Annotated in this window: 49 protein-coding genes, 1 rRNA gene and 1 pseudogene (1 of these 51 cut by a window edge); 32 read left to right on the forward strand and 19 right to left on the reverse strand. The window is 69.1% G+C overall.

The annotated features are described in order from the left end of the window. The first annotated feature begins 33 nt into the window (after nucleotides 1-33). The 9 genes from rrf (at nucleotide 34) to ACWD4G_RS21840 (ending at nucleotide 7487) form a co-directional block, all read left to right on the forward strand. A 5S ribosomal RNA gene (rrf, locus tag ACWD4G_RS21800) occupies nucleotides 34-150 on the forward strand. Nucleotides 151-223: 73 nt separating this feature from the next. Beyond that, a complete protein-coding gene (locus tag ACWD4G_RS21805) occupies nucleotides 224-868 on the forward strand; it encodes an HAD family hydrolase (RefSeq protein WP_451295834.1) in 645 nt (214 codons plus the stop codon). A 66-nt stretch (nucleotides 869-934) separates the two neighbouring features. Continuing rightward, nucleotides 935-2152: an MFS transporter gene (locus ACWD4G_RS21810; RefSeq protein WP_451295836.1), complete on the forward strand. Its 1218-nt coding sequence runs from the start codon at nucleotides 935-937 to the stop codon at nucleotides 2150-2152. Further along, the gene (locus ACWD4G_RS21815) at nucleotides 2103-3278 is read left to right on the forward strand and encodes an acetoin utilization protein AcuC (protein ID WP_451295838.1); all 1176 of its coding nucleotides are present in this window, start codon (nucleotides 2103-2105) and stop codon (nucleotides 3276-3278) included. The genes ACWD4G_RS21810 and ACWD4G_RS21815 overlap by 50 nt, the downstream gene beginning before the upstream one ends. A gap of 289 nt (nucleotides 3279-3567) precedes the next feature. Next, nucleotides 3568-4383, forward strand: a complete 816-nt coding sequence (locus ACWD4G_RS21820) for a phosphatase (RefSeq protein ID WP_451295839.1) — start codon at nucleotides 3568-3570, stop codon at nucleotides 4381-4383. A 129-nt stretch (nucleotides 4384-4512) separates the two neighbouring features. Continuing rightward, a complete protein-coding gene (locus tag ACWD4G_RS21825; protein ID WP_451295841.1) occupies nucleotides 4513-4725 on the forward strand; it encodes a helix-turn-helix domain-containing protein in 213 nt (70 codons plus the stop codon). Between the two features lie 165 nt (nucleotides 4726-4890). Beyond that, nucleotides 4891-4989 (forward strand): 30S ribosomal protein bS22, encoded by a 99-nt coding sequence (locus tag ACWD4G_RS21830; RefSeq protein WP_003948845.1) that lies wholly within the window; start codon nucleotides 4891-4893, stop codon nucleotides 4987-4989. 315 nt (nucleotides 4990-5304) lie between these two features. Continuing rightward, nucleotides 5305-6387 carry an NAD-dependent epimerase/dehydratase family protein gene (locus ACWD4G_RS21835; RefSeq protein ID WP_451295843.1) on the forward strand — a complete coding sequence of 361 codons (1083 nt, stop codon included), beginning with the start codon at nucleotides 5305-5307 and terminating at the stop codon, nucleotides 6385-6387. A 14-nt stretch (nucleotides 6388-6401) separates the two neighbouring features. Beyond that, the gene (locus ACWD4G_RS21840) at nucleotides 6402-7487 is read left to right on the forward strand and encodes a lysophospholipid acyltransferase family protein (protein WP_451295845.1); all 1086 of its coding nucleotides are present in this window, start codon (nucleotides 6402-6404) and stop codon (nucleotides 7485-7487) included. A gap of 402 nt (nucleotides 7488-7889) precedes the next feature. On the opposite strand, the gene ACWD4G_RS21845 is transcribed toward ACWD4G_RS21840, so the two are convergent. Further along, complete coding sequence (locus ACWD4G_RS21845; protein ID WP_451295847.1) at nucleotides 7890-9131, reverse strand: DUF5667 domain-containing protein; 1242 nt, start codon at nucleotides 9129-9131, stop codon at nucleotides 7890-7892. A gap of 329 nt (nucleotides 9132-9460) precedes the next feature. Further along, entirely contained in the window at nucleotides 9461-10291 is an 831-nt protein-coding gene (locus ACWD4G_RS21850) for an ECF subfamily RNA polymerase sigma factor, BldN family (RefSeq protein ID WP_451295849.1), read from the reverse strand. A 417-nt stretch (nucleotides 10292-10708) separates the two neighbouring features. On the opposite strand from ACWD4G_RS21850, the gene ACWD4G_RS21855 reads away from it, so the two are divergent. Continuing rightward, nucleotides 10709-11206, forward strand: a complete 498-nt coding sequence (locus ACWD4G_RS21855; RefSeq protein WP_451295851.1) for a DUF2975 domain-containing protein — start codon at nucleotides 10709-10711, stop codon at nucleotides 11204-11206. Then, a pseudogene (locus ACWD4G_RS21860) lies at nucleotides 11206-11436 on the forward strand (helix-turn-helix domain-containing protein); the annotation flags it as partial. The gene ACWD4G_RS21855 and the pseudogene ACWD4G_RS21860, both read left to right, overlap by 1 nt. 300 nt (nucleotides 11437-11736) lie before the next feature. On the opposite strand, the gene ACWD4G_RS21865 reads toward ACWD4G_RS21860, so the two are convergent. Further along, the gene (locus ACWD4G_RS21865; RefSeq protein ID WP_451295853.1) at nucleotides 11737-12696 is read right to left on the reverse strand and encodes an HAD family hydrolase; all 960 of its coding nucleotides are present in this window, start codon (nucleotides 12694-12696) and stop codon (nucleotides 11737-11739) included. Between the two features lie 197 nt (nucleotides 12697-12893). Between ACWD4G_RS21865 and ACWD4G_RS21870 the strand changes: the two genes are divergently transcribed. The 8 genes from ACWD4G_RS21870 (at nucleotide 12894) to ACWD4G_RS21905 (ending at nucleotide 22061) form a co-directional block, all read left to right on the forward strand. After that, nucleotides 12894-13190, forward strand: coding sequence for a glutaredoxin family protein (locus ACWD4G_RS21870; RefSeq protein ID WP_451295855.1), 297 nt, complete (start codon nucleotides 12894-12896; stop codon nucleotides 13188-13190). A gap of 306 nt (nucleotides 13191-13496) precedes the next feature. Further along, nucleotides 13497-14252 (forward strand): redox-sensing transcriptional repressor Rex, encoded by a 756-nt coding sequence (locus ACWD4G_RS21875; RefSeq protein WP_451295857.1) that lies wholly within the window; start codon nucleotides 13497-13499, stop codon nucleotides 14250-14252. Next, complete coding sequence (locus ACWD4G_RS21880; protein ID WP_451295859.1) at nucleotides 14249-16030, forward strand: glutamyl-tRNA reductase; 1782 nt, start codon at nucleotides 14249-14251, stop codon at nucleotides 16028-16030. Before ACWD4G_RS21875 ends, ACWD4G_RS21880 begins: the two co-directional genes overlap by 4 nt. Next, nucleotides 16027-16995: a hydroxymethylbilane synthase gene (gene hemC, locus ACWD4G_RS21885; RefSeq protein WP_451295861.1), complete on the forward strand. Its 969-nt coding sequence runs from the start codon at nucleotides 16027-16029 to the stop codon at nucleotides 16993-16995. The genes ACWD4G_RS21880 and hemC overlap by 4 nt, the downstream gene beginning before the upstream one ends. Next, nucleotides 16992-18731, forward strand: a complete 1740-nt coding sequence (locus tag ACWD4G_RS21890) for a uroporphyrinogen-III synthase (protein WP_451295863.1) — start codon at nucleotides 16992-16994, stop codon at nucleotides 18729-18731. Before hemC ends, ACWD4G_RS21890 begins: the two co-directional genes overlap by 4 nt. 232 nt (nucleotides 18732-18963) lie before the next feature. Next, entirely contained in the window at nucleotides 18964-19332 is a 369-nt protein-coding gene (locus ACWD4G_RS21895; RefSeq protein WP_451295865.1) for a hypothetical protein, read from the forward strand. A gap of 5 nt (nucleotides 19333-19337) precedes the next feature. After that, the gene (locus ACWD4G_RS21900) at nucleotides 19338-20375 is read left to right on the forward strand and encodes a hypothetical protein (RefSeq protein ID WP_451295867.1); all 1038 of its coding nucleotides are present in this window, start codon (nucleotides 19338-19340) and stop codon (nucleotides 20373-20375) included. Nucleotides 20376-20378: 3 nt separating this feature from the next. After that, on the forward strand, nucleotides 20379-22061 hold the full coding sequence (locus tag ACWD4G_RS21905; protein ID WP_451295869.1) for a hypothetical protein: 1683 nt from the start codon (nucleotides 20379-20381) through the stop codon (nucleotides 22059-22061). On the opposite strand, the gene ACWD4G_RS21910 is transcribed toward ACWD4G_RS21905, so the two are convergent. The 3 genes from ACWD4G_RS21910 to ACWD4G_RS21920 form a co-directional block, all read right to left on the reverse strand. Further along, the gene (locus ACWD4G_RS21910) at nucleotides 22045-23772 is read right to left on the reverse strand and encodes an APC family permease (RefSeq protein WP_451295870.1); all 1728 of its coding nucleotides are present in this window, start codon (nucleotides 23770-23772) and stop codon (nucleotides 22045-22047) included. The two genes, ACWD4G_RS21905 and ACWD4G_RS21910, sit on opposite strands and share 17 nt — an antisense overlap. A 513-nt stretch (nucleotides 23773-24285) precedes the next feature. After that, on the reverse strand, nucleotides 24286-24495 hold the full coding sequence (locus ACWD4G_RS21915) for a DUF397 domain-containing protein (RefSeq protein WP_451295872.1): 210 nt from the start codon (nucleotides 24493-24495) through the stop codon (nucleotides 24286-24288). Further along, the gene (locus ACWD4G_RS21920; RefSeq protein WP_451295874.1) at nucleotides 24492-25328 is read right to left on the reverse strand and encodes a helix-turn-helix domain-containing protein; all 837 of its coding nucleotides are present in this window, start codon (nucleotides 25326-25328) and stop codon (nucleotides 24492-24494) included. Before ACWD4G_RS21920 ends, ACWD4G_RS21915 begins: the two co-directional genes overlap by 4 nt. A gap of 288 nt (nucleotides 25329-25616) precedes the next feature. On the opposite strand from ACWD4G_RS21920, the gene ACWD4G_RS21925 reads away from it, so the two are divergent. The 3 genes from ACWD4G_RS21925 to ACWD4G_RS21935 all read left to right on the forward strand — a co-directional run bounded on the left by ACWD4G_RS21925 (nucleotide 25617) and on the right by ACWD4G_RS21935 (nucleotide 26551). Further along, entirely contained in the window at nucleotides 25617-25844 is a 228-nt protein-coding gene (locus tag ACWD4G_RS21925; protein WP_451295876.1) for a hypothetical protein, read from the forward strand. Further along, nucleotides 25841-26077, forward strand: a complete 237-nt coding sequence (locus ACWD4G_RS21930; RefSeq protein ID WP_451295878.1) for a hypothetical protein — start codon at nucleotides 25841-25843, stop codon at nucleotides 26075-26077. The genes ACWD4G_RS21925 and ACWD4G_RS21930 overlap by 4 nt, the downstream gene beginning before the upstream one ends. 189 nt (nucleotides 26078-26266) lie before the next feature. After that, nucleotides 26267-26551, forward strand: coding sequence for a hypothetical protein (locus tag ACWD4G_RS21935; protein WP_451295880.1), 285 nt, complete (start codon nucleotides 26267-26269; stop codon nucleotides 26549-26551). A 29-nt stretch (nucleotides 26552-26580) separates the two neighbouring features. Here ACWD4G_RS21935 and ACWD4G_RS21940 read toward each other — a convergent pair whose 3' ends face one another. Next, entirely contained in the window at nucleotides 26581-27867 is a 1287-nt protein-coding gene (locus ACWD4G_RS21940) for a helix-turn-helix domain-containing protein (RefSeq protein ID WP_451296219.1), read from the reverse strand. Between the two features lie 201 nt (nucleotides 27868-28068). Between ACWD4G_RS21940 and ACWD4G_RS21945 the strand changes: the two genes are divergently transcribed. The 4 genes from ACWD4G_RS21945 to hemB all read left to right on the forward strand — a co-directional run bounded on the left by ACWD4G_RS21945 (nucleotide 28069) and on the right by hemB (nucleotide 31795). Beyond that, nucleotides 28069-28509 (forward strand): hypothetical protein, encoded by a 441-nt coding sequence (locus ACWD4G_RS21945; RefSeq protein WP_451295882.1) that lies wholly within the window; start codon nucleotides 28069-28071, stop codon nucleotides 28507-28509. Nucleotides 28510-28665: 156 nt separating this feature from the next. Continuing rightward, entirely contained in the window at nucleotides 28666-29340 is a 675-nt protein-coding gene (locus tag ACWD4G_RS21950; protein WP_451295884.1) for a class I SAM-dependent methyltransferase, read from the forward strand. Nucleotides 29341-29664: 324 nt separating this feature from the next. Continuing rightward, on the forward strand, nucleotides 29665-30702 hold the full coding sequence (locus ACWD4G_RS21955) for a helix-turn-helix domain-containing protein (protein WP_451295886.1): 1038 nt from the start codon (nucleotides 29665-29667) through the stop codon (nucleotides 30700-30702). A 91-nt stretch (nucleotides 30703-30793) separates the two neighbouring features. After that, nucleotides 30794-31795, forward strand: a complete 1002-nt coding sequence (hemB, locus tag ACWD4G_RS21960; RefSeq protein ID WP_451295888.1) for a porphobilinogen synthase — start codon at nucleotides 30794-30796, stop codon at nucleotides 31793-31795. 12 nt (nucleotides 31796-31807) lie between these two features. Here the strand turns inward: hemB and ACWD4G_RS21965 are convergent, their stop codons facing one another. Further along, nucleotides 31808-32596: a DUF4232 domain-containing protein gene (locus tag ACWD4G_RS21965; RefSeq protein WP_451295890.1), complete on the reverse strand. Its 789-nt coding sequence runs from the start codon at nucleotides 32594-32596 to the stop codon at nucleotides 31808-31810. Between the two features lie 286 nt (nucleotides 32597-32882). Between ACWD4G_RS21965 and ACWD4G_RS21970 the strand changes: the two genes are divergently transcribed. Continuing rightward, nucleotides 32883-34298 (forward strand): helix-turn-helix domain-containing protein, encoded by a 1416-nt coding sequence (locus ACWD4G_RS21970; protein ID WP_451296221.1) that lies wholly within the window; start codon nucleotides 32883-32885, stop codon nucleotides 34296-34298. Between the two features lie 133 nt (nucleotides 34299-34431). Then, nucleotides 34432-35334 (forward strand): SAM-dependent methyltransferase, encoded by a 903-nt coding sequence (locus ACWD4G_RS21975; RefSeq protein ID WP_451295892.1) that lies wholly within the window; start codon nucleotides 34432-34434, stop codon nucleotides 35332-35334. Nucleotides 35335-35424: 90 nt separating this feature from the next. Here the strand turns inward: ACWD4G_RS21975 and ACWD4G_RS21980 are convergent, their stop codons facing one another. After that, nucleotides 35425-36351: a phosphotransferase family protein gene (locus ACWD4G_RS21980; protein ID WP_451295894.1), complete on the reverse strand. Its 927-nt coding sequence runs from the start codon at nucleotides 36349-36351 to the stop codon at nucleotides 35425-35427. 213 nt (nucleotides 36352-36564) lie between these two features. Here ACWD4G_RS21980 and ACWD4G_RS21985 point away from each other — a divergent pair, with 213 nt between their 5' ends. Beyond that, nucleotides 36565-37758, forward strand: a complete 1194-nt coding sequence (locus ACWD4G_RS21985; RefSeq protein WP_451296223.1) for an aminotransferase-like domain-containing protein — start codon at nucleotides 36565-36567, stop codon at nucleotides 37756-37758. Between the two features lie 43 nt (nucleotides 37759-37801). Here the strand turns inward: ACWD4G_RS21985 and ACWD4G_RS21990 are convergent, their stop codons facing one another. After that, the gene (locus ACWD4G_RS21990) at nucleotides 37802-38644 is read right to left on the reverse strand and encodes a DUF4253 domain-containing protein (protein WP_451295896.1); all 843 of its coding nucleotides are present in this window, start codon (nucleotides 38642-38644) and stop codon (nucleotides 37802-37804) included. A gap of 136 nt (nucleotides 38645-38780) precedes the next feature. Beyond that, nucleotides 38781-40568: an arginine--tRNA ligase gene (argS, locus tag ACWD4G_RS21995; protein ID WP_451295898.1), complete on the reverse strand. Its 1788-nt coding sequence runs from the start codon at nucleotides 40566-40568 to the stop codon at nucleotides 38781-38783. A gap of 412 nt (nucleotides 40569-40980) precedes the next feature. Here argS and lysS point away from each other — a divergent pair, with 412 nt between their 5' ends. Continuing rightward, nucleotides 40981-42750 carry a lysine--tRNA ligase gene (gene lysS / locus ACWD4G_RS22000; RefSeq protein WP_451295900.1) on the forward strand — a complete coding sequence of 590 codons (1770 nt, stop codon included), beginning with the start codon at nucleotides 40981-40983 and terminating at the stop codon, nucleotides 42748-42750. Nucleotides 42751-42841: 91 nt separating this feature from the next. Here the strand turns inward: lysS and ACWD4G_RS22005 are convergent, their stop codons facing one another. From ACWD4G_RS22005 to ACWD4G_RS22015, 3 genes are all read right to left on the reverse strand, one after another. Beyond that, nucleotides 42842-44257, reverse strand: coding sequence for a DUF2637 domain-containing protein (locus ACWD4G_RS22005; protein WP_451295902.1), 1416 nt, complete (start codon nucleotides 44255-44257; stop codon nucleotides 42842-42844). A 191-nt stretch (nucleotides 44258-44448) separates the two neighbouring features. Beyond that, entirely contained in the window at nucleotides 44449-45483 is a 1035-nt protein-coding gene (locus ACWD4G_RS22010) for a hypothetical protein (RefSeq protein ID WP_451295904.1), read from the reverse strand. A gap of 170 nt (nucleotides 45484-45653) precedes the next feature. After that, nucleotides 45654-46628 carry a DUF3558 domain-containing protein gene (locus tag ACWD4G_RS22015; protein WP_451295906.1) on the reverse strand — a complete coding sequence of 325 codons (975 nt, stop codon included), beginning with the start codon at nucleotides 46626-46628 and terminating at the stop codon, nucleotides 45654-45656. A 205-nt stretch (nucleotides 46629-46833) separates the two neighbouring features. Between ACWD4G_RS22015 and ACWD4G_RS22020 the strand changes: the two genes are divergently transcribed. Further along, nucleotides 46834-48027 (forward strand): RtcB family protein, encoded by a 1194-nt coding sequence (locus ACWD4G_RS22020; protein ID WP_451295908.1) that lies wholly within the window; start codon nucleotides 46834-46836, stop codon nucleotides 48025-48027. 112 nt (nucleotides 48028-48139) lie between these two features. Here the strand turns inward: ACWD4G_RS22020 and ACWD4G_RS22025 are convergent, their stop codons facing one another. The 5 genes from ACWD4G_RS22025 to murC all read right to left on the reverse strand — a co-directional run bounded on the left by ACWD4G_RS22025 (nucleotide 48140) and on the right by murC (nucleotide 56182). After that, on the reverse strand, nucleotides 48140-50560 hold the full coding sequence (locus ACWD4G_RS22025) for a PEP-utilizing enzyme (protein ID WP_451295909.1): 2421 nt from the start codon (nucleotides 50558-50560) through the stop codon (nucleotides 48140-48142). After that, nucleotides 50557-51705: an alanine racemase gene (gene alr / locus ACWD4G_RS22030; RefSeq protein ID WP_451295911.1), complete on the reverse strand. Its 1149-nt coding sequence runs from the start codon at nucleotides 51703-51705 to the stop codon at nucleotides 50557-50559. Before alr ends, ACWD4G_RS22025 begins: the two co-directional genes overlap by 4 nt. Before the next feature lie 13 nt (nucleotides 51706-51718). After that, nucleotides 51719-53101, reverse strand: coding sequence for a UDP-N-acetylmuramoyl-L-alanine--D-glutamate ligase (gene murD, locus ACWD4G_RS22035; RefSeq protein ID WP_451295913.1), 1383 nt, complete (start codon nucleotides 53099-53101; stop codon nucleotides 51719-51721). A gap of 149 nt (nucleotides 53102-53250) precedes the next feature. After that, a complete protein-coding gene (locus tag ACWD4G_RS22040; protein ID WP_451295915.1) occupies nucleotides 53251-54729 on the reverse strand; it encodes a UDP-N-acetylmuramoyl-L-alanyl-D-glutamate--2,6-diaminopimelate ligase in 1479 nt (492 codons plus the stop codon). A 67-nt stretch (nucleotides 54730-54796) separates the two neighbouring features. After that, on the reverse strand, nucleotides 54797-56182 hold the full coding sequence (murC, locus tag ACWD4G_RS22045) for a UDP-N-acetylmuramate--L-alanine ligase (protein WP_451295917.1): 1386 nt from the start codon (nucleotides 56180-56182) through the stop codon (nucleotides 54797-54799). Between the two features lie 263 nt (nucleotides 56183-56445). On the opposite strand from murC, the gene ACWD4G_RS22050 reads away from it, so the two are divergent. Further along, nucleotides 56446-57166, forward strand: the 5' portion of a protein-coding gene (locus ACWD4G_RS22050; protein WP_451296225.1) for a serine hydrolase domain-containing protein. The gene runs 329 nt beyond the window's last position; the window shows 721 of its 1050 coding nt (coding positions 1-721); its start codon is at nucleotides 56446-56448; the stop codon falls past the right edge of the window.

Here is a 57166-nt window from a genome sequence, read left to right on the forward strand (position 1 = left end):
TCATGGGTGGTGCGGTTGATTGTTTCATAGTGTTTCGGTGGTCATAGCGTGAGGGAAACGCCCGGTTACATTCCGAACCCGGAAGCTAAGCCTCATAGCGCCGATGGTACTGCAGGGGGGACCCTGTGGGAGAGTAGGACGCCGCCGAACAAATATTGAGAAAACCCCTGCCGGGTGACCGGCAGGGGTTTTCTGCGTTTATGGGGCGGCTTATGGTCGAGTTATGCGATACGACCTCGTCATCTTCGACAACGACGGTGTGCTCGTCGACAGTGAGCCCATCTCCAATCGGCTGCTGGCCGCGTATCTGACCGAGCTCGGGCACCCCACCTCGTACGAGGAATCGATTCGGGACTACATGGGGTCGGCGATGCATCGGGTCCATGAGCTGGTGCTGGAGCGGACGAGGCGGCGGCTGCCCGAGGACTTCGACGATGTTTTCCATGGGCGGGTGTTCGCCGCGTTCGAGCGGGAGTTGGAACCGGTCGACGGGGTCGTCGATGTGCTGGAGAAGCTGGCCGCGGACGGGGTGCCGTACTGCGTGGCGTCGTCCGGGAGCCATGAGCGGATTCGGGTCGGGCATCGGAAGACAGGGCTCGACCGGTGGTTCGGGGAGGGGCGGGTCTTCAGTTCGCAGGATGTGGGGCGGGGGAAGCCGGCGCCTGACTTGTTTCTGTACGCTGCCGAGCGCATGGGGGTGGCCCCGGAGCGGTGTGTCGTCGTCGAGGACAGCCCGCTCGGGGTGCGAGCCGGTGTCGCGGCCGGGATGGATGTGTACGGGTTCACGGCGATGACGCCAAGGGAGCGGCTGGACGGGGTGCGTGGGGGCTTCCGGCATATGCGGGAGCTGGTCAGCCTGCTTAGTTGAGCAATCCTCAAGTTCCTTGGGAACTTCCTCTACCCACGAGTAGCGGGCGACCCCTACTGTTCGGCCATGACAGATGTGCTGCGGCGCGGTCGGGCCGCGTTGGCGTTCAGCTTCTTCGCTCAAGGCGTCGCCTTCGCGTTGCTCGTGACGCGGATTCCGGCCATTCAGGACCGGTACGGGGTGTCCGATGCGCTGCTGCCCCTCTTTCTCGCGGCCGTGCCGATCCTCGCCGGTGTGGGGAGTCTGTGCACCGAGCTGATCGTGAAGAAGGTTCCGCCGAGCACGGTGCTGCGGTGGGCTCAGCCTGTTGTGCTCCTGGCGCTGCTCGGGGTCGGGGCCGGCCGTGACACCGTCGAACTCGGGCTTTCGCTCGCCGCGTTCGGGCTGGCCGTCGGGGCGCTCGACGCGTCCATGAACATGCTCGGGGTGAGCCTGCAGCGGGCGTACGGGCGGAGCATCATGCTCGGGTTCCATGCCGTGTTCAGCCTGGGTGGTATAGCCGGGGCCTCGCTGGCGTGGGTGGGGGCGCACTGGGAGCTGGCGCTGCTGGTGTCGTATCTGCCGGTGGTGGTCGTGCTGCTGCCGGCCGCGCTCGTCGGGAGTCGGTGGTATGTCGACGGGGGCGCGGAGGAGAAGAAGGACGCCGTCGAGGTCCAGGCGGCGGGTGGCGTCGCCTTCAAGATGCTGCTGCCGCTCTGTCTGGTGATGTGCTTCGCGTATATCGGGGACTCGACCGTCTCCAACTGGAGTGCGAAGTATCTGCAGGATGTGCTCGGGAGCAGTGAGCAGCTGGCGACTGTGCCGTACAACGTGTACATGGTGACCACCCTGCTGGGGCGGGCCGTCGGGGACTTCGGGGTGCGGAGGTTCGGGGCCGTGGCCGTCGTACGGACGGGGGCGGTTGTGGCGGCGCTCGGGTTCGCTGTGGTGGCGGGGGCGCCGGGGGCCTGGGTGGGGATGCTCGGGTTCACTCTGCTGGGGCTCGGGCTGTGTGTGCTGGTGCCGCAGACGTTCGCCGCGGCGGGGAGGTTGTTCCCCGGGGCTTCGGATGCGGCCGTCGCACGGCTGAATATCTTCAACTATGTGGGGTTTTTGATCGGTTCTCCATTGGTGGGGACGCTTGGGGACGCCTGGAGCTATCGCGGGGCGATGCTCGTGCCGATGGTGTTGGTGCTGGTCACATTGGTGTACGCCCGCTCGTTCGAGACTCATTCCGACCGATACGGTGGCGGGCATGAGCGGCCGCGCACAGCTGATGTGGGACGAGGCAGTAACGGGCTATGACTTCGGCCCGGACCATCCGATGGACCCGGTCCGGCTGGCGTTGACCCGGAGTCTGGTGACCGCCTTCGGGCTCGACCGGGAGATGGATGTCGTCTCGGCGAAGCCCGCGGGGGACTCGACGCTGCGGCTTGTCCATCGTGAGGACTATGTGGCGGCCGTGAAGGCGGCTTCCGCCGACCCTGCCGGGGCGGATGGGTCGTACGGTCTGGGGACCATGGACGACCCCGCCTTCGGTGGGATGCATGAGGTGTCCGCTCTCATCGCCGGGCAGTCGGTGGGGGCCGCGGAGGCCGTGTGGCGGGGGGACGCCCTGCATGCCGTGAACTTCGCGGGTGGGCTGCATCATGCGATGCCGGGGCGCGCGGCGGGGTTCTGCATCTACAACGACGCCGCGCTGGCGATCGCCCGGCTGTTGGAGCTGGGGGCCGAGCGGGTCGCCTATGTGGATGTCGATGTGCATCACGGGGACGGGGTCCAGGCGGCGTTCTGGGAGGACCCGCGGGTGCTGACGATCTCGCTGCATGAGCATCCCCGTACGTTGTTCCCGCAGACCGGGTGGCCCGAGGAGACGGGGGGGCCGGGCGATGCGGAGGGGTCGGCCGTCAATGTGGCGTTGCCGGCGGGGACCGGGGACGCGGGGTGGCTGCGGGCGTTTCACGCGGTGGTGCCGGAGGTGTTGGCCGAGTTCCGGCCGCAGGTGCTGGTGACCCAGCACGGTGCCGATACGCACTTCGAAGATCCGCTGGCGCATCTGGCGGTGTCGCTCGATGCGCAGCGGGCTGTGCAGGTGGCGTTGCATGAGCTGGCGCATGAGCACTCCGAGGGGCGGTGGGTCGCGCTCGGTGGGGGTGGTTATGCGGTGGTGGAGGTGGTGCCTCGGTCGTGGACGCATCTGGTGGCGATCGCCTCGGGGCGGGAGATCGCGCCGGAGAGTGTGATTCCTGAGGGGTGGCGGCAGGAGGCGTTTGCTCGTACGCGGCAGTTGGGGCCCATGCGGATGACTGATGGGCGGTGGCCTGTGGGGTGGGGCGGGTGGGATGCCGGGTATGACCCCGCCGATCGGTTGGATCAGGCCGTGTTGGCTGCGCGGAAGGCTGTGTTTCCGCTGCGGGGGTTGTTGCCGTAGGGGGGTTCGCCCCCGCCGCCCTTACCCTTCCCATCCCCAGGGGCGGTGCCCCTTCGACCCCCTTGGGGCTGCGCCCCTTGCCCCCCAGGGGCTGCGCCCCATTTGGCCCGCCCAGTAGCTCGGGGACTGAGGGCTGTTGGCGGGTGACGGTTCGTTGTGGTTGCTCGCGCCGTTCCCCGCGCCCCTTTTCAGGGCCTGCGGTCCTGTCTCAGGGCTGCGTTACGCCAACTGTGTGGTGCAGTCCCCGTTTTGGGGTGGGTGGGGTGTGCGGTGCGGCAGCATCGGTGGGGTGGTGAGTGTCGGGGGGTTGCTGGAGCATCTTGTGGGGGTGGGGCTGGCGGGGCGGGTGGGGACCGCTCGGGAGGTCAGTCTGCGGAGTTATCGGCTCTTCGCGGCTCGCGATCCTCGGTTTCTGATCGGAGTTGATCCGGAACTGGCCTGGCGGGAGCGGGATGTGCTCGGGCTCATGGCTGACAGGTGTGGGGTTTCGGACGATCCTGGGTGCACTTCCGGGCAGGATGTGATTGATCCCCTGCGGACCATCGCCGCGCTGGACCGGTTCGCCGAGCGGCTGGGGGACGTAGCTCAGCGTGGTCGCCCGGTGCTCTTCGGGACCGGGCATCCGCATCGGCTGATCGGCTTCTACGGTGCGTTGGCGGACGCATTGTCGTCGGCGGGGTGTGAGGTCCTCACCCTCGCGACGGGTAGACGTGTCGACATAACGACCCGGTTCGGTCTACGCACGTACAACCTCGGCTACGTACGAGGCGTCGGAATCGCCCAGGAGGCGACTGGTGTTCGCTCCGGTTGTGCGACCGGCGTGCACACCCATTCACCACTGCCGGTTCGCGTGGCCCTGGCGGCCGTCGCGGAGGCCGGCGGACCGCTCCCGGAACTGGTGGTCGGTGACCATGGATGGGTCTGCGGGGCAGGTCAGCTGGGGTTTGAGGCGATCGGGCTGGCCGATACGGACGATCCTGCGCTCTTCGTGGGGGAGGCTGAGGGGCGGGTGTCCGTCGCCGTTCCACTTGATGACGGTGTGCGGTCTGATTACTACCGACCGCTGACCCGCTACGTACTCAATCGGGCGTGTCTGTCACAGTAGGCCGCCGATGGCATCCCCTCTTCCCCACTCGCATCACCCGCCCCTACATTGGGGAGTGAGCACGCAACGACGAAGAGTCACCGGAAGGGGAAGCCGGTGGCCGTCGAGTGCGGAAGGTTCAGGTGTGTCATGGCTGCAGCTGGCGAGAGGCCTCTCAACGAGGTCGTGTTCCTGACCGTGGCGGAAGTTGCCGCGGTGATGCGAGTGTCGAAGATGACCGTGTACCGGTTGGTGCACAGCGGTCATCTGCCGGCGATCCGGGTGGGCAGGTCCTTCCGGGTGCCGGAGCAAGCGGTTCACGAGTACCTCCGCGAGAGCTATGTGGGGGTGGAGACTGCCTGACGTCTAGGAGCCGAAGGTGCCCGGGGGCCTCATGGGGTCTCCGGGAAACCTCCGGTTCACCCTCGATTACGACCTCAGCGCTCGGGCGGGTAGGCTGGCCCCTCGTAGGTCGTATGGGCCCATGGCGCCCAAACACCGAGTGATGAGAAGTGAGCGAGGGTAGTCGTGGGCTCTGTTATCAAGAAGCGGCGCAAGCGGATGGCGAAGAAGAAGCACCGCAAGCTGCTCAAGCGCACCCGCGTTCAGCGTCGTAACAAGAAGTAAGGCGATCCGGGCCCGTTGAGGGTCCGGTCGGCTCCGGCCGTATCACGGGCCGCGGTTTCTGCCGTGTGCGCGGTATACGTGGGGTCGTACGTCTTGCTGCTTGCGCGAGAGCTGTTGGAGCGCATCACTGTGACCCCCCACCCGGAGCGGTGGGGGGTCACAGTGTTTTTCCGGCTGCTTTTCCTGGCCGTACGCGGCCTCGCGGTCATCACAGCGCAACGACAAACCGCTAACGTGGCCGCACACGGGGAACGCGGCGGAGTACGAGCAGAGTTGTGTCCATGAGTGCCGACGTTCGGAAGGAAGGCGCTGATCTTGGGGAAGGTCGTGCTCGTGACCGGGGTGGCCCGGCAGCTGGGAGGCCGGTTCGTACGGCGCATCCAGCGTGACCCGGAGGTCGACCGGGTGATCGCGGTCGACGCGGTGCCGCCCGGCCACCATCTGGGCGGCGCGGAGTTCGTGCAGGCCGACATCCGCCACCCGGCCATCGCCCGAGTGCTGGCCGAGCACGAGGTCGACACCGTGGTCCATATGGACGTCACCGGCACCCCGCTGGGCAGCGGCGGCCGGGCCACGCTGAAGGAGACCAACGTCATCGGCACCATGCAGCTGCTCGGTGCCTGCCAGAAGTCCCCGTCCATCAAGCGGCTCGTCGTCAAGTCCAGTACGAACGTCTACGGGTCCGCGCCCCGCGACCCGGCCGTGTTCACCGAGACCACCCCGCCCAAGTCGCTGCCCAGCGGTGGCTTCGCCAAGGACACCGTCGAGGTCGAGGGATATGTACGGGGCTTCGCGCGGCGCAGGCCCGATGTGGCCGTGTGCGTGCTCAGGTTCGCCAACATCCTCGGGCCCAGCGCCGACACACCGCTCGCCTCGTACTTCTCGTTGCCGGTGCTGCCGACCGTGCTGGGCTATGACCCCCGGCTGCAGTTCGTGCATGAGGACGACGTCATCGAGGTGCTGCGGATCGCCTCGCACGAACCCCGGCGGTCCACGCTCAACAGCGGCACGTTCAATATCGCCGGCGACGGGGTCCTGCTGCTGTCGCAGTGCGCGCGGCGCCTCGGCCGGCCGACCGTGCCGCTGCTGATGCCGGCGGTCAGCTGGGTCGGCTCCATGGTCCGTACGCTCGGCGTCTCGGACTTCTCGCCCGAGCAGCTGCGGCTGTTGACCCATGGCCGGGTCGTGTCGACCCACCAGATGCGCGGCACCCTGGGCTACACCGCGAAGTACACCACCGCCGAGACCTTCGCGGACTTCGCGCGCGGCCGGGGTCCCGGACTGCTGCCGCCCGAGGCGGTCGCGGGGGTCATCGACAAGATCGCCGCACTGCCCGTCCCCGCACTGCCCGGGTCCGTTCCGGGCGGTGGCCAACCCCCGACGCAGAGCGCCAACTGAGGAGAGCGTCAACGATGGCGGATGCCAAGGTCATTCCGTTCGACGACGACCGTACGCGCGGGGGAGCCGTGCAGCGCCCGTCCCGCCGCCGGGCGGGGAGCCGGCGCAAGGGCGAGGCCGCGGTCGTACGCGATGTCCATGGGGCTCGTGAGACCGGTGAGGTTCAGCCTCTCCCCGGACGGGCCTCGGGCGTCGATGATGTTCCTGTGACACGGGATCAGCCGGAGCCGCCCCAGGAGGCCGCCGAGGCGCAGGTTGGCAGTGAGCTGGAGCGACGGATCGCGGGCGGGCTCGCGTTTCTGCGCAAGCGGCTCACCGGTGACTACGAGGTCGACGACTTCGGCTATGACGCCGAGCTGACCGACCAGGTGCTGATGTCCCTGCTGCGGCCGGTGTACGAGAAGTACTTCCGGGTCGAGGTGAAGGGCATCGAGAACATTCCGACGGACGGTGGCGCGCTGATCGTCGCCAACCATTCGGGGACCCTGCCGATGGACGGGCTGATGATGCAGGTCGCCGTCCACGACAACCATCCCGCGGGCCGTCATCTGCGGCTGCTCGCCGCGGATCTGGTCTTCATGCTGCCGGTGGTCAACGAGCTGGCCCGCAAGCTCGGGCATACGCTCGCCTGCGCCGAGGACGCCTCGCGGCTGTTGGAGCAGGGGGAGCTGGTCGGGGTGATGCCGGAGGGGTTCAAGGGGCTGGGGAAGCCCTTTGGGGAGCGGTACAAGTTGCAGCGGTTCGGGCGGGGTGGGTTTGTGTCCACCGCGTTGCGGGCCGGGACGCCGATCATCCCGTGCTCGATCGTGGGGGCCGAGGAGATCTATCCGATGATCGGGAACTCGAAGACGTTGGCTCGGTTGCTGGGGTTTCCGTACTTTCCGATCACGCCTACGTTTCCTTGGCTCGGGCCGCTGGGGGCGGTGCCCTTGCCGACGAAGTGGACGATTCAGTTCGGGGAGCCGATTTTGACGGATGGTTATCCGCCGGAGGCCGCTGATGATCCGATGCTGATGTTCAACTTGACCGATCAGGTTCGGGAGCAGATTCAGCACACGCTGTACAAGTTGTTGGTGCAGCGGCGGTCGGTGTTCTTCTGAGGGTGTTCCGCTGAAGGTGGTCTTCTGGGGGTGGTGCGGCGCCCGGGGGTGGGGCTGGGCGGGGGTGGGTTTCGCAGCTCGGCGGTAACGAGGTACCGCTGCGCCCACCCGTGCCGCCCCAGCGGCACGATTGCCCGCAGCTATGACGACTGGCGGGTGGGCAGCCGCCTCGGCGGCAGGATTGCCCGCAGCTAGGACGGGTGGGTGGGCAGCCGCCTCGGCGGCAGGATTGCCCGCAGCTAGGACGGGTGGGTGGGCAGCCGCCTCGGCGGCAGGGCTGCCCGCAGCTAGGACGGCGGGGTGGGCAGCCGGCCCAGCGGCGGGATTGGCCGTAGCTGCGTATACATGCGAACAGGGGCGCCCTTCGTTGTGAAGGGCGCCCCTGTTCGCACGCGTGGGGGGTCAGTCGGTGGTGTTCTGGCTGTCGATGCCCAGGTCCGGGAGGAGGCCCGGGAGTAGGGGGGGAAGGGTGACGTCGGGCTCTTCGGAGGGGGTGGTTTTGCCGCCCGTGGAGGGGGAGCCGGTGGTGGGGGCGGTCTGGGGTGGGTTCAGGAGGCCGCCGGTGGTGCCGCCGACCAGGCCCTCCTCGCCGCTGTCCGAGGTGGACGGCTGGGGCTTGCTGTCGCCGCCCTGGGTGCCGTCGGTGGCGGTGCCGCCGGAGGCGCTCGGGGCCGGGCGGTGACCGGGGGCCGTGGAGCCGGGGGCCTCGGAGCCCGGGGAGCGCTGCTTGTCGTCGCCGTCCCGGACGGGGGGCTGGGGCAGCAGCGACTGGTGCGGGGCGACCTCTTCCTCTATGGCGGCGAAGACCGAGGTGACCTCCGCGCTGACGTCCCCGAGCTGTACGGGCAGCCGGTCGCGGAGCGCGCCCCAGGTCTCCCGGTGGGACCGGGAGAAGGCCGAGAGGGCCTGGATGGGGCCGAGGGATTCAGGGTCGCGCGCATAGGCCTCGTGGAGCAGACGGTGGCCTTCTGAGGCGTCGTGCCGCATACCGGTGAGGGCGCGGCGGATCTCGCCGAGGTACTCGTGGTCGAGATGGCCGCCGCGCCCTCGCTCCATGAGTCTGCGGGCCTCACCGAGCCGGGTGGACGCCTGGTCCAGATAGAGCTGGCCGCGGTCGTCGCTGTCGTCGGCCAGGGTGAGTTTCACGTCCTCGATGCCGCGCTTGAGGCCGTAGAGCGAGTCACCGGGGAGGGCGTCGGAGCTGGCGGCCGCTACCCCGCCGAAGGCTCCCGCGGCGACGCCGACGCTGAGCCCGCCCGCGGCGAGCCCTTTCGTCAGCCGTGAACGCGGTCGCAACTTGCCCAGTGCGCTTGCCCGGTGAGCACCACGCGACCTTCCCGATCGCTGCTCGGGCACCGAAAGATCTGCCGATTCGCCTGCGACCGTGCCGTCCCGCAGCATGGCCTCCATCGCCGCCACCAGTTGGGCGCGCTGGACGACCTTGACCTCCGGGTCGAACTCCGGCTTGGGCAGCTCGCCGAGACCGGTCGCCAGGGTCAACAGGCGGCCCGGCTCGGTCTGTTCAGCTGCCGGGGCCGGTGCCGATCCTTCGGGCTGCTCGGCCGCCGTGCCCCGGTCGGACAGCTCCTCCAGGGCCTGGGCGAAGGCGTTCGCCCGCCGGTGCGCCGATACGTTCGCGATCACTGGCGGCACCTCCTCTCGTCATGACGGTCGACTCCCCAGGGGGTCCTGAGGGTTGCACACCGTCGACCGGTCCACACGATCGAGTGATCGATGTCGGTCGGGGCGTGACCACAGGGAGCCTGTATCCCGCACAACGAGCGGCGCGGCACTTGGGTTACGGACGGCCGGGGACCGGGCCGTGAAGTCAACCTTCCTCAACGGAGGGTGAGTTGAGGGTGCGTGCGGGGTGAGTGCGGCACGCTGCGGCCCGGAAGCGGGGAGGGGTGGTGCGGGGGCGGCTCGGAGCGGTGGGAGGCGACGTGGCGCGGTGGGAGGCGACGCGGCGCGGCTCAGCGGGCGTCGTCGGGGAGGAGGCGGGCGAGGGTGCGCACCGCGCGGTACTGGAGGGTCTTGATCGCGCCCTCGTTCTTGCCCATGACACGGGCGGTCTCGGCGACGGAGAGGCCCTGGAGGAAGCGGAGGGTGACGCACTCCTGCTGCTGGGGGTTGAGCCGGCGTACGGCTTCCAGGAGGGCGGCGTTGGAGAGGGACTCCAGGACGGAGTCCTCGGGAGAGCGCTCGACCTCGTTGGCGTCGAGCATCTCGCCGGTGGTGACTTCGAGGCGGAAGCGGCTGGACTTGAAGTGGTCGGCCACCAGGTTGCGGGCGATGGTGACCAGCCAGGCGCCGAAGTCGCGGCCCTGCCAGGTGAAGGTGCCGATACGGCGCAGGGCGCGCAGGAACGTCTCACTGGTGAGGTCCTCGGCGGTCGCCTTGCCGCCGACGCGGTAGTAGATGTACCGGTAGACGGTGTCGCTGTACTGGTCGTACAGGCGGCCGAACGCTTCGGCCTCGCCGGACTGGGCGCGTTCGACGAGGTCCATCATGCGCGCGCTGTCGCTGTCGGCGGCGGGGCGGCGGGTGGTGGTGGCGGTGGCTCCAGAACGGCCTCGTCTGCCCGCCTCCCGCCCGTCACCCGACCTCCGCCCCCCGACGACGGCGTTGTGCGCCGACCCCCGTTCGATGCCATCGGCCAGTGCGTAACACGGGCTTACGGGCGCGGTGGAGGCGGCGAGGGCGGGGACGGCGTACGCGGTGGGGACGAAGCCGCGCAACAGTTCGTTGACTGTTGCGCGCAGCGTAGCCAGGCCCGAGGCGTCAACCCCGACGTGTGGGTACACGGGACTCCCAGAGGCAGAGCTTCCATCACGTGCAGTACGGGACCATTCACCCGTCGTAGCGACGGAGGGGTACCGGTTTGCGTCTGAGGAGAATAACGCTTCGTGCAGGCACTGCTACACCCAGTTGCTCAAATCATCGATTACGGCGCTTCTGTTACCGATTGCCGCCAATTCAAGTACCGCTCCGTGATCGGTTGTTGACTGATTGGGTTCGTGATCCGTCTGGGTGCGGGGCGTGTTGTGGTCGTGTGGAAATGGTGTGACTGTGGTGCACCCCGTCCGGGTATGACAGCCGGAATCGCCTCCCTCGCCTGGCGCCTTCCGGGCTTCGCTCTTGTCTCGCTCTTAGCCCTCCCCTTGTCTTGTCTATCGAATATCGATAGATTTCCATCGTTGGTCGAGTGAAGGAGGGGTGGAATGGGACGGCTGGCCGTGCTCGCCCTGCGGGCTGTGCTCGGGGTGTTGTTCGTCGGGTCGGTGTTCGTGCAGGTGGTGATGGTGCCGTTGCTCGGTGCCGATCTGGAGGGGCTCGACGCGGACGTCGCGTATGTGCGGACCCCGACGCTGGTGATCGTGGTGCTCGGGATGGTGGCGGTCCAGGCCGTGCTGTTCTGTGTGTGGCGGCTGGTGACCATGGTTCGCCGGGGGACGGTGTTCTCGGAGGCGGCCTTCCGCTATGTGCACGGCGTGATCGGGGCGATGGTGGGGGCCGCGCTGCTGGTGTTCGCCTTCGGTGTCGTCCTGGCGCCCGGTGAGGCGGTGGCGCCGGGGGTCGTGCTGCTGCTGGGCGGGGTGGGCCTCGGGGTGCTCGGGGTCGCGCTCATCGTGCTCGTGCTGCGGATACTGCTCGCCCAGGCCGTCGCGCGGGACATCGAGGCGACGCGGATGCGGGCCGAACTGGCCGAGGTGATCTGATGCCGATCGTCGTCGACGTCGACGTGATGCTGGCCAAGCGGAAGATGTCCGTGGGGGAACTCGCGGAGCGGGTGGGGATCACCGCCGCGAACCTGGCCGTCCTGAAGAACGGCCGGGCCAAGGCGGTGCGGTTCACCACGCTCGCGGCGCTGTGTCAGGTGCTGGAGTGCCAGCCGGGGGACCTGCTGCGCTGGGAGTCCGACGGGGAGGGGAGGCCGGCCGGTGAAGGGGAGCCGGTGGGTGAAGGGGGCCGACTGGTGCGGGAGAAGCCGACAGATGAGGGAAGTCGGCTGGCGAGGGGGAGCCGACAGGTGAAGGGGGCTGGCCGGTGAGGGGGATCGGCGGGCGAGGGAACTCACGGGTGAGGGAGGTCGGCGGGCGAGGGGAACTCACCGGTGAAGGGGGCCAACGGGTCAGGGGAAGCCGACCGGTGAGGGGAATCTGCGGGCGAGGGGAAGCCATCGATGAGGGCAGCCGACCGGTGAGGGGAAGCCATCGATGAGGGCAGCCGACCGGCGAGGGGGCCGGGGTCAGCGCCTGCGGCGGGACAGGGCGATTGCCGCTGCCGTGCCGCCCGCTACCGCGCCCACGCCGGCCGCCGCCGGGAGGCCCACCTTCGCCGCCTTCCGCGCCGTGCGGTAGTCGCGCAGCCGCCAGTCCTGGGCCCGGGCGTGTTTGCGGAGCTTGGTGTCGGGGTTGATGGCGTAGGGGTGGCCGACCAGCGACAGCATGGGGATGTCGTTGTGGCTGTCGCTGTAGGCGGCGCAGCGGGAGAGGTCCAGGCCCTCGGCCGCCGCGAGGGCGCGTACCGCCTCGGCCTTCGCCGGGCCGTGCAGGGGTTCGCCGACCAGCTTGCCGGTGTAGACGCCGTCCACCGACTCGGCGACCGTGCCGAGCGCGCCGGTCAGGCCGAGGCGGCGGGCGATGACCTGGGCGATCTCCACCGGGGCCGCCGTCACCAGCCACACCTTCTGGCCCGCGTCCAGATGGGCCTGGGCGAGGGCGCGGGTGCCCGGCCAGATGCGTTCGGCCATGTACTCGTCGTAGATCTCCTCGCCGATGATCGTCAGTTCGGCGACGCGATGGCCCTGGACGATGGAGAGGGCGGAGTTCTGGGCGTCCTGCATGTGCTCGGGGTCCTCCGAGCCGGCCAGTCTGAACCACGCCTGCTGCCAGGCGAATCGGGCGAGGTCGCGGGTCTGGAAGAACTTCCGTTTGTACAGGCCCCGGCCGAAGTGGAACAGGGAGGCGCCCTGCATGACGGTGTTGTCGAGGTCGAAGAAGGCGGCGGCCTTGTCGTCGCCCAGGACCGGGAACTCCGGTTCCTTCTCCTTCTTGTCCTTGCCCTTCTCCTTGACGGCGGGCGCGGGAACGAGGTCCTCCAACTCCTGGGAGGACTTGCGCGCTGCCTCTGCCGAGGCCTCGCCTGCCAAAACGCTCCGTGCCGTGGCGGAGCGCCTACGGGGAGTGAGCCATCCTAGAGCGGCCATGTCGTGAGCATAGCCAGTCTGTTCGGGACTTCCGGAGTCGAGAGGTTTGCGCGCTGTGAACTCTCCACGACCGTGTCGTTAAAGAAGTGGTCGGGTTGGTGTGTCGCCGTGCGCCACGGGGCGGAACCGGTGAGGGAAAGGGCAGGTCGTGTGCCTCCTGATGAGGAGGAGGTGTGCACATCCGGTGCGGAGCGACAATGGCCGACATGAGTGCCATGTTCCGGCGGACGCCGAAGAATCCGAAGAGTTCGGGTGAGCGACTCGTCACACTGATCGGGAAACCCGGGTGTCATCTGTGCGACGACGCGGAGGCGGTCGTCGCGCGGATCTGCGGTGAACTGGGCGTTCCCTGGGAGAAGAAGGACATCACCCGGGATGCGGAATTGCACCGGGAGTACTGGGAGCAGATTCCGGTGGTGCTCGTGGATGGGGCCCAGCACACCTTCTGGCGTGTGAACGAGGAGCGGCTGCGTAAAGCCCTGTCCCAGTTGTGACCTGACCGACCAGTCCAAGTGGTCCCAAAAGTCGCTTAGGATCGATGGGCTGGTTGGTCTCGGGGGCGGGATGCGTGAGGAGAGTGTGCGGTTTTGCCCCCGTCGATCAAGGCGTCTGGTGAGGAACGAAGGTACGCGTGTGCCGGTTCCGTACGCCTGCGTCGCGTGTGCGTGAGCCCGGTCACGTTGGCTGGGCAAATCGGACACCATCTTTGTGCACGCGTTCACAAAGACATAGCCTGCTGTCGACGGGGCGGTCTGGGGACGCATGACCGCCCGCAGCCCCGCTCTACCCGCAGGAGCACCGTGGCAACTGGCCGAACTCACCGACCGGCGACCCGTAGCCGAGGGATTCCCGAGGCCACCGTCGCCAGGCTTCCGCTGTACCTCCGTGCCCTGACCGCGCTGTCGGAGCGCTCGGTCCCCACCGTTTCATCCGAGGAGCTGGCGGCCGCCGCGGGGGTCAACTCCGCGAAGCTGCGCAAGGACTTCTCGTACCTGGGTTCGTACGGCACGCGTGGGGTCGGCTACGACGTCGAGTATCTCGTCTACCAGATCTCGCGTGAGCTGGGGCTCACCCAGGACTGGCCCGTGGTGATCGTCGGTATCGGTAATCTCGGCGCGGCGCTGGCCAATTACGGAGGGTTCGCCTCCCGTGGATTCCGGGTGGCGGCGCTGATCGACGCCGATCCGGCGATGGCGGGGAAGCCGGTCGCGGGTATTCCGGTCCAGCACACGGACGATCTGGAAAAGATCATCGACGACAACGGGGTGTCGATCGGGGTCATCGCCACGCCCGCCGGTGCCGCCCAGCAGGTGTGCGACCGGCTGGTCGCGGCGGGTGTCACCTCCATCCTGAACTTCGCGCCGACGGTGCTGTCCGTGCCGGACGGGGTGGACGTACGCAAGGTGGATCTGTCGATCGAGCTGCAGATCCTCGCCTTCCATGAGCAGCGCAAGGCCGGCGAGGAGGCCGCGGGTGAGTCCGGGGCCGTACCGCTGGCTCCCAAGGAGTCCGGGAAAGGGCCCGACGGGGATGTCCCCGCCGTGATGCCGGCATGAGTCTTCTGGTCGTCGGACTGAGCCATCGCAGCGCACCGGTGAGTGTGCTGGAGCGGGCCGCGCTGTCCCCGGACGCGCAGATCAAGTTGCTTCAGGACACGGTCGCCGCCGAGCCGGCCGCCGAGGCCGCGCTCCTCGCCACCTGCAACCGGATCGAGTTGTACGCGGACGTGGACAAGTTCCACGCCGGTGTCGCCGAGCTGTCGACGCTGCTCGCCCAGCACAGCGGGGTCGGGCTGGACGAGCTGACTCCGTATCTGTACGTGCACTACGAGGACCGGGCCGTCCACCATCTGTTCTCCGTGGCCTGCGGGCTCGACTCCATGGTCGTGGGCGAGGGGCAGATCCTCGGGCAGATCAAGAACTCGCTGGCCGCCGCGCAGGAGACGCACGGCGCCGGGCGGCTGCTGAACGATCTGTTCCAGCAGGGGCTGAGGGTCGGCAAGCGGGCGCACTCCGAGACCGGGATCGACCGGGCCGGGCAGTCGCTGGTGACGTTCGGTCTCGAACAGTTCACCGCCGGTGGGGACGTGGAGAGCTGGGCGCGGGGCAAGCGGGCCGTCGTCATCGGCGCCGGTTCGATGTCGTCGCTGGCCGCCGCCACGCTCGCGCGGGCCGGGGTCGCCGAGATCGTGATCGCCAACCGGACGTACGACCGGGCCGAGCGCCTGGCCCAGATCTTGAACGAACAGGGCGGAACGGACGTGCTGGCCCGCGCGGTACCGATGCGATCGGTGCCGGGCGAGCTGACACGTGCGGACGTCGTTGTCTCCTGTACGGGTGCGACCGGCCTGGTCCTGACCGGCGAGGCGGTCGCGGCGGCCGTCGAGGGCCGGGTGCCCGCCGCGGGCGTCGTGACCGAGGGGATCACCGCTCCGTCGGACACTCGTACGAATGTCGTACGACCCCTGCCGCCCACCTCTCTCGGTGACGACGAGAACTGTCCGCTCGACCTCGCCTCCGGAGCCGTGCAGGGCGGTGGCTTCTCCGTGCTCGGGGAGGCCGCGGTCGCCGGGATGGACGCGGCGACGCTGGAGCAGCACGCGGCCTGGGTCGACAACGCGACCATCGACATACGGGACAAGCGGCGTACGCCGGAGCGCGAGCCGGTGCGTACGCCGGAGGCCGACGCCGAGCTGATCGCGGCGCTCGCCGCCACCGTCGCCGTCACCGGGCGGATCACCGAGCTGCGCAGGCCCGAGCCGGTCGCCGAGCTGCCCCGGCCGGAGCCGGTGCTGGCGCTGCTGGACCTGGCGATGCCCCGGGACATCGACGCCGCCGTGCACCGGCTGCCCGGCGTACGGCTGGTCGACATCGAGTCGCTCGCCGAGGCCTCCGCCGACGCACCCATGGCCTCGGACGTCGACAAGGTCAGGCGGATCGTTTCGGACGAGGTGGCTGCCTTCGGCGCCGCTCAGCGGGCCGCGCACATCACACCGACCGTGGTGGCGCTGCGGGCCATGGCCGCCGATGTCGTGGCGAACGAGATCGCCCGCCTGGAGGGCCGGCTGCCCGGGCTGGACGACAAGCACCGCGGCGAGATCGCCCAGACCGTGCGGCGCGTCGTCGACAAGCTGCTGCACGCGCCGACGGTACGGGTCAAGCAGCTCGCGGCCGAGCCCGGCGGCGCCGGGTACGCGGACGCGCTGCGGACCCTGTTCGACCTGGACCAGGAGACGGTCGCCGCCGTGTCCCGGGCCGAGGACACCGAAGACCATGACCCCCGCGCGGACAGCGGGGTCAGCGAACCGAACGCCGAGAACCGAGGGCGATCATGAGTGAGCGAGGCAGCGGGACGCTGCGGCTCGGGACCAGGCGCAGCACACTCGCCATGGCCCAGTCCGGGCAGGTGGCGGACCAGGTCCGCCGGCTGACCGGACGCCCGGTGGAACTCGTGGAGATCACGACGTACGGCGATGTCTCCCGCGAGAATCTGGCGCAGATCGGCGGCACGGGTGTGTTCGTCACCGCGCTGCGCGACGCGCTGCTGCGCGGCGAGGTCGACTTCGCGGTGCACTCGCTCAAGGACCTGCCGACCGCGCAGCCCGCCGAGCTGGCACTGGCCGCCGTCCCCGTCCGCGAGGACCCCAGGGACGTACTGATCGCCCGCGACGGACTCGCCTTCGCGGATCTCCCTGAGGGCGCGAGGATCGGCACCGGCTCGCCCCGGCGGATGGCCCAGCTCAACGCGTACGCGCGCGGCCACGGCCTGACGATCGAGACGGTCCCGATCCGAGGGAACGTCGACACCCGGATCGGATACGTACGAAAAGGTGAGCTGGACGCTGTTGTCCTGGCCGCCGCCGGACTGAACCGGATCGGACGGATCGAGGAAGTGACCGATTTCCTTTCGGTCGACACTGTTTTGCCCGCCCCCGGCCAGGGGGCACTGGCGATCGAATGCGCCGCGGACAACGCGACGTTGATCGCCGCGCTCGCCGGACTCGACGACCCGCACACGCGGGCCGCCGTGGCCGCCGAGCGGTCCCTTCTCGCCGCGCTGGAGGCCGGTTGCAGCGCACCTGTGGGTGCGTACGCCGACCTTCTGTCCGACGGGCAGATTGTCAAGGAGATGCGCCTGCGCGGCGTCGTCGGCACGACCGACGGCTCGACGCTGGTGCAGCTGTCCACCACCGGTCCCGTGCCCGAGACGTACGACCAAGCAATGGCGCTCGGCCGTGAACTCGCCGCCGAGATGCTCGCTAAGGGCGCGGCCGGTCTGATGGGGGAGCGAGCACATTGAGCCCCACCACCCTTCCCGCCGGTCCGGACCACGGTCACGTCACCTTCCTCGGTGCCGGACCCGGTGATCCGGGACTGCTGACACTGCGCGCCGTCGAGGCGCTGGCGAACGCGGACGTCCTCGTCGCCGAGCACGAGGTGCTCGACGTCGTACGTGTGCACGCCCGCGCCGGCGTCGCCCTACTGGACACCGACCCGGGCCCGCCGACGTCGGTGACGTCCGGGAACTCCGCGTCCTGTCTGGACACGTTCTCGGGCACGGGCACGCCCCAGCTGACGGTTGTTGACGGCTCGTCAACAACCGCTGGTGCACCCGCTGTGCGCGATGCCGCACATCTTGTCATGGAGGCCGCGCGGGGCGGCAAGCGGGTCGTCCGTGCGGTGTCCGGGGACCCTGGCCTGGACACTTACGCCACCGAGGAGATGCTGGCGTGCGCCGCCGCCGGGGTGCCGTTCGAGGTGGTGCCGGGTGTCGCGGCGGTCGTGGGCGTGCCCGCGTACGCCGGCGTGCCGCTGCGGGACGCGCAGGGCGCCGACGTCCGCTTCGTGGACGCGCGCACCGCCTCCGACCGCTGCTGGACCGAGGTCGGGTCCTCCGACGGGACGGTCGTGGTCTCGGCGACGCTGGAGACGGTCGCGGCCGCCGCCGGTGAACTGGTGGCGGCGGGGCGCAAGCCGGACACGCCGCTGACGGTGACCGTCGCCGGTACGACGACCCGGCAGCGGACCTGGAGCGCGACGCTGGGCACGATCGCCCAGACCCTGAAGCAGGCCAAGGTGCTGCCCTCGCCCGAGGGCGGGCGGCCGGTGATAGCCGTGGTCGGTGAGCGTTCCGCCGCCGCCCAGCGCGACCAGTTGTCGTGGTTCGAGAACAAGCCGCTGTTCGGCTGGCGCGTCCTCGTCCCGCGTACGAAGGAACAGGCGGCCTCGCTCTCCGACCAACTCCGCTCCTACGGCGCCGTACCGCACGAGGTCCCGACGATCGCCGTCGAGCCGCCGCGGACGCCGCAGCAGATGGAGCGGGCCGTGAAGGGGCTCGTGACCGGGCGGTACGAGTGGATCGCCTTCACCTCGGTGAACGCGGTCAAGGCGGTCCGCGAGAAGTTCGAGGAGTACGGGCTCGACGCCCGCGCCTTCGCCGGGATCAAGGTCGCGGCGGTGGGGGAGCAGACGGCCAAGGCGCTGGTCGCCTTCGGTGTGAAGCCGGATCTGGTGCCGAGCGGGGAGCAGAGCGCCGCCGGACTCCTTGAGGACTGGCCGCCGTACGACCCCGTCTTCGACCCGATCGACCGGGTGTTCCTTCCCCGCGCCGACATCGCGACCGAGACGCTCGTCGCCGGGCTCATCGAGCTGGGCTGGGAGGTCGACGACGTCACGGCCTACCGGACCGTGCGCGCCTCGCCGCCGCCGGCCGAGACCCGGGAGGCGATCAAGGGCGGTGGCTTCGACGCCGTGCTCTTCACGTCGTCGTCCACCGTGCGGAACCTGGTCGGCATCGCCGGGAAGCCGCACAACGTGACGGTGATCGCCTGTATCGGTCCGGCCACGGCCAAGACCGCCGAGGAGCATGGTCTGCGGGTGGACGTGATGGCTCCGGAGCCGTCCGTGCACAAGCTCGCGGAGGCCCTGGCCGACTTCGGGCTGCGCCGCAGGGCCGCCGCACTGGAGGCGGGCGACCCGGTGACCCGGCCGAGCGAGCGGAGGCCGGGGGCGCGCAGACGGCGGACGACCACCTGAGCGAGGGGTCGCGGACGGCCGCTTGGATCGGCGGGGACGGCGTGAGGTTGCCGTGTCGTAGGACACGACCTCACGCCGTTCCGGCGTTTCAGGGCGTTACGGCACCCGTATGGGCGGCGTTCGGGGGGCGTGCGGGGTCACTCCGCGTGCATCAGTTCGCCCTCGTGGAGGCCGGGTTCGCGCTGGCAGAGTGGGCGTGAACGTCGTACGGCATCGGGGGAGGCACGGGTCCATGACCACGACAGCGATGATCTCCGTGAAGATCGAGGGGCCGGTCGGGCTGGATGATCCGCGGGAGCTTCTGGAGGAGTTGGAGGGGGAGACGGGGTTCGGCTGGCGGGTCGACAGGGCCGAACCGGAGGGGACGCTCGATCCGGTCACCGCGCTGGTGACGGCCGTGGTCACCAGTGTCGTGACCGCGGTGGTGCAGGCCGCCGTGGAGCGGGCGATCGACAAATGGAAGGGGCGGAGGCTCGATCCGCCGAACGTCACCATCGTCATCGTTCAGCCTCCTGCAGGGACGGAGTCGGTACCGGACCAGGTGCCTCCGCAGGAGCTGGAGGCCCCCGGGGACCCCGACGCCGACCCCGAGAGGGGCTGAGGGGCATGGCGTCCCGGGCGCTGGTGATCGGGGTCGGGAGGTATGACGAGGACTCCGAGATCCCCGGGTATTCCACGATCGAGGCGAGCGCGAAGGCGTACGGGACCGTGTTGGGCCGGGACCCCCGGTGGGAGGCATCGGCCGGGCCGACGGTGCTGAAACCGGACGAGGTGCGTACCGCGGACTCGGTGATGCGGGCGCTGGGCAAGGCGGTCGCGGCGGGTGAGGGTGCGGAGGACACCCTGCTCGTGGTGTACGTGGGACACGGCGCGTACTGGCCGGACGTGCCCGGTGCGCAGGTGCACTTCGCGGTCGGGTCCTCACGGGCCAACGAGCCGTGGACCTGGCTGTCCGCGTGGTGCGTGTACCGGGCGATGAGGCAGAGCAAGGCCGGGCTCAAGGTACTGATCGCGGACTGCTGTTACTCGAACGTACTGCCGCAGCTCGGCCGCGAGTCCGTGCTGCCGGGTGCTCTCGGCACCCGCTTCCGGGGCACCTGCGTCCTCACGGCAGTCGGCGGAAGCGTCCACAACGCCTGGGCGTATGCCTGTGAGAACCTCCCCGAACCCCTCAACACCTGTACGCCGTTCAGCGGGCATCTGCTGAATGTGCTGGGCCAGGGCATGCCCGAACACTTCGGCGATCTCACGCTCGGCGCGCTGCGCACAGGGGTCGAGGAGGACATACGGGGCTGTGGCGCGGGCGTTCACCACCGGCCCCGGATGCTGCTGAACGATGTTCCCGAGGCGACGGCGCTGTTCACCAATCACGCGGAGCAGCGCCGGACGCAGAGCCGTGCGCTGGTCACGGCGGATGACTGGGTCCGCGAACTGCGCCTCAACGTCGAACGGGACCTCGACGATCTGATGCGCAGCCCCGAGCTTCTCGGCGAAGTCGTCGCGATCCTGAGCAACGCGGACGACGAAGGAAGCCATGAACTGGCCTGCCGTGTCGATCGGAAGGCGGGCGAACTGCTGACCACGCCCGCCGACTTCGTCACCTACTGGGGTGCGGTCGAGCACGCGATTCCGTGCGACGGATGACACATGACGGACGACGACCACGGCACCGAGGGTGCCCGCCGTACCGAGCACCCGTTCCAGTCGGATCGGCTGGCGGTGCTCAACGGGAGTTACGACCAGATCCTGCGGGGGCCGGTCTCGCAGTTCGTGGGCGTTCTGCGGGTGATGCGGAAACGGGACCACGGGGGCAAGGCCATGCGGGCCCTGCAGGACTTCGCACTGCGCCGCCCGGTCGAGGAACTGGTACGGCTCGTACCCGACTTCGACCCACGGGACGGGGTCATGCTGATGACGACGGCCGCCCTGCACCGGCCCGTCGGAGAGGCCGCCGACATGGCCGTACTGCAGCATGCGGCGGAGCTGGAGTCCGGCCGCAGACGTGCGCCCATCACCGCGAGCATCGTGCATGACGTGGCGTGCCAGCGTACGGCGTTCGATGTGGCGGTGTTCGTGCGGAAGCTCAAGAAGCGGAGGTCGTCGCTCGCGGGACGCACCGTGCGGCTGTTCGCGAGTCCCCGTTCCGGTCGGACCAGCCTCGACAAGGCGTTGCTGCACACCGCGCTGCTCGACGAGGGGTGCGGCGCGGAGGCGGATCGACTGCTTGAGCTGACCTTGCGGGCCCTGGCCGACAGCCCGCCCTGTGATGCCGGGGCCGGTGAGGAGAGCGAGGAGATCGGTGATCTGGCGGGCGCGTTTCGGCATCTGAGGCCTCAAGGGCTGGTCCTGGAGCGATGGCTGAAGACCAGGCTGGACTCATCGGACCCGAGCACGGTCGAGATGGCCCGGCGTATCGCCGCGAATCTGATCGCTCGGCCGGGTGCCGGGTACGAGGCCTTCGCCCAGTACATCGGGCGTGAGGCGGAGCCTCGGCATCTGGTGAGGATCTGTGTGTTGCTGAACGAGGCGGGATGCCCCGCCAGCGGCCGGTCGCTACGGAGGCAGACGGCCGGGCACAAGGGCGTGCAGGAGCTGGCCGAGCTGGTGTCGTGCTGGTACGAGAGCAAGGAACTGACCGACACCACACGGGAGTTGCTGGCCGACATCGTCGCCGGTACGGATGACTCCGGTGCGTCCCCGCGCTCTCTGGACGAGCTGAGCCGGCTGGGTGAGTGGCTGCGGCAGGAGTACACCGCCCCCGAGTGCCCCCGGCTGCTGCGCCATGTCGCCGCCGTGGAGGTCGAAGGACGTTCCGGGGGCGAACTGGTGACCCTGCTGGGCCGTGTCGAACGCAAGCGGGAGAGGACCAGGGCCGCGCACAAGGCCGGACTCCGGCTGGCCCGGGGCGTGATGCGTCCGGGTGCGGACCGGGACTGGTTCGTCGACTGTCTGCGGGCGCTGCACGACGCCGGGTACGCCGTCGCCGTCCGCGCCGCCTGCCGTGAACTGTCCGATCCGTCCTCCCCGGGGGCCACGGCCGATGCCGAGGTGGTCGCCGATGTGGCGGGGCGGCTGCAACGCGCCGGGTTGCACAAGGCTTCCTGGACGTTGCTCGAACGGTTCCTGGAGAACGAGCAGTTGGTGACGCCGAGGGATGTCGTCGAGGTCGTGCAGCGGGTGTCGGCGCTGCCGTTGCCGGACGCGGAGCTGTTGCTGCGGGCCACGGTGGGGCGCTGGTCGGACATGGGGCACCGGGACGCCGCGGTGGTCGAACTGCGGGCCGCCGGGCGGCGGGAGGCCGCCGACTGGGTGATCAAGTCCCTTCGGTGACCGATGACTTGGGCCGGGGCTCTTGGCGGGGGGACGGAAGGGCGCGGGGTACGTCTTCCAGGTAGCGGCGGCAGGCACGGACGAGGAGGGGGAAGACGATGGCCGCGGCCACGGCGGCGGCCACTCCCGCCGCCAGGGCGTAGCCCTTGCCGAAGTCACCGAGTTTCGTGCACACCAGCAGCACCGTCAGATAGGTGAGGAACAGCAGCGCCGGGCGCACCGCGGCGTCGGCGGGCTTGGAGAAACGGGAGAGCTGGTCCCGGGCGTCGTAGCGGCGCAGCAGGCGTCCCACGACGGGCAGGTCGAGTCTCGCCAGGCGGGGCAGCCCGAGCAGCAGGGCCGTACCGACGGCCAGGGCGGTCATGCCGTGCCACACCTTGTCCACCTTGGCCTCGTAGATCACCACGGCGATCGAGATGAATGCGGCGTAGGAGAGAACAAGGTGCGCCGTCCGGCGTTTTCCCCGGGACCTCGGCGGCTTCAGTGCCACGAGGACGACGCCCGACATGGCGTACGCGAGCAGAATCAGCACGCTGTTGATGGTCATGAGTCTGTCCCAGACGCCCTGGACCACGGCGAGCAGTACGAGGCCGATGACACAGTTGACCAGCAGGATCATCCAGTACGCGTCGATCTGGGCGCCCCGGAAGCGGAACGAGGCGCGACGGGCGGTCTGCAACCCCCGGTGTGTGAGGTGGGCGCGGCTCAGCGCGGCGACCTCGCGGGTCAGCGCGTAGGTGAAGACGATGCCGGCGCCCAGGGGGGACAGCAGAGCGTTCAGGACGATCAGAACGACCAGCCAGTCCATCCCGAAGGAGTCAGCGATCTGGGCGTACGGTGACTGGACGCTGTACCGGTTGAAGATGCCGCTGTGCTTGTCGAACACCCACTGCAGAGCGGTGTACAGCACGAACGCGCCGACGAGGCTGCCGTACACCGCCCAGCGCAGCCGCGCCGCCTCCCCCATGCCACGCCGTTTGACGTTGCCGGCGCAGTCGAGCGGGGCCTGGAAGCCGATGTACGAGAAGATGATGGCGCTGCCCAGCAGCGACGAGGTGGTTTTGTCCTTGGCTGTGTCCTTCCGCCATAGGCACTTCTCCAGATGTTCCGTGCTGTCCGGCGAGTCGCTCAACGCGGACTGGGGGAACCAGTCGGTCCCCAGCCCCACAATGATCAGGGTCAGGATCAGGACCTTGACCCCGGTGATGTAGAGGTTCAGCCTGATCAGCCGACGTGGTGGCAGGAAGTTGAGGCCCACGATCAGGGCCATGAAGGCGATGGCGCAGAGCCAGCCCGTAGCGGAAAGCAGGATGTCCTCCTTCCCCTCCTTACAAGACAGCAGCTCGGGCTCTCCGTGCGCCAGCGCCCGTACCATTGCCGCTGCCTCGCTCGGCGGGTTGACCGCGTACGCGATCCACAGTCCGGCGGCGACGACCGTGGCCAGGAGGGGGCCGGCGGCCTGGAGGGGGAGGAAGATCAGCCCGCCCGTCTTGGGGAGGGCGATGCCCAGTTCGACCATGACGGCGGCGATCAGCAGCATCACCACCCCGCCGATCAACCATGACCCCTGGGTGAGCCAGTCGGGGCTGCCTTGGTACCGGATGTTGATCTGAGCGCCACTGAGGAGCCAGCCCGAGCCGATGACACCCCCGGCCGCCAGGCCCACCAGGTCCAGGGTGGAGAGGCGGCGGTGTTCGTCGGCGTCTTCCACCGGGCGTTTGCGTAGCGTGCCTGGGTTGTCCGTCCGACCCAACGCTCTCCCCCTTCACCGGAGCCCCGGTGGACGGCGTTGTGCACCGGCAGCCGGTCGCCCTCGGCGTGTGAGCTGCTGTCGCTCACACGCTACGCATGGGCGGACACGTGGGGTGAGGTGAATTCCCGAATGGGGTACGTGCTGTCGGGGTGTGTCGACGGTTGAGTCGGTGGTCGTGTCGGTGGGTTGCGCCGACGGGGCGTCGGCAAAACCGTCGTTGTACCCGACAACTACGCGGGCGGCGTCAAGGCCAACGTCCTGCTCTTCGAACAAGCCGGCCCGCCCGTGCAGTGCTACCGCCCGGACGAGGCTTCAGGCCGCGCTGGAGGAGTTCGCCGCGATCGCGGAGACCTTGCGGCAGGCACTGGGCACGACGGGCGGCACGGAGGACGAGATCCCGGCTGAACGGTATTGAGCAGGGCAGGTCGTGGGTCAGACGCCGGGCTCGAAGTCCAGCGCCTGGCCGAGCGGTCAGACAGAGCCCAACTGCCCGGCCTTGACGCCCGCCACGAAGGACGAGAACGCCTCGGCGGGGATGCCCAGCACCGGACCGTTGGGGTTCTTGGAGTCACGGACGGGGACCATGCCGCGCGGGGCGGCGAGGTTTGTGGCGACCTCTATGCACTGGCCGCCGCCTCCGCTGTACGAGGACGTGAACCACTGCGGGGTTTCGGTACTCACGGAGTGCCCTTTCGGAGCTGTTCGATCATGGCCACAGACGCCGTTTGGGACAGGGCTTCGGCCTGCAACTGATGGTATGCCTTCAGTACGGGTAGTACGAACGTACCGTCCCGTTCGAGGTGGCCCCGTTGTGCCGACTCGGCGTAGGACATGATCGCGCTGTCCGGCATGGTGAGCACCGTTACGGGCAGGCTGAACGGCCGCCGTGCGCCCATGGAGAAGGGCGCCACCTGTAGCACGGTGTTCGGTCGCTCGGCGAACTCCAGCAACTGTTGGAACTGAGCGTCCATGATCGCGGGATCACCCATCGGTCGGCGAATACAACTCTCGTCAAGCACCGCAAGGATCGACGGCGATGGAGTACGGGCAAGCATGGCTTGCCTCTGCGAGATCAACTCCACTCGTTCCTCGGCTTGTTCGGGGGTGATGGCTTCGCGCCGCACTGCGTCGGCTTCCAGGGTTGCCGCGTACGCCGGGGTCTGGAGCAGACCTGGGATGACGCCCACTTCGTACAGTCGGATCTCCACGGCGCGGCCTTCGAAGCTGACGTACTCCGGGAAGCCCTCCAGCAGGCTGCCGTGCCGGATGCCGCGGTACTCACCCTCGAACGCGTCTGCTGTGCCCGTGATGCCGAACGCTCTGTCCGCACTACGCGAGAAGCGGAGAGTTGGAGGCTTCCGACCAGTTTCAACCCCTGAAATATGCACACTGGAATATTCCATACGCTCGGCAAGGTCCTCCTGCTTCCAGCCGCGCGCCTCCCGCAAGCTGCGCAAGCGCGCCCCATAGGCCGCCTGAGGTGAGGCGTCCGGGTTCAACTCCTTGCGGTTCAAGGGCCTTTCACCAACCTTTCGTTCGCTTCTTACAGCTTGAATGGTGCCCAGGCGTAGGCCACGCTGAACCTTCCTTGTAGTGGAGTCACTACGGAGAGGAGCGGTCGTGTCCGATCAGGAAACAGCTCGCGCGGCCCCGGCTGACGGCGTGGCAGAGCTGGAAGCACTCGTACAAGCCGGTGGCTTCTGGCGACTCGCCCCGGCGTGGGTTCCACGCACCGGTTACGTGTCATCAACTCCTGAGCTGCTGCGGGCCGTTGAGTCCGGACTCAAAAGGAGGTTGTGGGGATGACCAGCGAGAAGACGGCGACGACTGCGGCCCTTCGCACACCCGCGCTCCGCGCGCCGGCCCTTGAGCCCGTTCCCATGGACGGCTGCCCCATCTGCACTGCCGCCGTGGCGCAACGGGAAGCAGCTCGACGGCTGGGCAGCGTCGTAAGCCTCCGGAGCACCAACGTCGTGATCAGCCAGCACCCGCACCGCCGGGTGACGGACGTGAAGGAGGTGGCGGCGTGAGCGCCTTCGAGGTGAACGAGGAGCCCGCGTACGTGCCCGGTCCGGGGGAGTGGACCACCGATGCCCGCACGGGTCGCGTGGGCTCTGTCGTGAGTTGGGACGGCTCGACGCTGACCCTGAGAGCGCCGGGCGGTGAGGAGTGGGAGACGGCGGAGTTCCGTCGGCCGACCACGCGTGAGCTTCTGGTCCCCCGCGTGGCCGAGGTCAACCGCCGTACGCGCCAAGGGCTGTGACATGGCGGCGGAGCCGGAGGGAACGGCTGACCGGTTCATGGGCACCCCGTACGGGGACAGCCCTACGGGGTGGTGGACGGCGTACGGAGGGGCGTTGGACGCGGCCTCCGGCGTCGTGTACCTCCCCGGGCCGGACTACCCGCCGTGCGGTGTCCCGGAGTGCGAGCGATGCGGAGAAAGGACGGAGCGATGAGGACAGCGGCAGTACGGGTGCGGCGGCGTCCGGCCCGGGGAGCACAAGCGGCACCGGACGAACTCTGGGTCGGTCAGATCGTCTATGACCGGCACTACGACATGCCCGCCAGGATCACGGGCGTCCAGGGCTCGGTGGTCTTCCTCGCCCGTCCCACCGGCCTTGCGTGGCACACGAGCAGGGTCGCCGTGCGACCGGCCACAGCGTGGGAGCAGCGACAGTTGGCGGCCCTCGCCAAGCTTCACAGACAGCGCCAACGGGGTCTCGACATCCCCACCTGAGTTCCGCCCTTGCGCGCGACGGCCTGCGCTCAGCCGCGAAGGCCGGTCGCCACGGCCAGCTCGCGGACGCCGCTCACTCGCGGGTGCCGTGTGGACAGGTCGCGGACGATGCGCCGGATGGCTGGGCGGTCTCGGACTTCTCCGGGCGAGACGCGCAGGGCGGAAAGCAGTTCGTGGGCCGTCTGCTCCGGCTTGCCCCACTGCCACCACGCACGACCGAGATCGGTATGCATCCGTCCCTTGCGCTCGGCGGTGGGGAACTGGTCCGGGTGCAACCCCCGCCCGGCCCGGATGGCGGAACCGGCGTCACCCAGAGCCCAGTGAACGCCGACCTCGTAAAGGTCGACGGCTGCCGGTGTGAGAGGGAACAAGCGTCCCGCCGGGGCCTGCTGCGGAAGGCTGCGCGCGGCCTGGGACGCTTCACGGATCATGCTCAGCGCCTGCTCCCGGTCTCCGGCGCGCGCAGCCGTGTACGCGGTGGTGCACAGCATCTGTGCGTAGGCCGCCGACTGTGCGGGAGTCCTCAGCCCCGTGGCCTCGACCTGGGCGGCGGCGCTCAGGATCAGGCGCTGAGCGGCTCCGGGCTGGTCCTGGTGGCGCAGGACGATACTCAGTTCCCGGGCGGCAGCGGCGGCGGCCAGCGGGGAGCCGGACAATTCCGCATAGACGGTGGCGCGGTCCGCGGTGAGGCGGGCCCGGTCGTAGCGGCCGATCTTGACGAGGAGTTGGGCGGCCAGGCTGTAGCACGATGAGAGCCGGGCGTGTGCGAGGTCCGTCCGGGACCGGGCGGCGTCGTGGGCGTCGGCGAGGAGCCCGGGCAGCGCTTCGAGAAGGTCAGTGTGCCTGCCCGCGTCGAAGAGGGACCGTGCCCGCGCAAGGCGGGTATCGAGAGGTACGGCCGAGCCGGTCGGGGCAGGCGTGATCGCGAGGGCGTCGTCCACGCCGGCGAGAAGCTGGGCGGGGGCCGTCAGCCCGGCGGCCGCGAGCAGTGTCCGGCGGCGCATGGGGTCCTCCTTGGCGCAACGTGGACCATCGGCCGCCACTCTAGTGGCTTGCGGCACGCTTAATCCGAGTGCCGCTCCTAAGACTTGGGGAGGCACGCCGACCTCTTGGGCTGCCTGGCGCAAGAGGTGCAGGTCAGTCATTCGGCTGCCCCGTTGCTCCATTCGGGAGACGGTAGAGGCGGAGCAGCCCAGACGCGCCCCAAGGTCGGCTTGCCGCCATCCCCGCCCGACCCGGCCCATGCGGATGAGACCTCCGGGGTCTTGGCGGTCCACGAGCGTACGGGCCTGAGCGGAACTCCACAGCGGGTCCATGGTGCGCACTGCGCCTCCCACTGACCAGGGGTCAGGTCCATCCACGGTAGCCAGTGGGCGATGGGCGCGTCGACTGCGTGTGCAGCATCTGCAAACGGCTTGCATGGGATGGCAGTTGATCACAGTGCGCTGTCGGCCGGTGGTTTCGTTCCCATACGGCCCGCTCGGAGCGGCGGGCCCCACAAAGCCAGGGAGGGCAAGATGACGACAGCAGTGGACACCAAGGTTCGAGACCCTCGGGATTACGTGAAGCGGGAGGTGTGGGACCGGGAGATCCAGCTCCTGACGCGTGACCACCCGGTGGACGAGGTGATGGCCAACCGACTGTTCGGGGCGGCAGTCTCCTACCTGATCACGGCCATGGAGAAGTGGGGCCAGGGCCTGGAGATGTGCTGTGGCCGCCTGGTCGACATGGCGGTGCACGTCTTCATCCTCGACACCAAGAACTACCGCGAGTTCTGCGCGGAGCACTTCGACGGCAAGTTCCTGGAGCACATCCCCGAGATCGAGTTCAAGTACGACGGCTCGGTGGAGCGCACGGCGCAGATCATCGCCGACACGGGCTTCGATGTGGACTGGAAGCTCTGGGAGCGCGACTACGGCGCATGCGGTCCGTGCAGTCCGGGGGCGGACTGTCACTGACCTGAACAGGTCGGGCCCGGGGGCGTCTTGAGCGCTTCCGGGCCCTTCGCGTGTGCATCCGGGCGAGGTGGTGTCATTCGCCCCCGCGTGGGAGGACGGCCGGATACGGTGTCCAGCTCAAGGGACACCGGTCACTCCATCCTCCCGAGGAGTTCCATGCCTCACGCGCCCATGACACCGGCTGAATACTGGGACAAGTACAAGCCTCACAAGGGCGAGGGGCCCCAGCCGGCGCCGTCGGCCGAGCGCTTCGACTGGACGCAGTACCCCGGCTACGGTCCAGGCGCCGAAGTCCTCGGCACTCCCCGCCGCGCGCTGGAGCTCGGACCGGCGGAGGGCAAGGAGGCCGCCCACCTGGCCCGTCAGGGAGTCGAAGTGACTGGTGTCGACTTCTCTCCCGTCCAGGTCGAACGTGCCCGTTCCTGGTGGAAGGGCACCCCCGGACTGGCGTTCGTCCACGGCGAGGTGTGCACGTACCTGTCGTCCACGTCCACGAAGTACGACGCGATCTATTCGGTGTGGGGGGCCGTGTGGTTCACCGACCCCGAGGACCTGTTCCCGCGCGTCTTCCAACGGCTGTCCCCTCGCGGGGTCTTCGCCTTCTCGCAGGCCGAACCGGTCGCCGGTTCCTACGGACCTCAACCGATGCGAGGGAAGTGGCTCGAAGGGCGGGAGCGAGAACTGACGGTACTTCGCTGGCAGTACGCCCCGGAGATGTGGGCGGACCTCCTCAAGCGGCACGGCTTCACCGACGTTGACGCCCGCATCCTTACTGCTCCGGAACCGGGGAACCTGGGCACGCTCATGGTGCGCGCGCAGGCTCCCGCGTGAGCCGACGTCTGCTCGGCAAGCCGCGTGCGGCCCTCGGCCGCTGAACGCTGAACCGAAGCCCGGAAAGACGGGTCCCGGTGGGCCGTTGCGACGGGGCGGCGGTCGGTAAAAGAGAAAGAACTCTTGGGAGAGAAACCCTCCAAACCAGCCAAACCACGTGTTCGTCACTCGCTGGAGTGAATCATCCCAACTCGGCTGGCGTGGTGGTGGCTTGGGCGTGCACGCTCGGGGCGAAGACAACCGCACACATGCGTCGGCCCCCGCCGGGACTTCCACCTCCCATGCGAGGGCCTGACCACCGAGGAAGAGAGACGATCTTCCCCCATGGCTGAGACGAAGCCTAGCGGCGCCGTGCGTCCGCAGTCCCTCATTCGGCAAAGGACCACCCCTTCCGGGGTCACCCACATCAGGGAGTACCAGCCCGACCGGTTTACGATCATCGGCAACCATCTCGCCCAGCACCGCGAGCTGTCCCTGACGGCCATCGGGCTCGGCACTCACATCCTGTCGCTGCCCGAAGGCGCCTCCACCGACATCCGCACCCTCGCCGAGTGCTTTCCCGAGGGCCGGGACCGGATCGCCTTCGCCCTGCGTGAGCTGGAGGCGCACGGCCATATCGAGCGGGTACGGGAGCGGGTCGAGGGTGGGCGCGTGATCACGCGTACGTACGCCTACAACGCTCCGGCGCTCACGCGCGCCCATGGGGCGGCGGCGGACGGGGCGGTCGCCACCGTCGTGGAGCCGGAGCCCGTGCATGGTGCTCCCACGGGTCCTGTCGCTCCTCTTGACGCCGTCCCTTCAGCGGTTTCCGCCGCACCTGTCGCGAAAGACGAAGTCCCGAAAGACGAAGTCCGCGATGTAGTCCCCGTACGGCCCGCACAAGAACCCGCCGAACCCCAGCCGTCCAGCTGCGAGCACTGTGACAAGGCCGTCGCCCTGCTCGTGGGACTGCGCCGTACTGACGACCGGTTCACGCTCTCCCAGCGGGACGTGTGTCGCCTCGCCCCGGCCGTCATCGCCTGGTTCGACAACGGTGTCGGCGGAACCGCGGTGCACCACGCCCTGACGGCCGACGTTCCCACCCTCCTCAAGAATCCGGCCGGGTTTCTCGCCCACCGGCTGCGGGAGCTGCTGCCACCACCGCTGCCGCCCTTGCCGGACATTCCCGAGGCATCGGCACCGGGCGTCGAGCCGTCGCCGTCGTACTGGATGGTGGACTGCGCCGGTGGCTGTGATCGTGCCTTCCGCCAGCCGGAAGGAACCTGGTGCCGAGACTGCCGTGCCGAACGGGACCGCAGTGCCGAAGGCGACCGCCGTATCTCCTACGAGACGGCGGGGGCTGAATCGGACCGTGCGGCCTGAGCGGTCAGGAGCCTCGCCTGAAGGGAGAGGAAGGCTGACAGCCGACTCCACGTCGGCAAAGGCAGGGGTGGGGCGGGCGTAGCGTAGATGTATGTCGAAGTACGGATCGTTTCCCGGTACGCGGCCCCGTCGGCTTCGTACGACCCCTGTGATGCGGCGGATGGTGGCCGAGACGCGGTTGCATCCGGCCGACTTCATCCTGCCCGCGTTCGTGCGGGAGGGGGTGAGCGAGCCGGTGCCGATCGCGGCCATGCCCGGGGTCGTGCAGCACACTCGGGACAGTCTGAAGAAGGCCGCCGTCGAGGCGGTGGAGGCCGGGGTCTCCGGGATCATGCTGTTCGGGGTGCCGGAGGAGGGGAAGAAGGACGGGCTCGGGACTCCGGGGACCGATCCCGACGGGATTCTGCAGGTCGCCATCCGGGATGTGCGGGCCGAGGTCGGGGACGAGCTGCTGGTCATGTCCGACGTGTGTCTGGACGAGACCACCGATCACGGGCACTGCGGGGTACTCGACGCCGAGGGGCGCGTCGACAATGACGCCACCCTTGAGCGGTATGCCGAGATGGCCCAGGTGCAGGCCGACGCCGGGGCGCATGTGCTCGGTCCCAGCGGGATGATGGACGGGCAGATCGGCGTCATCCGGGACGCGTTGGACCAGATCGGGCGGGAGGACGTGGCGATCCTGGCGTACACCGCCAAGTACGCCTCCGCTTTCTACGGGCCCTTCCGGGAGGCCGTCGGCTCGTCCCTGAAGGGGGATCGGAAGACCTACCAGCAGGACCCCGCCAATCTGCGGGAGTCCCTGCGGGAGCTGGCCCTCGATCTGGAGGAGGGGGCCGACATGGTCATGGTCAAGCCGGCCGGGCCGTATCTCGATGTGCTGGCCCGGGTCGCCGACTCCGTGGACGTTCCCGTGGTCGCCTACCAGATCTCCGGTGAGTACTCGATGATCGAGGCCGCCGCCGAGAAGGGGTGGATCGATCGGGATCGGGCGATCCTTGAGTCGCTCACCGGTATCAGGCGGGCCGGGGCGCAGAACATCCTCACCTACTGGGCCACCGAGGCGGCCCGGATGGTGCGTTCGGCCGGCTGAACGGGCGGGGGGTCAGTACGACAGGGCGTCGGCCGACGTCGACTGCCAGTACGTGACCGCCAGCGAGCTGTCGTAGTAGACACCCTTCGCGGGGAGGGACGGGAACGCCGAGGGGCCGCCGTCGCTGCCGGGGGTCGAGCCCTGGAACATGATCTCGGCCTTCTTCGCCGTCTCGCCGTTCGCACCGCTGCCGTCCGCCATGGAGAGCAGGACGCCCGCGTAGCCGGACTCGCCCGGGGCCAGTGTGACGACCGCCTGCGGCTGGGAGTCCTCCATGACGTCCGGGGCCGACTGCGCCTCGTCGAAGCGGAGCGTGGGGTAGTAGAACAGGTCGCACATCTTCGAGCCGGTGTTCTTCACCGTGATCAGCATGTGGTTGAGGGGGCGTGAGACCGGCTGGGCGGTGACGGTCGTGTTCGAGCCGTTGCAGGTCACCCGGTCCTCGGGGTCGGTACCGGAGGAGTCGGAGGACCCCGAGGTGCCGGACGACCCGGAGGTGCCGGAGGACGTGGAGGTGCCGGAGGACGTGGAGGAGCCGGTGCCGCCGCTCGTGTTCGACGACTTGTCCGCCTGGTTCTTCTGGTTCTGGCCGCCGGTCGAGGTGTTCGTGTTCGTGTTCGCGTCGGCGCCGGTGTTGGCGTCCGCGGTCGAGTCGGTCGTCGCGGCCGAGCCCTCGTCCTGTGTGCCCATGCCGTTGTTGCACGCGGTGAGGGTCAGGGCCGCGAGGGCCGCGCCGGTCACGGCGAGGAGACGGGCGGCGCGGGTCGTACGGGCGGTGCGGGTGGTGTGGGACGTGCGCATGGGAGGGTCCTTTCGGGCAGAGGCTGTTGCCGAGGCTGAGAACGGATGGGCCAAGTCCTGCCCCTCGACCGGTGTTTCGGGAGCGGCGTGCTTGGATGACCAGAGCTTGCGGGGTGATCCGTCCCGGCCGCCACCTTCGGCGGGTGATGAGGGACGCTGGAACACCCAAAATGACTTTGACCTGCGGGAACGTCCTTGATGTGGGACGCCCGACGGGACGCGGAACGGGACGTGGGGGCCCTGTGGGAACGGAGAAGGTGTGTCGGGGAGCGGGTCTGTGAGCGACATGGCGGGTGGTTTCGCCGAGCTGTTGCGGGAGCTGAAGGAGCGCTCCGGGCTGAGCTATGGGGCGTTGGCCAAGCGGCTCCATATGAGTACGTCGACGCTGCACCGGTACTGCAACGGGGATGCCGTACCGGCGGATTACGCCCCCGTGGAGCGGTTGGCCCGGCTCTGCAAGGCGACCCCGGACGAACTCGTCGAACTCCATCGGCGGTGGGTCCTCGCGGACGCGACCCGGGGGCGCAAGGAGGAGGCGGTCGCTCCGGGGACGGCTGCGGTTTCGGGGGCGGTCGCCGCTTCTTCGGGGGCTGTTGCTTCGGAGGGGGGCGCCGTTTCGGAGAGGGCCGCCGCCTCGGAGGGGGCCGGTGTTCCGGAGGCGGCGGGTGCCCTGGCGGAGGCCGGCGTTCCGGAGGATGTCGTTTCCCGTGTGGTCGGCGTCGACGGTGACTCCGGCGTCCGGTCGGCTCCCCGGCGGCGTACTCGGGTCGCTCTCGTCGCCGGGGTGGCGGTGGCCGCCGTGCTCGGGGCCGTCACGCTGGCCATGAGCCTGCCGTCGGGTGGGACGGCCGACGGGCGGGAGCGTACGGACGGGGCCACGTCCGTGAAGGAGGGAGGGGCGAAGGGGACGGGTGACACTCCCGCCGCCTCGCCGTCCGAGGCCTCGCCCTCCGCCTCCGCGAGCGAGAAGGACAAGAAGAAGGAGAAGGAGAAGGGCGACGGCGGGAAGGGGGCCGCCGCCTCCGCCGGCCCCACGAACTCCGGCGCGGCGGACGAGGACGACGACACGGGGAACGCCGCACCGCCCCTCACCGTGAAGGTGGAGCCGTACACCTGGGAGAGCCCCTGCGATCAGCGGTATCTGGTCGACCGGGCGCCGGCCGAGGTCGGGCCTCCGCCGTTGGAGACGGACTCGGCGGCCTGGGTGGAATCGGCCGGGGCCGTGTCGTCGGGGCAGCAGTTCGTGACGCTCACCGTGCAGGGGACGGGGGCCGAGACCGTGGTCATCCGGAGCCTCACCGTCCGGATGGTCGACAGGCAGGCGCCGCTCGCCTGGAACGACTACATCATGGGGTACCCGGGGGTCGGCTGCGGCGCCGGTGTGCCGACACGGTCCTTCACGGTCGCCCTGGACGCCACGCGACCGGCCGTGCAGCCCGCGGCGGGGAGCAAGGACTTCCCCTACTCCGTCAGCGAGTCCGACCCGGAGGTCTACTACGTCAAGGCCGACGCCTCCGCGTACTACGTCAGTTGGTATCTGGAACTGAAGTGGTCCAGCGGTTCGCGCAGCGGGACACTGGTCCTGAACGACGCCGGACAGCCCTTCCGCACCAGCGGGAACAACGGGCGACCGGCGTACGAGTACCCGCTCGGCGGGCCCAAGTGGGTCGAGGAGGGCACGACGGTGGGGGACCAGGGGTAGCCCCGGCGGTAGCCCCGGCGCCTTCGGCGGAGTCCGAGGGGCGTTTCCTGTGGGTTCCCCGGTCCGGCAGCGTCAACTCCCCTGGAGCATTAGGTTGTTGGGCATTCAAGGATCGACTTCCAGGAGATGCCCCATGGCCGGTGACGCGCTCAGCCACGACCCCGCGGAGCTGCGGAGGAGGATCGACACGACCAAGGCGCACCCGGCCCGGGTCTACGACGTCTTCCTCGGCGGCAAGGACAACTACCCCAAGGACCGGGAGGCCGCCGGGGCCGCGCTGGCCGCCAACCCGCGCGGATACCTCGATGTCCGGCACAACCGGGACTTCATGCGCCGCGCGGTGACCACGCTCACCAAGGACGAGGGCATCCGGCAGTTCCTGGACATCGGCACCGGGCTGCCGACCGCCGAGAACGTCCACCAGATCGCCCAGCGCATCGCCCCCACGTCCCGCGTCGTGTACGTCGACCACGACCCGGTGGTGCTCGCCCACGCCCGCGCGCTGCTCACCAGCGTGCCCGAGGGCGCCACCGACTACATCGACGCCGACCTCAAGACACCGGCCCACATCCTCGAACAGGCCGCCAGGACCCTCGACTTCGACCAGCCGATCGCGCTGTGCCTGGTGGCGATCCTGCACTTCGTCGAGGACGAGGAGGCGTATCCCGTCGTACGTGAGCTGGTCGACGCGCTGCCTGCCGGGAGCCGGCTCGTGCTCAGCCATCTCACGGAGGACATCAACCCCGCCAATGTCCGTGCGGTGCAGCGGACTTACACCGAGCGTGGGTTCACCTTCGTGCTGCGGTCCAGGGACGAGGTCGCCCGCTTCTTCGAGCAGAGCGGGCTGGTCGTGGATGAGCCGGGGGTGGTGCCGGCTCATCACTGGCGGTTCGAGGGTGGTGCGCCGTTGCCCGAGGCCATTGAGCCGCAGAGGCTTGCCGCCTTGGACGACATCGAGAAGGTTCGGTATCGGGACATCAACGATGTGACGGACGCCGACATCAATGTGTATGCGGCGATGGGGCGGAAGGAATGAGGGGTTGTCGGTTGGGTGCGGGTGCGTGGGGGCTTGTCGCGCAGTTCCCCGCGCCCCTGAAGGGGCTGGGAGGCTGCGCCCCCAGCCCCTTCAGGGGATGTTGAACCAAGTCTCCGCCAGTGACTCGAAGTCCTGCCTCGGCGGGGTCGGCAGTGTGCGCAGGTACCAGTTCACGTCGCTGTAGACGTGGAGCAGGGTGTACGCCATCAGCTCTCTCGGGGCGAACGGGGGCTGGCCGTAGGCCTCGTAGAAGAGTTTTTGCAGGGCGGGGTCGGTTCGGGTGAGGAAGAGGGCGACGCTGACGAAGTCGTAGGCGGGGTCGCCCACCATCGCGGGTTCGAAGTCGAAGAGGCCCGTCAGGCGCCAGTTGTCGCGGGGGTCGACCGTCAGGTGCTCGCGCATGAGTTCCGTGTGCAGGAGCACCTGGCGGCGGGCGGGGAGGGGGACGGAGGCCAGGAAGTCCGGGATCTGTTCCAGCCAGGGGGCCGTGAGGCCGCCGGCGATCTGCTGTTCGACCGCCCCGGCCCGCTGGGAGGCCATGAACCTGGACCAGTCCGGCGGGCCGACGTACGGGATCAGTGGCTCGGCGTCCAGGTCGTGCAGGGCGGCCAGGCACTCGGCGGCCTGGACGATGATCCGCTCCTGGTCCTTGCGGGGGATGCGCGGCCAGGCCTCGTTGAGGTCCTCACCGGGCAGCCGGGACATCAGGACATAGCGCCAGCCGTTCTTGTACAGATCGGCGGAGTGCAGTCGGGGTGTGGGGATGGGCAGTTGTCCCCACAGACGGGACAACAGGCGGGCCTCGCGGACGGCCTCGGCCGCTTCGAAACCCGGATAGAGCTTGAGGACGAGGGCGTCGCCGACCGCGTACACCGGCAGCGACCCCTCGGCGAAACGCACGATCCGCGCGCCTGCGAGACCGAGCTGGCCGCAGAGATCCTGGGCAGCCGGCCGTAGCAGCGCCTCGTCACCGACGACTTCTTGCAACTCGTCGTTCGTGTCCACGCTGGGCAGCATGCGCGCAGCCTAGGGGGTGCGGGGACGCGTCCGCATCGCGAAAGGGGTGGATGTAGACGGCATGTATCTGGCTAAAGTGGCCACCGGGACGGGGTCGTACCGCCCGTTCCTCACCGAGTGAACCGTGGGGTGGGTGCCGTGGAAGCCGTGCGTGACGTCGCTGACGTGGGGTTTGTGGGGGAAGGGGCCGCTTGTGGGGGCGCGGGCGCGGAGGTGAGCGCGGGTGGGCGCGCGCCCGCGCCCGCCTTCGCGGCGCGCGCAACGGCGGTCGGGGGTTCCCCCGTAAGGGACATCCTCGCCGTCACCTCCAGGCCCGAAGTCGTCAACTTCGCGGGTGGTCTGCCCGCCCCGGAGCTGTTCGACAGCGAGGGGATCGCCGCCGCCTACCGGGACGTGCTCGCCGAGTCGGCCGGGCGGGCCCTGCAGTACGCGACGACCGAGGGCGAGCCGGTGCTGAGGGAGGCGCTCGCCGCGCGCTACCGGGTGCGGGGGCTCACGACCGACGCCGACGATGTGCTCGTCACCACCGGGTCGCAGCAGGCGCTGTCCCTGCTCGCCACCGCTCTCGTCGAACCCGGTGATGTCGTCCTGGTCGAGGAGCCCTGCTATCTCGCGGCGCTCCAGGCGTTCCGGTTCGCGGGGGCGCGGGTGGTGGGGGTGCCGGGGGACGCGGACGGGGTCGATCCGGGCGCGTTGGAGGAACTGGTCGTCCGCACCCGGGCCAAGCTCTTCTACACCGTCCCCACCTTCCAGAACCCCACCGGGCGCACCCTGCCCGTCGCGCGGCGGACGGCCGTCGCCTCCGTCGCGGCCCGGCGCGGGCTGTGGATCATCGAGGACGACCCCTACGGGGAACTCCGCTTCGAGGGCGACCGCGTGCCCTGGATCGCCTCCTGCCCGGGCGCCGAGGACCGTACGGCCCTGCTGGGCTCCTTCTCCAAGGTCATGGCCCCCGGGATGCGGCTCGGCTGGCTGCGGGCGCCCGCCGGGCTCCGCCGTGCCTGCGCCGTCGCCAAACAGGCCGCCGATCTGCACACCCCGACCGTCAACCAGCTCGCCGCCGCCCGGTACCTGGCCGACCGCGACCTCGACGCCCATGTGGCCGAGGTCGCGGCGGCCTACCGTGAGCGCCGGGACGCCATGCTCGCCGCGCTGCCGGGCGCCCTCCCCGAGGGCTCGACCTGGAACCGGCCCGAGGGCGGCATGTTCCTCTGGGCCAGGCTGCCGTCCTCGTACGACACCACCGCCCTGCTGCCCCGCGTGGTCGAGCAGGACGTGGCGTACGTCCCCGGCGCCCCCTTCTACGCCGGGGAACCGGACCGGGCGACCCTGCGGCTGTGCTTTGTGACGCAGACGCCGGAGGAGATCAGGGAAGGCGTGCGCAGGCTGGGCAAGGGGCTCGGCTGACTTCCGGCCGGGGCTGCCCGGGGCGGCCGGACCGCGGGGCGGGTCAGTCCCACCAGAAGGTCCAGGTCCTCTCGTTCAGCAGGGTGATGGCGTAGTCGGTCAGGGAGCCGCTCGCCGGGCCCTGGACGATGGCGTCGGGGCAGAACGCGAAGTGCTCAAGGGTGATCTCCCGGGCCTCGTCCTCGGTGGTGGGCGGGGCCGCGACCGAGACGGTCAGCTGGTTGAAGCCGAGGGCGACCACGCGTATGCCGAAGCGGTCTTCCCAGGAGCGCAGCACCGCGCTCATCCGCCCTGCCTCCTCGTGGTTCACCGTCCCGCTCCAGCCGATGGCCGCCGGGATGTCGGCGCTGCGGCGGGCGGGGACCAGGGCGAGACGGGGGTCCTTCAGCCAGGAGGGGCCGTCCAGCAGGGCATCGACGGCACGGATGCCGGATACGGCCCCGGCACCCGACAGGGCTTCGGCGGCCTCGGCGGCGAGGGTGTCGGGGTCGGTTCCGGAGGTGAGGGCCGGGGCGAGGCCGGGCCATTCGCCGTCGTCGTCCTCGTCCGCGTACTGCTCCCACAGCTCGGCCAGGACCTCGTCGGCGTCGTGGTCACCGGGGTACGACGCCTCGCCCGGTATCAACTCCCAGTCCTCCGGGCCGCCCTGTCCGCCGCCGACGTCCAGCAGGACCGGGAGGAGGCCGGCCGTACGACGCACGGGCTGAACGGCGGCCCAGGCACCGGGCGCCGGAGGCTCGTCGGCGTACCAGAGCAGCGGCTCGTGCCAGGGCCCGTCGTCCGTGGTGTCGATCAACCGGCCGGGCGGAAGCGGGCGTTCGAGGCCGAGCGAGCGGCCGGCCGGGTCGGCGCCCAGACCGGGCAGCGGATTGGGAAGTGTCGCCATGCCGGTGACTGTAGAACCACCCACTGACAACCGGCCCTCCGGGCCGTGGACCCAGCCCGATCGAGGGCAGCCGAACGCCACCGGCGGGTGGGGCACCGCGTAGGGGTGCCCCACCCGCCGGTGGCGTGGCTCGGGCTCAGAGGCGCTCGGGCGTCCTGATCCCCAGCAGTGCCATGCCCTTGTGCAGGGTGCGGGCGGTCAGGTCGACCAGGAACAGACGGTTCTCGACGACCTCCGTCGGGTTGTCGTCGCTCAGCACCTGGCACTGGTCGTAGAACGACGTCAGCAGCGTGGCCAGCTTGAAGAGGTACGCGGCCAGCTTGTGCGGCTCGTACGCCTCCGCGACCTCCGCCACGGTCTCCCCGAACTGGTCCAGATGCAGACCCAACGCCCGCTCCGCCGGGGCCAGTTCCAGCTCCGGGTGGGCGACGGGGCGGGCCTCGCCGGCCTTGCGGAGGATGGACTGGATACGGGCGTACGCGTACTGCAGGTACACGCTCGTGTCGCCGTTGAGCGAGACCATCTGGTCCAGGTCGAACTTGTAGTCCCGGACGGCGGAGGTGGAGAGGTCCGCGTACTTCACGGCGCCGATGCCGACGTACCGGCCGTTCTCCACGATCTCCTGCTCGCCGAGGCCCACCTTCTCGGCCTTCTCCCGGACCACCGTCGTCGCCCGGTCGATCGCCTCGTCCAGCAGGTCGACCAGCCGGACCGTCTCGCCCTCACGGGTCTTGAACGGCTTGCCGTCCTTGCCGAGGATCGTGCCGAAGGCGAGTTGGTACGCCTTCACGTCGTCGTTGAGCCAGCCCGCCCGGCGGGCCGTCTCGAAGACCATCTTGAAGTGCAGCGACTGACGGGCGTCCACGACGTAGAGCAGGCTGTGCGACTTCAGGTTGAAGACCCGGTCCCGGATCGCGGAGAGGTCGGTCGCCGCATAGCCGTAGCCGCCGTCCGACTTCTGCACGATCAGGGGGACGGGGTTGCCGTCGGGGCCCTTGATGTCCTCGAAGAACACACAGAGGGCACCCTCGGAGCGGACCGCGACACCCGACTCCTCCAGGAGACGGCAGGTGTCGGCGAGCATGTCGTTGTAACCCGACTCGCCGACGATGTCCGGGTCCCGGATCTCCATGTCGAGCTTCTCGAAGACGGAGAAGAAGTAGATCTTCGACTCGTCCACGAACTTCTGCCAGGCGGCGAGCGTCGCCGGGTCGCCCGCCTGCAGGTCGACGACCCTGCGGCGGGCCCTCGTCTTGAACTCCTCGTCGGAGTCGAAGAGCTTGCGGGCGGCCTTGTAGAGCCGGTCGAGGTTCGACATGGCCGCTTCACCGGACGTCTGGAGGTCCGCGTCGGCCTCCTCCTTGTGGTCCAGCTCGTGCGGGTGCTCGTCCAGGTACTGGATCAGCATGCCGAACTGGGTGCCCCAGTCGCCGATGTGGTGCCTGCGGACCACGTTCTCGCCGGTGAACTCCAGGATCTGGACGAGCGCGTCGCCGATCACCGCGGAGCGCAGGTGGCCGACGTGCATCTCCTTCGCCACGTTCGGCTGGGCGTAGTCGATGACCGTCGTGCCCGGGTGCTCCGCCGTGGGGACGCCGAGACGGCCGGTGTCGTCCGCGTAGCGCTCCGCGAGGTTCCGGGTGATCGCGCTGTCGGTGAGGGTGATGTTGAGGAAGCCGGGGCCGGAGACCTCGATCTCCTTCAGCAGCTCACCCGACTCGACCTTCGCGACGACCTGGGTCGCCAGCTCCCTCGGGTTGGCCTTCGCCTTCTTCGCCAGGGCGAGGATGCCGTTGGCCTGGTAGTCGGCCCGGTCGCTGCGTCGCAGCAGCGGGTCGACTCCGTCGGCTCCCAGGAGGGCGGAAGCGAGGGCGTCGGCGAGGCGCTGGTGGACGGAGGCGGTGAGGGACGTGACCGGGGCCATGAGAGGGGAGCCGTTCTCCTCGGGGTACGGGTGGATGACGTTCAGTATCCCATGGGGGGTAAAGGGGTTTTTCTGATGTGGGGTGGCGGGGTGCGGGTGGTGGGTGCGGGGATGGATTGCGCCCCCGCCGCCCCTACCCGTCCCATCGCCAGGGGCTGCGCCCCTTTGACCCCGTTCTGTTCGTTCGTCGGGTGCGGGTGCGTTGTGGTTGCTCGCGCAGTTCCCCGCGCCCCTGAAAGACCTGGGGGCACCCCATGCTTTTAAGGGGCGCGGGGAACTACCCGAGCTCTTCGTCCCCGCCTCCCCACGGAGTGGAATGGCCTTTTCGTGGTTCTGGCCAGAGCTGGGAGAATGGGGGCCGTCGGCCGGGGACCGTACCGGTCGATCTTGGAAGCACTCAGAAAAAGAGGACGTGCCGATCGTGGCTCAGAGCACCGAGACCACCGACTGGGTCTCCCGTTTCGCGGATGAGGTCATCGAGGAGTCGGAGCGTCGGGCCCCGGGCAAAGCGACATCACTCGCTACCGCTCCGGTCGTTGTCGTCGCGTCGGGCCTCTCGCCGTCCGGCCCCATCCACCTCGGCAATCTGCGCGAGGTCATGACCCCGCACCTCGTCGCCGACGAGATCCGGCGCCGGGGACATGAGGTCAGGCACCTGATCTCCTGGGACGACTACGACCGCTACCGCAAGGTCCCGAACGGCGTCGACGGCGTCGACGACACCTGGGCCGAGCACATCGGCAAGCCCCTCACCTCGGTGCCCGCCCCCAAGGGCTCCGCCCACCCCAACTGGGCCGAGCACTTCAAGGCGGCCATGATCGACGCCCTCGCCGAGCTGGGCGTGGAGTTCGAAGGGATCAGCCAGACCGCCCAGTACACCTCGGGCGTCTACCGCGAGCAGATCCTGCACGCCATGAAGCACCGCGGCGACATCGACGCGATCCTCGACCAGTACCGGACCAAGAAGGCCCCGGCCAAGCAGCAGAAGCAGCAGAAGCCACTGGACGAGGCGGAGATCGAGGCCGTCGAGGGCTCCGGGGCCGCCGCCGAGGACGACGGAAGCTCCGGTTCCGCCGGGTACTTCCCGTACAAGCCCTACTGCGGGCAGTGCGGCAAGGACCTCACCACCGTCACCGCCTACGACGACGACACCACCGAGCTGACCTACACCTGCACCGCCTGCGGCTTCTCCGAGACCGTCGCGCTCAGCGAGTTCAACCGCGGCAAGCTGGTCTGGAAGGTCGACTGGCCGATGCGCTGGGCGTACGAGGGCGTCGTCTTCGAGCCCAGCGGGGTCGACCACTCCTCGCCCGGGTCTTCGTTCCAGGTGGGCGGGCAGATCGTCGGGATCTTCGGGGGCAAGCAGCCCATCGGGCCCATGTACGCCTTCGTCGGCATCAGCGGCATGGCCAAGATGTCGTCGTCCAAGGGCGGGGTGCCCACCCCCGGCGACGCGCTGAAGATCATGGAACCGCAGATCCTGCGCTGGCTCTACGCCCGCCGCCGCCCCAACCAGTCCTTCAAGATCGCCTTCGACCAGGAGATCCAGCGGCTCTACGACGAGTGGGACAAGCTCGACGCGAAGGTCGCCGACGGTTCCGCTCTGCCGGGCGATGTCGCCGCGCACTCGCGTGCGGTGCGCACCGCCGCCGGGGAGCTGCCGAAGACGCCCAGGCCGATGCCGTACCGGACCCTCGCGTCCGTCGCCGACATCACCGCCGGCGCCGAGGACCAGACCCTGCGCATCCTCAGCGAACTCGACCCCACCGACCCGCTCGCCGACCTCGACGCCGTACGGCCCAGGCTCGACAAGGCCGAGGCCTGGATCAACACGCACGTCCCCGCCGACCAGCGGACCATCGTGCGGACCGAGCCCGACATCGAACTGCTGAAGTCCCTCGACGAGCAGGGCCAGGGCTCCCTGCGGCTGCTCCTCGACGGGCTCGCCGAGCACTGGTCCCTCGACGGGCTCACGCATCTTGTGTACGGCGTGCCCAAGGTGCGGGCCGGGTTCGCCGCCGACGCCACGCCCAAGGAGCTGCCGCCGGAGATCAAGACCGCCCAGCGGTCGTTCTTCGCGCTGCTGTACCACCTGCTCGTCGGCCGCGACACCGGGCCGCGACTGCCTACGCTGCTGCTGGCGGTGGGGCAGGAGAGGGTGCGGGCGCTGCTCGGGGAGTGACGCCGCGCAGGTAGCACGTGGGTCGTACGAGGAGGGGGCGCCCGGTGATCAGCACCGGGCGCCCCCTCCTCGTCTGTCCCGTGGGCGCGGGTTACGCGATGTGGTCCTCTTCCAGTTCCGCGGTGTGGCGGTTGGTGAAGCGGTTGACCATGCGCTTGGAGTCCTCCGCGGGGAGGGTGATGCCGAACTCGGCCTCCACATTGTCGATCAGTTCGCGTGGGGTGGGGTAGCTGCCGTTTATCGACTGCTTGAAGACCTGGTAGTACGACTCCTCGTCGGGCTCCGGGCTGCCGCCGCCCTCGCCCAGCTCGCGGGTGCGGCCGGGGCCGGAGGGGATGGGGAAGCTGCCGGTCTCCTCCGGGGAGGGGTCCGGCTCCTCCGGTTCGGGGGTCTCGAACTGTTGCTGCTGGTAGCGGGGGTCCCGGGGGTCCGGTTCGTGCTGCTGGTACTGGTCGTACTGCTCGTACTGTTCCGGTGCCTGGTCCTCGTACCACTGGCCGTACTCCTCCTCCGGGGCGTAGGAGGGGTCGTACGTGGGGTCGTAGCCGCCCTGGTAGGGGACCGTCTGGGGGTCGCGGGCGTGTAGCCAGGGGTTTACTTCGGGCTCGGGGGTGGGCTGGGGCTGTTCCTGGTGCGGGACGAGTTCCGGCTGCTGCTGGGTGGGGGTGCTGGCCAACTCAGGGCGCTGCTCGCTTTGAGGTGCCGCTCTCTGTGGGATGGGTGCCGCCCCAGCGGCACGATTGCCCGCAGCTACGTCGGCGGGGGCGGCGCGGTTGCCCGCAGCTATCTCGGCCCGGCTGCCCGCAACTACGTCCACCTGTGTTACCGGAGGCAGCAGCGCCGGCTCGATGCCCGCCGCTGCCAAGCCCGCCGGGGCCGTGTCCGCCAGTGGGACGCCGTAGCGGGCCAGGCGGAGCGGCATCAGGGACTCGACCGGGGCCTTGCGCCGCCAGGCTCGGCCGTAGCGGCTGCGGAGGCGGGCCTGGTAGACGAGGCGCTCCTGTTCCAGCTTGATGACCTGGTCGTAGGAGCGCAGCTCCCACAGCTTCATACGGCGCCAGAGAAGGAACGTGGGGATGGGCGAGAGCAGCCAGCGAGTGAGGCGGACGCCCTCCATGTGCTTGTCGGCGGTGATGTCGGCTATGCGGCCGATGGCGTGGCGGGCGGCCTCCACGGCCACCACGAACAGGACCGGGATCACCGCGTGCATCCCGACGCCCAGCGGGTCCGGCCAGGCCGCCGCGCCGTTGAACGCGATCGTCGCCAGGGTCAGCAGCCACGCCGTCTGACGCAGGAGCGGGAAGGGGATGCGAATCCAGGTCAGCAGAAGGTCGAGGGCGAGCAGGACGCAGATGCCCGCGTCGATGCCGATCGGGAAGACATACGAGAAGTTGCCGAAGCCCTTCTTGATGGCCAGCTCCCGTACGGCCGCGTACGAACCCGCGAAACCGATACCGGCGATGATCACGGCGCCGGCCACGACCACGCCGATGAGAACGCGGTGCATCCGAGTCAGCTGCATTGGCGCGGCCACCCGTACTCCCCTCCTCTTGCGTGTTGTTGCGCGCAACAGAGTGGCACATGTGTGCGGTGGACGGATTGCCGGGACGGGTCGGCGTCCGGTCCGCGTGAGGACCGGGCGCCGACAAAAGCCCTGATGGGGAGGGAAGTTACCCGCCGATCATTACGAGTTGGGCACTAGCGGGAGGTCTTGCGGCCACTGGACGAAGAGCCACTGGAAGACGAGCCACTGCTCGACGAACCGTCCGAGTCCGAGTCCGAGTCCGAGTCGGTGTCCGAACCGGAACCCGAACCGGACGACGACGAACCCTTCGTGGCACCCTTCGACGGCGTCTCCGAGGCACCGGACGACGGCGACGACGACGCGCCGTCGCTCTCGTTCGCCTCCTCCACCGCCTCCACGGCCTCCTTCGCGGCCGACTTCGCCGACTTCAGCAGCGCCGCCGAGTCCGGCGTGTCCTCACCGGCCAGACCCGCGCCGTTGTAGTCGACCGTGACCACCACGTTCTCCGTGCGGACCACGACCGTCTGCTGCTTGAACGTGCCCTCGTCCTTTTTCTTCAGGTCGTACAGCACCGCCGTCGCCTCGTCGCCGAGACCCGTCACCGGCTCCGTCTTGAGCTTCGTCGCACCGTCCGTGCTCTGCGCCGACGTCACCTTCGACTCGAACGCCTTGTGCGCCCGGTCCTCACCGGGCCCGTTCGTCGGGTCCGACTCCAGCAGATGCAGCGACACGCTCAGCCAGCGGTACTGCGAGCCGTCCACCCCGTTGTTGTCGAGGCTCGTCCAGCGGCAGTCGCCCGAGACGTTCGCCTCGGCCGCGTTGATCGCCTTCCCCGACTTCGCACCCTGAGGGACCAGCGACTTCAGCGTCTTGGCCGCGAACACCTCACACGCGTCCGGCAGCACCGAGTACGCCGCCTCCACCACCTCGGGGGTCGAGGTGTCGGCCAGCGCCGACTCGGCCACCTGCGACGGCTCACTGTCACCGGAGGCACTGTCCGAGCCGGAGTCCGAGGAACAGCCCACCGCCAGGAGCATCACCGGCACGACGGCGGCCCCCGCGAGGAACGACCCCCGCGCCCGGAGCCCGCCACCCGCCGGGCGCGCGCCACCCGCCGGGCGCCCGCCCCGCACGGCCCGCGCGCCCTGTTCGAATCGCGGCTGCTGACGCTGCTCCTGCTGCTGACCTGACTCTGCGGCTCGTTGCATGGTTCCTTCACTCATGACGTCACATTCATCACGCTTGTTCGTACGTGTGGCGATCCCGCGTGGTTCCTGCGGTCGGATCGGGTCCGGTGGGCCACGGTACGCGGTGAGGAAGAAGTGCGGTCCTGAATCAGGGGGTTCACCGGGCCGCCCCGACGGCCCCCGACCGCCGCTCAGTCGTCGAACGAGTCGGCCAGCCGTTCGGCCAGATTCCGTGCCCTGTCCTGCATTTCCTCGCTGTCCGGCACATCCGTCGTCGTCGCCGGCTGCTCCTCGTACTCCACCGTCACGATCACATTCGACGTGCGGAACACCACAGTGACGGTCCGCTGCCCGCTCGTCCCGAGCGCGTCGTCCAGGAACGCCTCGTCACCGAGTTCGTCGAGCGTACGGGGGAGGAGGGAGGCCGGCGTCTCGGACGGGGAGGCCGACGAACCGGAGGAATCAGAGGAACCGGAAGAGTTGGACGAGTCGGAGGAGCCGGGTGAATCGGAGGAATCCGAGGAATTCGAGGATTCCGAGGAAGTGGAGGAATCCGGTTCGGAGGTGGAGGCGCTCCCCGAAGGGCTGGGGGTGCCCTTGCCGGAGTCGCCGGAGCCGCTGCTGTCATTGGTGTCGCCGGAGTCGTCGGACCCCGCGGACCCCGCGGACCCCGCGGACCCCGCGGACCCCGCGGACTCCGAGGACTCGGTGGACGTCGGCTCCGGAAGGTCCGCCTCCGCCACCTTCGTGCCGTAGACCTCCTGGGCCTTGCTGTCGTCGCTGACCGTGTTGTCGTACGACACCACGCGCTCGAAGTCGACGAGCAGATAGTCGGTGGCCGAGGACGACTCCACCTTCCAACGGCAGCCGACCTTGCGGTCCGTGTCGTACGTGGGGGTCGCCTCGCCCTCGTACGCCTGCTCGCGCGTGGCCTCGTCGGTGAGTTGCTTGATGCCGGGGAGGAGGGAGTCGAGGGTGTCCCGGTCGACGGAACCGCAGGGCTCGGGGAGGGTGTCGTAGCGGCCCGGCTGGGCGACGGAGGTGCTGGCGGTGGCGTCGCCGGGACGCGCGTCGTCCGTGGTGTCGCTGTCGTCCGACCCCGTGCACGCGGCCAGCACCGCCGCGAGGAGCACGGCGACGCCGGGTACGTACGCCTTCCGCTGCACGGTGGGGCTCCTCTCGACGCGGTCCCTGGGGACGTCTGCGCGGTCCTGTCCTGTGGTTATTCGGTTGCCGTCCGGGGGTGACCCCCGGGCACCATGTGTATCGCACGCACTGCCGTGAACGCCGGTCCGGCATCCCATTCGTTGACCTTGGCGCCGGTTTTGCGTTCTGGGACTTTTCTTTTGTCATCGGGGGATTGAGGGCGATATGTCGTACGTCGAGATACCGGGCGCGAAGGTGCCGATCCGGATGTGGACCGACCCGGCGTCGGTGGAGGAGGGCGCGCTCCAGCAGTTGAGGAACGTGGCGACCCTGCCGTGGATCAAGGGTCTGGCGGTCATGCCGGACGTCCACTACGGGAAGGGTGCGACGGTCGGTTCGGTCATCGCGATGCGGGGTGCCGTGTGCCCGGCGGCGGTCGGGGTGGACATCGGCTGCGGAATGTCGGCCGTCAAGACATCCCTGACGGCCAATGACCTGCCGGGCGACCTGTCCCGCCTCCGCTCGAAGATCGAGCAGACGATCCCGGTCGGGCGGGGGATGCATGACGAGCCCGTCGATCCCGGGCAGTTCCATGGCTTCGGTACGGCCGGGTGGGAGGACTTCTGGGGGCGGTTCGACGGGGTGGCCGATTCGGTCAAATTCCGCCATGAGCGGGCGGGAAAGCAGATGGGGACGCTTGGTTCTGGAAATCACTTTGTCGAAGTTTGCACGGATACGGCCGGTTGTGTATGGCTCATGTTGCACTCCGGTTCCCGGAACATCGGCAAGGAACTGGCCGAGCACCACATCGGCATCGCGCAGAACCTCCCGCACAACCAGGGCCTGGTGGACCGCGACCTCGCCGTCTTCGTCGCGGACACCCCGCAGATGGCGGCGTACCGCAACGACCTGTTCTGGGCGCAGGAGTACGCGAAGTACAACCGCACGATCATGATGGCGCTCCTGAAGGACGTGATCCGCAAGGAGTTCAAGAAGGCGAAGCCGACCTTCGAGCCGGAGATCAGCGCGCACCACAACTACGTGGCCGAGGAGCGCTATGACGGCATGGACCTCCTGGTGACCCGCAAGGGCGCGATCCGCGCGGGCTCCGGCGAGTACGGGATCATCCCGGGCTCCATGGGCACGGGTTCGTACATCGTGAAGGGCCTCGGCAACGAGAAGGCGTTCAACTCGGCGTCGCACGGCGCGGGTCGGCGCATGAGCCGCAACGCGGCGAAGCGTCGCTTCACGACCAAGGACCTGGAGGAGCAGACGCGGGGCGTGGAGTGCCGCAAGGACTCCGGCGTCGTCGACGAGATCCCCGGCGCCTACAAGCCGATCGAGCAAGTCATCGACCAGCAGCGGGATCTGGTGCGGGTGGTGGCGAAGCTCAAGCAGGTCGTCTGCGTGAAGGGTTGACATGGGCGAGGCCCCCGGTGGAAACCGGGGGCTTTGTTCATTGCTTGGGGGTGTGGAGAGCAGCGTCCTGTCCTGTGCTCGGCGAACCTCGTGGGCCGGTTGCGTTCTCCGGCTAAGGGAGGACGTGCACTGGACCGACACGTCCCACCGCGCAATCGAGGGTGATCGTCTTGGCGCGGACGAGTCGTTCGTAGGCCGCCTCTCCACAGCCGATGGCCGCCGGTATGCGGAATTCCGCGCATCTGATCGTCATGTGCGAGGCCGCCCCACCGTATTTCGTGACCAGGCCCGCTATTTCATGTGAGAAGAGCCACTCGTAGCCGGGATCGGCATTCTCGGTGAGCACGATCCGCCCCGCCAGGTTCTGAGCAGACATCTCTTCCGGCAGACCCGCGACGACCACGACGGGCGCGGTCGTCCGGCGGGAGGTCACGAAGTTCGGGATGCGGACCTGGCTCTCGATGATCTCCACGTCGGCCGGACCGTTGATCACGTCGGGCAGATGGACGCGAGCCTGCCGAGCGTATCGCTCGCGGTTGGTGTCGGCAATCACGCGCAGCCGGTTGACGTCCGCATCGGTGATCTCCCCATTGGCCTGGGCGAGAAGGTCCTCCGCTGTGAGGAACGAGAGGTCGTCCCGGCTCAGTCCGTGCCGGGCCCCGAATTCGGCGACGAAGTCCATGGCGCTGCTGAGGTTCTTGGTGAACTCGAACTTGTACAGTTCGCGCAGGACCCGGGTCTCGCGTACGAAGTCCAGCAATACATCGGCGCCGAAGTCGAAACCGAACTCGTCGAGCTTGGCCTCGATCGCCTTTGTGGCGGCCTTCGGCAGAACGTACGGGGCGGAGTCCGTCGTGGTCTCCCGGGCCGTGCGCTGCGCGGCCAGGTAGCGGTCGGGGGCGTCCCGATAGGAGGGGACGGTGATGTCGTAGGTACCGGGGCGAAGATGGCCATAGCGTGCGAGGAACTCTTCGCGGGGCAGGTCGCCGACGTGATGGCGTTCCAGGTCCGCGGTGAATTCGGTGGAGACCGTCTCGATGGTGGTGAGCAACCCGTCGTGTTCCTCCCGCGAGATCACCCCTGTGCTCAGCAGAGAGCGCCAGAAGGCGGTGGCGATGAAGGCGCCGCGCACGACCACGGAAAAGGGCAGGGTGCCGTAGACCGCTGCGTCGTCGAGCAGTGTCTCGGCGACCAGCAGCGGGTGCTCGTCCTCGGCCGATGCCATGGCGCGCTCCCGCCGAGCGGCCAACTCCTCTATGCGGTGGGCCATTTCGGCGAACTGGCCGTCGCCGCCTTGCACCACATGGGTGGTGAGCCGGCGCAGGCAGTCCCTCAACCGGTCGATCTCTGTGGCGCTGAAACCGGCTGCGGTCAGCCGCTGTTCGTGCTCGGGGAAGTCGAAGGCGAGAGAGGTGGCGCAGATGTCGAACTCGGCCTTGTCGTGCAATTCGGGATGCGCGCGCAGCCGGTCGAGGTAGTGGTCGATCAGCTTGTGGGAGAGATCGCTGCCCAGATCGGCTGGAAGGTAGGAGTTGAAGTCGTTGCGGACGTCCACGTAGGGGTGGCCGCCGAGGGTCACCATGAGGTGATGGGGGGCCGGGTCGTGGTAGCCGAGCCTGCGTCGGGCCTCGCGCCAGACGTCCTTCATGACCAGACGCCGGTACAGCGAGACCGCGAGCGGCCGCGGACGCGTGCCGATGATCTCAGCCGGGTTCCAGTCCGTCATGTCGCTGTAGGCGGTCCGGGAGCCGTACACGCCCCGCCGGGGCCGGTCCCGGTCCTGGAGCACGGCCTTGACGCCGTCCAGGATGGCACTCACGTGCGCGTCCCCCTCGCTGTGGCCAGTGCCCGCGGCGACCAGCGGGCGGACCTGGAAGACATGGACCCGGCCGCGGCTGACGGCGAACTCCATGTCGAGATGAGCCTCGCCGGTGAGGGACATCAGCTCCCGCAGGGTGTCGACGACGGAGCCGAGGGGGGCGTTCATCGCCGTGGTGTCGGCGCCGTGGTGGACACGCACCACACGCTGCGTGTCGCCGGCTCCACCGGTGACCGTGTCGGTGCGGCTGCCCTCGTCGTAGTTGAGGACCAGGTAGGGGCCGCCGCTCTGCAGGTCGCGGGAGAGCACTACACCGCTCATGGTGACGTCCTGGAGCATGGGCTGCACCAGGATCTCGAAGGCTCCCAGGTCCGGCCCGTCCTGCGGGGACCGGCGCTCGTAGGCGCACACCACGGTGTCCACGGCGTCCGCCACCGCCTGCGGGTCGTCCGTCACCACGTCGAGGACGCTGTCGTAGACGCCGGCCGCGGAGTCTGTCGCCGTGTCCTCACACAGCGCGCTGCTGCGGACCACGGTCCTGCGGCCGGCGAAGCGGGAGCCGATCCGGCGCACGCACTCCGCACGGTCCTCGCGCCACTCGGCGACCGTGAGCGTCAGCTGATCCAGAACGGTCGCCGTGGTGAGGTGCGGGCGCAGACGGTCCAGAGTTCGGGCCTTCGTCCCCAGGGGAACTCGCGGCGTGGTGGAGGTCATGCGCATCGCTCCTGTTCGGTGGGGTACGGCAGCTGCCGGACGGTCCGTGGCGCCACGGGGGCCAGCCGGACCAGGACTTCGGTGTTGATCGTTCCCGCGGCGTCGGCCCAGTCCTGGACGCCGAGACGGTGTCCCGCTCGGTCGCCGAGCAGGACGACCTCGTCGCCGGTCTCCGCGCGTGGGACCTCGGTGACATCGACGTTGATGTGGCCCATGCCGACCTGGCCCACGATCGGGGCGCACATGCCGCCGACGAGTACCCGGCCGGTACCGCCCAGGGCCTTGGGCAGGCCGTCGGCGAAGCCGACCGGGACGGTCGCGATGACGGCCGGTCGGGGTGTGGTGTACGCGCCGTCGTATCCGACGCGTGTGCCTGTCTCCACACGGCGCAGCTGCTCGATCCGCGAGGTCATCGACAGCACGGGGCGGAATTCCGGCAGGTCGGGCAGTAGGGACGGCGAGTGCGAGGGGCCCAGGCCGTACAGCAGGATGCCGGGCCGGACCATCTCCATCGCGGTACGGCGGTGCAGTCCGGCCGCGAGGCCGGGGCTGGCCAGCGCATGGCGAAGGGGCCGTCGGCCGAGCGCGGCCGTGGCCGATCGACAGGCTTCGGCGAAGCGTGTCAGTTGCCGGTCGACCGGTTCCGGCGCGGTGCCGGAGAGGTGGGTGTAGAGACCCTCGACGACCAGGTTGTCCAGCGCGGCGATCCGGTGGAGCGCGCCGGCGTCCGCTGGATCGAGGCCGTAGCGGCACAGGCCGGTGTCGAACTCCACATGCACCCGTGCGGGACGCCCCAGTACGGTGGCCGCTCGGCTGAGCGCGCGGGCCTGAGACTCCGCGTACACGGTTTGCCGCAGATCCGCCCGGATCAGGTCGGGTAGGTTTCCGGTGGGCACAGCGCCCAGTACCAGGACCGGGACGTTGATTCCGGCGTCTCTGAGCCGGAAGGCCTCCTCTGCGTGGGCGACGGCGAGTCGGCGGACACCGTGCCGGACCAGCAGCCGGGAGAACGGCACAAGGCCGTGCCCGTAGGCGTCGGCCTTGACCACACCCATCAGGACGGTGCCGGGATCGATGAGCCGACGTACGGCCGCCAGGTTGCCGACGACGGCCTCCTCGCTCAGCTCGAGTGTCAGACGGTTCACGGGCCCCACCACGTCAGCGCCCGGCGGCCGGTGCGAGGTCGTGGGAGTCCATGACGAGTTGTTTGAAGAGGGTGCCGCGCCGACGGTGATCGGTGAACATGTCCTTGCTGTTGGCACCGGGGCTGAAGACGACCGCCTGGCCCGGCAACGCCGTCTGTCGGGCGAGTGCGACCGCCTCCGGGAGGGAGCCTGCGGCGGTGACCGCGGTGAAGCCGTGGGCGCGGGCGGCTGCGATGACCCGTGGGGCGGTCTCCCCGATGGTGATCACGTGCGCCACTCGGTCGGGGAGCACGGCCCCCAGGGCGTCGAAGTCGGCGTCCTTGTCGTCCTTGCCCCCGGTGACCAGCACCACGGGCCGGTCGGGGAAGGACTCGACGGCGTGGATGACCGACCAGGGGTTGGTCGCCTTGGAGTCGTTGTAGTACTCGACCCCGTCGAGCGTCGTCACGTATTCCACCACGTGTTCGCGTCCCGTGTACCCGGCGATCACCGTGTCCATCGCCGTCCGGTCCACGTCCCACAGCAGCCCGACGGCCAGCGTGGCAAGGACGTTGGCGGTGGCGGACCTGACACGCAAATCACCGAGCCGGGCCAGCGTACGGCTGTGGTCGCCGGTGCGGGCGACGATCCGGTCGGCGGAGACGAAGACGCCGTCGAATCCGGCGGGGAGTTCGCCGCGCGCGCTGAAGTAGAGGACCCGGCCCGCAGTGGTGGCGGCAATACGGCGGCATATCTCGTCGTCGTAATTGGCCACCGTGTTCTGGAGGGTGGTGTGGTGCCGGACGATGCGGGACTTGAGCTCGATGTAGTGCTCCCAGGTGTACAGGTTCATGTGCTCGGCGCGGACGTTGGTGAGCACGCTGGTCTGCGGTCGGAAGCGGTGGCAGTTCTCCAGTTGTCCGGCGCTGACCTCGATGACGGCCACGGACTCCTGGGTCAGGTCCGGTAGCACCGAGGTGAACGGCAGGCCGATGTTCCCCGCGACCTGTGTGGGGCGGCCCGCTGCCCGCATGAGGGCCCCGATCAGGGTTGTGGTGGTCGATTTCCCATTGGTGCCGGTGATGGCGATGATCGGCGAGGGGCACAGCTCGTATGCCAACTCGATCTCGCTCCAGACCGGAATACCGAGTGACCGGGCGGCCGCCAGCACCGGGATGTCGTCGCTTACCCCGGGGCTGCGCACGATCAAGTCGAAGCCTTCGGGGCTCGGCGGCTGCGTGCCCAGGACGTACGTCATCCGATGGGCGGCCAGCCGAGACAGCTCCGCCGTCAGTTCGTCGGCCCGTCGGGTGTCGGTGACCGTCACCTGCGCGCCGTGCGAGGCGCAGCACACGGCCGCGCTCTCCCCGCTGGCGCCCAGACCGATCACCAGAACGTTTGCATGGTTGAGCAGCACTTACAGCCCCCGTGGTATGAGTCTCCGGCTCGCCCCCGGATCTCGTCGGTGCGGGGGCGAGCCGGCCGAAGCCGGGCGCGGCGTGCAGTCGTCGGACGGTCTGCGCTCGGTCGGTGAAGTGGTTGGCGGATTCGCTCGGTCGGCGGCCCCTACTGGGTCGCCGAGTCCTCGCTGAGCTCCCGCACGGTCTCCATGTCCTCGAAGTGGATCGTGCGGTCGCCGATGATCTGGTAGTTCTCGTTGCCCTTGCCGGCGACGAGCACGGTGTCGCCCTCGTGTGCGGCCAGTAGCGCCGTGCGAATGGCCTCGCGGCGGTCGCTGACCCGCTCGAATGGTGTTCCCGTGCCGCTGATGCCGGGCACGATGTCGTCGAGGATCTTCTCGGGGTCCTCGCTGCGCGGGTTGTCCGAGGTCAGGACGCACAGGTCCGAGTACCGCCCGGCGATCTCACCCATGGGTGCGCGCTTGGAGGGGTCCCGGTCGCCGCCGCAGCCGAAGACGGTGATGACCCGCCCGGTGGTGAAGTCACGGATCGTGGACAGGACGTTGTCCAGGGCGTCCGGGGAGTGCGCGTAGTCCACGATCACCGGCACCCCGGCGGGCGTCCGGTAACACTCGAACCTGCCCGGCGTAGGCGGCAGCGAGGCCAGCGCGGCGGCGGCGTGCTCAAGCGAGTGGCCGAGGCTGTGACAGATCGCCAGGGTGGCCAGCGCGTTGAGCGCGGCGAACCGGCCCGGCACCGGGATCGACACCGCCAGCGCCCGCCCTTCGTGGTGCAGGGTGAATCGGGTGCCCGCCGCGTCCACCACCAGGTCGGTGCCGTGGAAGTCCGCCTTCGCGTCCTCCAGACCGAAGGTGGTGACGTCCCCCGGCATCAGCTCCACGATCTCCTGGCTCACCGGGTCGTCGAGGTTGACCACGGCTCGCCGGCACAGGCCCTTGAACAGAGTCAGCTTGGCGTTCCTGTAGTTCTCCATCGTGCCGTGGTCGTCCAGGTGGTCCTGGCTGAAGTTGGTGAACACCCCCACATCCACGAAGCAGCGGTCCACACGGTGCAGACGGAGGGCCATCGACGATGCCTCAAGGACCACGGCCGTGGCATCCCGGTCACGCATGTGCGCCAGCAAGTACTGGAGGTCGATGGCCTCGGGGGTGGTCGGGGTGGTCTTCTCCAGTTCGATCGGCTCCTCGCCGATCCGGTTGCCCGCGGTGCCGATCACGCCGACCGTCGCGTTCACCGACCGCCGCAGCACGGCCTCCAGCATGAACGCCACAGACGTCTTGCCGTTGGTACCGGTGATGGCCACCATGTCCATCGCCTGTCCCGGCTCCCCGAAGTAGCGGGAGGCCACGACCGGGGACGCGGCACGGGTATCGGCCACCCGCACCACGCACACCTCCGCCGGCACCTCGCCGATCTCCCGGTCGACCAGCACCGCCACCGCACCGTTGGCCACCGCCTGGGCGACGAACCGGTGCCCGTCCACGCTGAAGCCTCGTACCGCGATGAACAGCGCCCCTTCGGTCACCTTCCGGGAGTCGTAGGCCACACCCCCGCCGATCTCTTGTCCGGTGTCGCCCTGAAGGACCTCGTGGTCGTATCCGTCCAGCAGTTCACTCAGCTTCACAGTCACTCCTCCGCCGCTGTTCGCGGCCTTGCGGATTCGGGTGGGCAGTGGCGTCCCTGCTACCCGATCATGTCTCAGTCGACAGCCATGCCTCGCCGAGCGACCCGATGTCGCCGGGACCGATGGTCACCAGAACGTCACCGCTGCGCAGGGACGCGCTCGCGAGCCGCTTGATTGTGCCGGGCTCCTTCGTGTAGTGCACGTCGCGGCCGGACGAGCGCATTGCGAGGACCAGGTCGAGCGAGCTGAGCCCGAAAGTCTCGGTGTCCCTGGCCTGGTAGATGTCGGTGACGACGACGGTTTCCTGCGGAGTGAAGCAGTCTGCGTACTGGTGCATGAAGTCCCGTACCCGAGTGAACGAGTTGGGGCGGAGCACCACCAGGCTGCGACCGCCGGGGGCGGCTCCGCGTATGGCCTCCATTGTCGCCGCGATCTCGTTGGGGTGGCAGGCGATGTCGTCGAAGACCCGCACCCCGTCCCGGCTGCCTTTGTACTCCACCCGGCGCGGAGCACCCCCGAACGCCTCTAGGCCGGGGCGCATCTGATCCAGAGTCAAGCCGGCCTGGTGTCCGGCGGCGACGGCGGCGAGGACGTTGCCGACGTTGTGGCGGCCCAGTAGGCGTGGCGCCAGCTCACCCAACTGCCCGCCGCGGTAGGTGACCGTGAACCTGGGCCGTCCCAGGTGCCAGGTGAGTGCCTCGGCGCGGTAGTCCGCGTCCGCGGCCTCGCCGAATGTCATGTGTGTGCGGTCCTCGCCCACGGTGAGGGCTCGGGCGCGCGGGCAGTCGGCGGAGGTGATCAGGACGCCGCCGGGCCGGACGCGTTGCGCGAAGTCCTGGAACGCCGCCACGATGTCGTCGATGCCGTCGAAGTAGTCGCTGTGCTCGGCTTCCACGTTGAGGACCACCGCGATCTGCGGGTTCAGCCGCAGGAAGTGGCGGTGGTACTCGCAGGCTTCCGCCACGAAGTGGTCCCCGCCGCCCATACGGTAGTTGCCTCCGTCGACGGTCGCCTTCGCCCCCAGTGAGGCCCCCGGGTTCACCCCGGCAGCCGTGAGCGCCTCGACGGTCAGGGAGGTCGTGGTTGTCTTCCCATGGGTGCCTGCGACGGCTATGCCCACGGGGTAGCGGTCCATGATGCGAGCCAGTATGTCCGCCCGGTCGACGATGCCGATGCCCCGCTCGATCGCCCCCATCACCTCGGGATTGTCGGGCCCGATACCCGCAGTGGTGACCACCGTCCGGACGTCTTCGCCGATGTTCGCCGCATGATGACCCACCGTTACATGGACGCCGGCGGCATGCACGATCTGAAGGTTGGCACTGTCCTCCCGATCCGAGCCGGAGACCCGGAACCCCAGTCGGTGCAGCATGATGGCCAGGCCACTCATGCTGGATCCGCCGACGCCGATGAAGTGGATCGCCCCCTCCGCGGAGACGCGACGCATGTCCATGGCTGTTTTCAATTCCCCCGTGTCGACACCGAATCCGCCCTGCTTCGGACAGTTCCGGTTGAATGTGAGCCGTAGATCCGGTGACATCCCGGATGACAAGTCAAGATCGGCAGGTTGAAACGATAGAGTTGGTTCTGTGTGCCATGCAACTGCAAATAGGCTGCTCCGTAAGGTGGTTACCGGAGCGAGGCGCCCGGGATGCGAGTCCTTGACGTCCGTGACTGGAACCGCAAGGCGGTGACAGAGTCATGACACAAGCGGCTATGGTTCGGCGCATCGAGGCCCTTCTGGAGTCCGGGGTCGAGGACCATGTCTTTCCCGGAGCGGTCTGGGCGATCGGAGACAGCCGCGAAGTCCTTGCCGAGGGGCTGTGTGGTGGACAGGGTCCTTATGGGGCAACGGAGTTGGCGGCTCCCATGAGTCGCGACACCGTCTTCGATTTGGCCAGCCTCAGCAAGATTCTTGCCACCTGGGCCTGTGTGGGCGGCCTTGTGGAAAATCGTCAGTTGCGTCTGGATGACCCGCTCACAGCGTACTGGAAGGATCTTGAGCCCTTTCCGCTCGGTGCGGTGACGGTTCGTCAACTCCTCACGCATTCGGCGGGCCTGCCATTGCGCGCGAACCTGCGGCCGCTTTATGGATCCGCACGGGAAGCCATCGAACGGGGGGTGCTTCGTGAGGGGCTGCGCCACCCACCGGGCGAGGCTGTGCAGTACACCGACCGCGCGGCACTGATCCTCGGCTTCCTCGTCGAGCGTCTCAGCGGCGAGCCGTTGGATCGGTACTGCCGGAAGCGGGTCTGGGCGCCGCTCGGTATGACCGACACCCGCTTCGGCCCGCTTCCTCCGGCGTACGCTGCTCGGTGCGCGCCCACCGAGTGGGACGAAGAGACCGGCACCCGGCTGCGCGGCTCGGTCCATGACTTCTCCGCCCGCGCGCTCGGCGGGGCATGCGGCGCGTCGGGCGTCTTCTCGACCGCCGCCG

The sequence above is a fragment of the Streptomyces sp. NPDC002643 genome, from assembly GCF_053592555.1.

Bases quoted from the DNA above. Each gene is read 5' to 3' on its own strand.
- murC (WP_451295917.1), bottom strand. From the start codon at position 56,182: ATGGACATGCGTCGCGTCTCCGCGGAGGGGGCGATCCACTTCATCGGC.
- ACWD4G_RS21825 (WP_451295841.1), top strand. From the start codon at position 4,513: ATGGCTGCAGCTGGCGAGAGGCCTCTCAACGAGGTCGTGTTCCTGACC.
- argS (WP_451295898.1), bottom strand. From the start codon at position 40,568: ATGGCCCCGGTCACGTCCCTCACCGCCTCCGTCCACCAGCGCCTCGCC.
- ACWD4G_RS21935 (WP_451295880.1), top strand. From the start codon at position 26,267: ATGAGGACAGCGGCAGTACGGGTGCGGCGGCGTCCGGCCCGGGGAGCA.
- ACWD4G_RS22005 (WP_451295902.1), bottom strand. From the start codon at position 44,257: ATGCACCGCGTTCTCATCGGCGTGGTCGTGGCCGGCGCCGTGATCATC.
- ACWD4G_RS21870 (WP_451295855.1), top strand. From the start codon at position 12,894: ATGGCCGACATGAGTGCCATGTTCCGGCGGACGCCGAAGAATCCGAAG.
- ACWD4G_RS21840 (WP_451295845.1), top strand. From the start codon at position 6,402: ATGGCGGATGCCAAGGTCATTCCGTTCGACGACGACCGTACGCGCGGG.
- ACWD4G_RS21815 (WP_451295838.1), top strand. From the start codon at position 2,103: ATGAGCGGCCGCGCACAGCTGATGTGGGACGAGGCAGTAACGGGCTAT.
- ACWD4G_RS21905 (WP_451295869.1), top strand. From the start codon at position 20,379: ATGACGGACGACGACCACGGCACCGAGGGTGCCCGCCGTACCGAGCAC.
- ACWD4G_RS21865 (WP_451295853.1), bottom strand. From the start codon at position 12,696: ATGGCCGCTCTAGGATGGCTCACTCCCCGTAGGCGCTCCGCCACGGCA.
- ACWD4G_RS21805 (WP_451295834.1), top strand. From the start codon at position 224: ATGCGATACGACCTCGTCATCTTCGACAACGACGGTGTGCTCGTCGAC.
- ACWD4G_RS22010 (WP_451295904.1), bottom strand. From the start codon at position 45,483: ATGCAACGAGCCGCAGAGTCAGGTCAGCAGCAGGAGCAGCGTCAGCAG.
- ACWD4G_RS21855 (WP_451295851.1), top strand. From the start codon at position 10,709: ATGGGACGGCTGGCCGTGCTCGCCCTGCGGGCTGTGCTCGGGGTGTTG.
- ACWD4G_RS21810 (WP_451295836.1), top strand. From the start codon at position 935: ATGACAGATGTGCTGCGGCGCGGTCGGGCCGCGTTGGCGTTCAGCTTC.
- ACWD4G_RS22025 (WP_451295909.1), bottom strand. From the start codon at position 50,560: ATGACCTCCACCACGCCGCGAGTTCCCCTGGGGACGAAGGCCCGAACT.
- ACWD4G_RS21940 (WP_451296219.1), bottom strand. From the start codon at position 27,867: ATGGACCCGCTGTGGAGTTCCGCTCAGGCCCGTACGCTCGTGGACCGC.
- ACWD4G_RS21950 (WP_451295884.1), top strand. From the start codon at position 28,666: ATGCCTCACGCGCCCATGACACCGGCTGAATACTGGGACAAGTACAAG.
- ACWD4G_RS21980 (WP_451295894.1), bottom strand. From the start codon at position 36,351: ATGCTGCCCAGCGTGGACACGAACGACGAGTTGCAAGAAGTCGTCGGT.
- ACWD4G_RS21880 (WP_451295859.1), top strand. From the start codon at position 14,249: ATGAGTCTTCTGGTCGTCGGACTGAGCCATCGCAGCGCACCGGTGAGT.
- ACWD4G_RS21925 (WP_451295876.1), top strand. From the start codon at position 25,617: ATGACCAGCGAGAAGACGGCGACGACTGCGGCCCTTCGCACACCCGCG.
- ACWD4G_RS21965 (WP_451295890.1), bottom strand. From the start codon at position 32,596: ATGCGCACGTCCCACACCACCCGCACCGCCCGTACGACCCGCGCCGCC.
- ACWD4G_RS21970 (WP_451296221.1), top strand. From the start codon at position 32,883: ATGGCGGGTGGTTTCGCCGAGCTGTTGCGGGAGCTGAAGGAGCGCTCC.
- ACWD4G_RS21955 (WP_451295886.1), top strand. From the start codon at position 29,665: ATGGCTGAGACGAAGCCTAGCGGCGCCGTGCGTCCGCAGTCCCTCATT.
- hemC (WP_451295861.1), top strand. From the start codon at position 16,027: ATGAGTGAGCGAGGCAGCGGGACGCTGCGGCTCGGGACCAGGCGCAGC.
- ACWD4G_RS21975 (WP_451295892.1), top strand. From the start codon at position 34,432: ATGGCCGGTGACGCGCTCAGCCACGACCCCGCGGAGCTGCGGAGGAGG.
- ACWD4G_RS21990 (WP_451295896.1), bottom strand. From the start codon at position 38,644: ATGGCGACACTTCCCAATCCGCTGCCCGGTCTGGGCGCCGACCCGGCC.
- hemB (WP_451295888.1), top strand. From the start codon at position 30,794: ATGTCGAAGTACGGATCGTTTCCCGGTACGCGGCCCCGTCGGCTTCGT.
- ACWD4G_RS21945 (WP_451295882.1), top strand. From the start codon at position 28,069: ATGACGACAGCAGTGGACACCAAGGTTCGAGACCCTCGGGATTACGTG.
- ACWD4G_RS21895 (WP_451295865.1), top strand. From the start codon at position 18,964: ATGACCACGACAGCGATGATCTCCGTGAAGATCGAGGGGCCGGTCGGG.
- ACWD4G_RS21900 (WP_451295867.1), top strand. From the start codon at position 19,338: ATGGCGTCCCGGGCGCTGGTGATCGGGGTCGGGAGGTATGACGAGGAC.
- ACWD4G_RS22020 (WP_451295908.1), top strand. From the start codon at position 46,834: ATGTCGTACGTCGAGATACCGGGCGCGAAGGTGCCGATCCGGATGTGG.